51 protein-coding genes and 3 pseudogenes (1 of these 54 cut by a window edge) are annotated in these 56,081 nt (G+C 73.1%); 32 read left to right on the forward strand and 22 right to left on the reverse strand.

Annotation, left to right across the window (positions count from 1 at the left end; genetic code table 11):
* From E6R62_RS19755 to E6R62_RS19775, 5 genes are all read left to right on the forward strand, one after another.
* Window positions 1–1,834, forward strand: the 3' end of a protein-coding gene (locus E6R62_RS19755) for a helix-turn-helix domain-containing protein (RefSeq protein WP_240801775.1). The gene continues 1,949 nt to the left of window position 1, outside the view; the window shows 1,834 of its 3,783 coding nt (coding positions 1,950–3,783); the start codon falls outside the window, past its left edge; the stop codon is at window positions 1,832–1,834.
* Between the two features lie 266 nt (window positions 1,835–2,100).
* A complete protein-coding gene (locus E6R62_RS19760) occupies window positions 2,101–3,000 on the forward strand; it encodes a C40 family peptidase (RefSeq protein ID WP_136214808.1) in 900 nt (299 codons plus the stop codon).
* Between the two features lie 54 nt (window positions 3,001–3,054).
* The gene (locus tag E6R62_RS19765) at window positions 3,055–3,432 is read left to right on the forward strand and encodes a hypothetical protein (protein ID WP_136214809.1); all 378 of its coding nucleotides are present in this window, start codon (window positions 3,055–3,057) and stop codon (window positions 3,430–3,432) included.
* Between the two features lie 232 nt (window positions 3,433–3,664).
* Window positions 3,665–3,871, forward strand: coding sequence for a hypothetical protein (locus E6R62_RS19770; RefSeq protein ID WP_136214810.1), 207 nt, complete (start codon window positions 3,665–3,667; stop codon window positions 3,869–3,871).
* A 180-nt stretch (window positions 3,872–4,051) separates the two neighbouring features.
* Window positions 4,052–4,600: a hypothetical protein gene (locus E6R62_RS19775; RefSeq protein WP_136214811.1), complete on the forward strand. Its 549-nt coding sequence runs from the start codon at window positions 4,052–4,054 to the stop codon at window positions 4,598–4,600.
* A gap of 89 nt (window positions 4,601–4,689) precedes the next feature.
* Here E6R62_RS19775 and E6R62_RS40950 read toward each other — a convergent pair.
* Both E6R62_RS40950 and E6R62_RS19785 read right to left on the reverse strand, forming a co-directional pair.
* Window positions 4,690–4,871, reverse strand: a pseudogene (locus E6R62_RS40950) (hypothetical protein); the annotation flags it as partial.
* 1 nt (window position 4,872) lies between these two features.
* Window positions 4,873–5,733 (reverse strand): annotated as a pseudogene (locus E6R62_RS19785) (molybdopterin-dependent oxidoreductase); the annotation flags it as partial.
* Between the two features lie 295 nt (window positions 5,734–6,028).
* Here E6R62_RS19785 and E6R62_RS19790 point away from each other — a divergent pair.
* From E6R62_RS19790 to E6R62_RS19815, 5 genes are all read left to right on the forward strand, one after another.
* Window positions 6,029–7,132, forward strand: a complete 1,104-nt coding sequence (locus E6R62_RS19790; protein ID WP_136214812.1) for a mechanosensitive ion channel family protein — start codon at window positions 6,029–6,031, stop codon at window positions 7,130–7,132.
* A 108-nt stretch (window positions 7,133–7,240) separates the two neighbouring features.
* Window positions 7,241–8,518: a pyroglutamyl peptidase gene (locus E6R62_RS19795; RefSeq protein WP_136214813.1), complete on the forward strand. Its 1,278-nt coding sequence runs from the start codon at window positions 7,241–7,243 to the stop codon at window positions 8,516–8,518.
* A gap of 270 nt (window positions 8,519–8,788) precedes the next feature.
* The gene (locus E6R62_RS19800; RefSeq protein WP_240801776.1) at window positions 8,789–9,250 is read left to right on the forward strand and encodes a hypothetical protein; all 462 of its coding nucleotides are present in this window, start codon (window positions 8,789–8,791) and stop codon (window positions 9,248–9,250) included.
* Between the two features lie 28 nt (window positions 9,251–9,278).
* Window positions 9,279–9,542 (forward strand): hypothetical protein, encoded by a 264-nt coding sequence (locus tag E6R62_RS19805; RefSeq protein WP_136214814.1) that lies wholly within the window; start codon window positions 9,279–9,281, stop codon window positions 9,540–9,542.
* 433 nt (window positions 9,543–9,975) lie between these two features.
* Window positions 9,976–10,824 (forward strand): transposase, encoded by an 849-nt coding sequence (locus tag E6R62_RS19815; protein WP_168714112.1) that lies wholly within the window; start codon window positions 9,976–9,978, stop codon window positions 10,822–10,824.
* A gap of 69 nt (window positions 10,825–10,893) precedes the next feature.
* On the opposite strand, the gene E6R62_RS19820 is transcribed toward E6R62_RS19815, so the two are convergent.
* Window positions 10,894–11,328 (reverse strand): VOC family protein, encoded by a 435-nt coding sequence (locus E6R62_RS19820; protein ID WP_136214816.1) that lies wholly within the window; start codon window positions 11,326–11,328, stop codon window positions 10,894–10,896.
* A gap of 82 nt (window positions 11,329–11,410) precedes the next feature.
* Here E6R62_RS19820 and E6R62_RS19825 point away from each other — a divergent pair, with 82 nt between their 5' ends.
* From E6R62_RS19825 to E6R62_RS39625, 3 genes are all read left to right on the forward strand, one after another.
* Complete coding sequence (locus tag E6R62_RS19825; RefSeq protein WP_240801777.1) at window positions 11,411–12,916, forward strand: Ig-like domain-containing protein; 1,506 nt, start codon at window positions 11,411–11,413, stop codon at window positions 12,914–12,916.
* Between the two features lie 318 nt (window positions 12,917–13,234).
* A complete protein-coding gene (locus E6R62_RS19830) occupies window positions 13,235–15,280 on the forward strand; it encodes an RICIN domain-containing protein (RefSeq protein WP_240801778.1) in 2,046 nt (681 codons plus the stop codon).
* A 110-nt stretch (window positions 15,281–15,390) separates the two neighbouring features.
* Window positions 15,391–16,005 carry an LPXTG cell wall anchor domain-containing protein gene (locus tag E6R62_RS39625; RefSeq protein WP_168714113.1) on the forward strand — a complete coding sequence of 205 codons (615 nt, stop codon included), beginning with the start codon at window positions 15,391–15,393 and terminating at the stop codon, window positions 16,003–16,005.
* Window positions 16,006–16,021: 16 nt separating this feature from the next.
* On the opposite strand, the gene E6R62_RS19840 is transcribed toward E6R62_RS39625, so the two are convergent.
* A complete protein-coding gene (locus E6R62_RS19840) occupies window positions 16,022–17,644 on the reverse strand; it encodes a phospholipase D-like domain-containing protein (RefSeq protein WP_240801779.1) in 1,623 nt (540 codons plus the stop codon).
* Window positions 17,645–17,897: 253 nt separating this feature from the next.
* Window positions 17,898–18,548 carry a DUF4360 domain-containing protein gene (locus E6R62_RS19845; protein ID WP_136214818.1) on the reverse strand — a complete coding sequence of 217 codons (651 nt, stop codon included), beginning with the start codon at window positions 18,546–18,548 and terminating at the stop codon, window positions 17,898–17,900.
* A gap of 228 nt (window positions 18,549–18,776) precedes the next feature.
* Here E6R62_RS19845 and E6R62_RS19850 point away from each other — a divergent pair, with 228 nt between their 5' ends.
* The gene (locus E6R62_RS19850; protein ID WP_136214819.1) at window positions 18,777–20,009 is read left to right on the forward strand and encodes a cytochrome P450; all 1,233 of its coding nucleotides are present in this window, start codon (window positions 18,777–18,779) and stop codon (window positions 20,007–20,009) included.
* Here E6R62_RS19850 and E6R62_RS19855 read toward each other — a convergent pair.
* The 5 genes from E6R62_RS19855 to E6R62_RS19875 all read right to left on the reverse strand — a co-directional run bounded on the left by E6R62_RS19855 (window position 19,993) and on the right by E6R62_RS19875 (window position 25,325).
* Window positions 19,993–22,101, reverse strand: coding sequence for a SpoIIE family protein phosphatase (locus E6R62_RS19855; RefSeq protein WP_136214820.1), 2,109 nt, complete (start codon window positions 22,099–22,101; stop codon window positions 19,993–19,995). The two genes, E6R62_RS19850 and E6R62_RS19855, sit on opposite strands and share 17 nt — an antisense overlap.
* 114 nt (window positions 22,102–22,215) lie before the next feature.
* A complete protein-coding gene (locus E6R62_RS19860) occupies window positions 22,216–22,905 on the reverse strand; it encodes an aspartate/glutamate racemase family protein (RefSeq protein ID WP_136214821.1) in 690 nt (229 codons plus the stop codon).
* 222 nt (window positions 22,906–23,127) lie between these two features.
* On the reverse strand, window positions 23,128–23,718 hold the full coding sequence (locus E6R62_RS19865) for a hypothetical protein (RefSeq protein WP_136214822.1): 591 nt from the start codon (window positions 23,716–23,718) through the stop codon (window positions 23,128–23,130).
* Window positions 23,719–23,838: 120 nt separating this feature from the next.
* Window positions 23,839–24,072 (reverse strand): acyl-CoA carboxylase subunit epsilon, encoded by a 234-nt coding sequence (locus E6R62_RS19870; RefSeq protein ID WP_168714114.1) that lies wholly within the window; start codon window positions 24,070–24,072, stop codon window positions 23,839–23,841.
* Window positions 24,069–25,325 (reverse strand): cytochrome P450, encoded by a 1,257-nt coding sequence (locus tag E6R62_RS19875; RefSeq protein WP_136214824.1) that lies wholly within the window; start codon window positions 25,323–25,325, stop codon window positions 24,069–24,071. Before E6R62_RS19875 ends, E6R62_RS19870 begins: the two co-directional genes overlap by 4 nt.
* 203 nt (window positions 25,326–25,528) lie before the next feature.
* On the opposite strand from E6R62_RS19875, the gene E6R62_RS19880 reads away from it, so the two are divergent.
* The 4 genes from E6R62_RS19880 to E6R62_RS19895 all read left to right on the forward strand — a co-directional run bounded on the left by E6R62_RS19880 (window position 25,529) and on the right by E6R62_RS19895 (window position 29,297).
* Complete coding sequence (locus tag E6R62_RS19880; protein ID WP_136214825.1) at window positions 25,529–26,590, forward strand: type III polyketide synthase; 1,062 nt, start codon at window positions 25,529–25,531, stop codon at window positions 26,588–26,590.
* A 16-nt stretch (window positions 26,591–26,606) separates the two neighbouring features.
* Complete coding sequence (locus tag E6R62_RS19885) at window positions 26,607–27,842, forward strand: cytochrome P450 (RefSeq protein ID WP_136214826.1); 1,236 nt, start codon at window positions 26,607–26,609, stop codon at window positions 27,840–27,842.
* Entirely contained in the window at window positions 27,839–28,375 is a 537-nt protein-coding gene (locus tag E6R62_RS19890) for a cupin domain-containing protein (protein ID WP_136214827.1), read from the forward strand. The genes E6R62_RS19885 and E6R62_RS19890 overlap by 4 nt, the downstream gene beginning before the upstream one ends.
* Before the next feature lie 124 nt (window positions 28,376–28,499).
* The gene (locus E6R62_RS19895; RefSeq protein ID WP_136214828.1) at window positions 28,500–29,297 is read left to right on the forward strand and encodes a hypothetical protein; all 798 of its coding nucleotides are present in this window, start codon (window positions 28,500–28,502) and stop codon (window positions 29,295–29,297) included.
* On the opposite strand, the gene E6R62_RS19900 is transcribed toward E6R62_RS19895, so the two are convergent.
* Window positions 29,277–30,710, reverse strand: coding sequence for a DHA2 family efflux MFS transporter permease subunit (locus tag E6R62_RS19900; protein WP_276615626.1), 1,434 nt, complete (start codon window positions 30,708–30,710; stop codon window positions 29,277–29,279). The genes E6R62_RS19895 and E6R62_RS19900 overlap by 21 nt on opposite strands.
* 307 nt (window positions 30,711–31,017) lie before the next feature.
* On the opposite strand from E6R62_RS19900, the gene E6R62_RS19905 reads away from it, so the two are divergent.
* A complete protein-coding gene (locus E6R62_RS19905; RefSeq protein WP_136214830.1) occupies window positions 31,018–31,638 on the forward strand; it encodes an L-threonylcarbamoyladenylate synthase in 621 nt (206 codons plus the stop codon).
* A gap of 61 nt (window positions 31,639–31,699) precedes the next feature.
* Here the strand turns inward: E6R62_RS19905 and E6R62_RS19910 are convergent, their stop codons facing one another.
* The 4 genes from E6R62_RS19910 to E6R62_RS19925 form a co-directional block, all read right to left on the reverse strand.
* A complete protein-coding gene (locus tag E6R62_RS19910; RefSeq protein ID WP_240801780.1) occupies window positions 31,700–33,655 on the reverse strand; it encodes a galactose oxidase early set domain-containing protein in 1,956 nt (651 codons plus the stop codon).
* A gap of 215 nt (window positions 33,656–33,870) precedes the next feature.
* A complete protein-coding gene (locus tag E6R62_RS39630) occupies window positions 33,871–34,749 on the reverse strand; it encodes a RimK family alpha-L-glutamate ligase (protein ID WP_168714115.1) in 879 nt (292 codons plus the stop codon).
* Window positions 34,750–34,848: 99 nt separating this feature from the next.
* Window positions 34,849–36,042 carry a cytochrome P450 gene (locus tag E6R62_RS19920; RefSeq protein WP_136214832.1) on the reverse strand — a complete coding sequence of 398 codons (1,194 nt, stop codon included), beginning with the start codon at window positions 36,040–36,042 and terminating at the stop codon, window positions 34,849–34,851.
* A 63-nt stretch (window positions 36,043–36,105) separates the two neighbouring features.
* Window positions 36,106–36,357: a hypothetical protein gene (locus E6R62_RS19925; RefSeq protein WP_306432447.1), complete on the reverse strand. Its 252-nt coding sequence runs from the start codon at window positions 36,355–36,357 to the stop codon at window positions 36,106–36,108.
* Between the two features lie 85 nt (window positions 36,358–36,442).
* Here E6R62_RS19925 and E6R62_RS19930 point away from each other — a divergent pair.
* Window positions 36,443–36,995, forward strand: a pseudogene (locus tag E6R62_RS19930) (AraC family transcriptional regulator); the annotation flags it as partial.
* 27 nt (window positions 36,996–37,022) lie between these two features.
* Here the strand turns inward: E6R62_RS19930 and E6R62_RS19935 are convergent.
* Window positions 37,023–37,787, reverse strand: a complete 765-nt coding sequence (locus tag E6R62_RS19935; protein ID WP_136214833.1) for a carbonic anhydrase — start codon at window positions 37,785–37,787, stop codon at window positions 37,023–37,025.
* Window positions 37,788–38,045: 258 nt separating this feature from the next.
* Here E6R62_RS19935 and E6R62_RS19940 point away from each other — a divergent pair, with 258 nt between their 5' ends.
* The 4 genes from E6R62_RS19940 (at window position 38,046) to E6R62_RS19955 (ending at window position 41,974) form a co-directional block, all read left to right on the forward strand.
* On the forward strand, window positions 38,046–38,486 hold the full coding sequence (locus E6R62_RS19940) for a DUF6204 family protein (RefSeq protein ID WP_306432448.1): 441 nt from the start codon (window positions 38,046–38,048) through the stop codon (window positions 38,484–38,486).
* Window positions 38,476–39,213, forward strand: a complete 738-nt coding sequence (locus tag E6R62_RS19945) for a cyclopropane-fatty-acyl-phospholipid synthase family protein (protein ID WP_136214834.1) — start codon at window positions 38,476–38,478, stop codon at window positions 39,211–39,213. The genes E6R62_RS19940 and E6R62_RS19945 overlap by 11 nt, the downstream gene beginning before the upstream one ends.
* Before the next feature lie 216 nt (window positions 39,214–39,429).
* Window positions 39,430–40,851, forward strand: coding sequence for a glycoside hydrolase family 16 protein (locus E6R62_RS19950; RefSeq protein ID WP_136214835.1), 1,422 nt, complete (start codon window positions 39,430–39,432; stop codon window positions 40,849–40,851).
* A gap of 88 nt (window positions 40,852–40,939) precedes the next feature.
* Window positions 40,940–41,974: a LacI family DNA-binding transcriptional regulator gene (locus tag E6R62_RS19955; RefSeq protein WP_136214836.1), complete on the forward strand. Its 1,035-nt coding sequence runs from the start codon at window positions 40,940–40,942 to the stop codon at window positions 41,972–41,974.
* 52 nt (window positions 41,975–42,026) lie between these two features.
* Here E6R62_RS19955 and E6R62_RS19960 read toward each other — a convergent pair whose 3' ends face one another.
* Both E6R62_RS19960 and E6R62_RS19965 read right to left on the reverse strand, forming a co-directional pair.
* Entirely contained in the window at window positions 42,027–42,413 is a 387-nt protein-coding gene (locus E6R62_RS19960) for a hypothetical protein (protein ID WP_136214837.1), read from the reverse strand.
* A 189-nt stretch (window positions 42,414–42,602) separates the two neighbouring features.
* A complete protein-coding gene (locus tag E6R62_RS19965) occupies window positions 42,603–43,013 on the reverse strand; it encodes an organic hydroperoxide resistance protein (protein WP_136214838.1) in 411 nt (136 codons plus the stop codon).
* Window positions 43,014–43,154: 141 nt separating this feature from the next.
* Between E6R62_RS19965 and E6R62_RS19970 the strand changes: the two genes are divergently transcribed.
* A complete protein-coding gene (locus E6R62_RS19970) occupies window positions 43,155–43,634 on the forward strand; it encodes a MarR family winged helix-turn-helix transcriptional regulator (RefSeq protein WP_136214839.1) in 480 nt (159 codons plus the stop codon).
* Window positions 43,635–43,652: 18 nt separating this feature from the next.
* Here E6R62_RS19970 and E6R62_RS19975 read toward each other — a convergent pair whose 3' ends face one another.
* Complete coding sequence (locus tag E6R62_RS19975) at window positions 43,653–44,147, reverse strand: MarR family winged helix-turn-helix transcriptional regulator (RefSeq protein WP_136214840.1); 495 nt, start codon at window positions 44,145–44,147, stop codon at window positions 43,653–43,655.
* 136 nt (window positions 44,148–44,283) lie between these two features.
* Here E6R62_RS19975 and E6R62_RS19980 point away from each other — a divergent pair, with 136 nt between their 5' ends.
* The 6 genes from E6R62_RS19980 to E6R62_RS20005 all read left to right on the forward strand — a co-directional run bounded on the left by E6R62_RS19980 (window position 44,284) and on the right by E6R62_RS20005 (window position 48,913).
* The gene (locus E6R62_RS19980) at window positions 44,284–45,789 is read left to right on the forward strand and encodes an MFS transporter (RefSeq protein WP_136214841.1); all 1,506 of its coding nucleotides are present in this window, start codon (window positions 44,284–44,286) and stop codon (window positions 45,787–45,789) included.
* A 168-nt stretch (window positions 45,790–45,957) separates the two neighbouring features.
* Complete coding sequence (locus tag E6R62_RS19985; RefSeq protein ID WP_240801781.1) at window positions 45,958–46,677, forward strand: HNH endonuclease family protein; 720 nt, start codon at window positions 45,958–45,960, stop codon at window positions 46,675–46,677.
* Entirely contained in the window at window positions 46,674–46,949 is a 276-nt protein-coding gene (locus E6R62_RS19990; RefSeq protein WP_136214842.1) for a hypothetical protein, read from the forward strand. Before E6R62_RS19985 ends, E6R62_RS19990 begins: the two co-directional genes overlap by 4 nt.
* Before the next feature lie 88 nt (window positions 46,950–47,037).
* Entirely contained in the window at window positions 47,038–47,229 is a 192-nt protein-coding gene (locus E6R62_RS19995; RefSeq protein ID WP_136214843.1) for a DUF5302 domain-containing protein, read from the forward strand.
* A gap of 177 nt (window positions 47,230–47,406) precedes the next feature.
* On the forward strand, window positions 47,407–47,817 hold the full coding sequence (locus tag E6R62_RS20000; protein ID WP_136214844.1) for a rodlin: 411 nt from the start codon (window positions 47,407–47,409) through the stop codon (window positions 47,815–47,817).
* A gap of 211 nt (window positions 47,818–48,028) precedes the next feature.
* A complete protein-coding gene (locus E6R62_RS20005) occupies window positions 48,029–48,913 on the forward strand; it encodes a glycoside hydrolase family 19 protein (protein WP_136214902.1) in 885 nt (294 codons plus the stop codon).
* Window positions 48,914–48,957: 44 nt separating this feature from the next.
* Here E6R62_RS20005 and E6R62_RS20010 read toward each other — a convergent pair whose 3' ends face one another.
* The 3 genes from E6R62_RS20010 to E6R62_RS20020 all read right to left on the reverse strand — a co-directional run bounded on the left by E6R62_RS20010 (window position 48,958) and on the right by E6R62_RS20020 (window position 54,858).
* Window positions 48,958–51,666, reverse strand: a complete 2,709-nt coding sequence (locus E6R62_RS20010; protein WP_240801782.1) for a LuxR family transcriptional regulator — start codon at window positions 51,664–51,666, stop codon at window positions 48,958–48,960.
* Window positions 51,667–51,970: 304 nt separating this feature from the next.
* The gene (locus E6R62_RS20015) at window positions 51,971–53,743 is read right to left on the reverse strand and encodes a S8 family serine peptidase (RefSeq protein ID WP_136214903.1); all 1,773 of its coding nucleotides are present in this window, start codon (window positions 53,741–53,743) and stop codon (window positions 51,971–51,973) included.
* A 371-nt stretch (window positions 53,744–54,114) separates the two neighbouring features.
* A complete protein-coding gene (locus E6R62_RS20020; RefSeq protein ID WP_136214846.1) occupies window positions 54,115–54,858 on the reverse strand; it encodes a DUF1838 family protein in 744 nt (247 codons plus the stop codon).
* A 191-nt stretch (window positions 54,859–55,049) separates the two neighbouring features.
* On the opposite strand from E6R62_RS20020, the gene E6R62_RS20025 reads away from it, so the two are divergent.
* On the forward strand, window positions 55,050–56,030 hold the full coding sequence (locus E6R62_RS20025) for a DUF1996 domain-containing protein (RefSeq protein WP_136214847.1): 981 nt from the start codon (window positions 55,050–55,052) through the stop codon (window positions 56,028–56,030).
* The last annotated feature ends 51 nt before the right edge of the window (window positions 56,031–56,081 follow it).

Raw genomic sequence — 56,081 nt, forward strand, 5'->3', positions numbered from 1 at the left:
GGCGTACAGCCCGGACGGGAAAGTGCTGGCCTCGGCGAGTTCGGATGCCTCGGTCCGCCTCTGGGACGCGGACGGGCACCGGCCGGTCGGCACGTTCACCGGGCACACCGGGGCCGTGGCCTCGGTGGCGTTCGCGCCCGACGGCAGCCGGCTGGCGACGGCGGGGGCGGACGGGACGGTGCGCCTGTGGGACGTGGGCGCGCGGCGGCTCACCGCCACCCTGACGGGCCATCGGGGAGCGGTCCGCGCCGTGGCGTTCGGCCCGGACGGCCGCACCCTGGTCTCCGGCGGTCTCGACCACACGGTGCGGCTGTGGGACCTGCCGGACGGCACGCCGCGCGCGGTGCTCACCGGGCACGACGACGCGGTGATGGCGGTGGCGTTCAGCCCGGACGGCTCCCGCGTGGCCTCCGCCGGCGTCGACCGGAGCGTGCGCCTGTGGGACCCGGCGGACCCCGGACGGCCGCTGGTCCTGTCCGGTCACACCGACCAGGTGCTCGGGGTCGCCTTCGCCCCGGACGGCAGGACGCTGGCCTCGGGCGCGGCCGACCGGACCGTGCGGCTGTGGGACCTGCCGGACGGCACGCCGCGCGCGGTGCTCACCGGCCATGGCGACGACGTGAACGCGGTCGCTTTCAGCCGTACGGGCGACACCCTGTTCAGTGCCGGCGGTGACGGTACGGTCAAGTCGTGGGACCCGGACACCCGCAAGCTGATCGGCACCCTGTCGGGGCATACCGACTACGTCCTCGCCGTCGCGGCCGGGCCCGGGGAGCAGCTCGCCACCGGCGGGTTCGACCAGTCCGTGGTGCTGTGGGACACCGGCCGGACCGCCCTGGCCACCCGGCCGTTCAGCGAGGCGTGGCAGTCGGCGTTCTCCCCGGACGGACGTCTGCTTGCGTCGGCGCAGGCGGATCACACCGTACGGGTGTGGGAACCCGGCCGGCGCCGGCTGGTCACCACCCTGACCGGTTCGGGGGGTTCGGTGTTCGCCGTCGCGTTCTCCCCGGACGGGCGTCTGATCGCCGCCGCGGGGGCCGACCGTACGGTCAGGACCTGGCGGGCGGCGGACGGCAGCCCCACGGCGGTGCTCACCGGTCACGGCGGCTCGGTCTTCGCGGTGGCGTTCTCCCCGGACGGCAGCACACTCGCCTCGGCCGGCGCGGACCGCACCGTGGCGCTGTGGGACGTGGGTACCGGTCGACGGGAGGCCACCCTCGACGCCCACCAGGACTTCGTCAACGCCGTGGCGTTCAGCCCCGACGGCCGGACACTGGCCTCGGGAAGCGACGATCTGACCGTACGACTGTGGGATGTGACGGACGCGCGGGCCGGCGGACGGGCGCCGCGTGCCGTACTTCGCGCCCACACCGGCTCGGTCCGTGGGGTGGCCTTCTCCCCTGACGGGCGGACCCTGGCCAGCGGCGGGAACGACGGAACGGTCCGGTTGTGGGACACCGCCGGACCGACCTTGGCCGGTACCCTCTCCGGACACAGCGGCTCGGTGCGGGCGGTGGCGTTCAGCCCCGACGGCAAGGTGCTGGCCAGCAGCGGCAGCGACCAGAGCGTGAAGTTGTGGGACCCGCGGCGCGGCGAGCAGACCGCCACGCTGGGCGGCCACACCGGAGCCGTGTGGGGAGTCACCTTCGACCCGACACGGCCGGGCACCCTGGCGAGCAGCAGCAACGACGGGACCGTGCGGCTGTGGAGCACGGACGTGTCGGAGCGCACCGCCGCGCTGTGCCGTCTCCTGGGGGACACCGGCCCCGCCCGCTGGGCCGAGTTGCTGCCCGACCTGCCCTACCGGGGCGTGTGTCCGGCGGCCGCCGACTGAGCTGCGGAAACGGCCCGTTTCCCGGGGGGTTTCCCGTTTCCCGACGGCACGGGCGACGCGTGGCGTCTCGACAGCGGTGCCCGGCGGGCACCAGTCTCGAACCACCGCAGCCGGTGGCCGTGTTCCGACGGAACGCACGCCGCCGGACGACCTCGCGGGCTCCGGGCCATCGGCCCGGAAGGCGGCGGCGACGGGACCCGAAGTGGGCGCACCACGTCGCGGGCCACGACTGCGTCGGGACCACCATGGGGAACGGGGAACCAGGCATGCGCACCATCCTTGACAGAACGCGGCGGTCCGTCGCGGCGGTCGGCCTGCTGGCGCTCTGCGCCGTGGGGGCGACGGCGCAACTCGCGGACGCCGCCCCGACATCGCGGGTCGAGCGGGCCGGCCCGGCGGTGGGCGCGGCCGCCGCGGAGGGGAGTTGTGACGTCCTCGCGCCGGGCGGGTCCGCCACCGCCCAATCCGCGGTGCGGGCCGCCTGCTCGCAGATCGGCGTCTGGTACACGTGGGGAGGCGGCCACGGGCCGCAGCCGGGCGCCACCTACGGGCAGGTGGACCCGTCCGATCCGGCCAGTCAGCACGACCCGGAGCGACGCGGCTTCGACTGTTCGGGCCTCGTCCGCTACGCCTACGCCCAGGCCACCGGTCAGGACGTCCTGGCCGGAACCGCGAACGCCCAGTACCACTCGTCCCGGGTCACGGCGCGCTTCGGCGCGTCACAGGGCACCGGGCCGCTGCTGCCGGGCGACCTGTTGGCCTGGGGCGGGGACAACGGCATCCATCACATCGCCGTCTACCTGGGCGCCGGGAAGATGGTCGAGGCCCGCCAGTCCGGCACCCACGTGATGGTCAGCGACGTCCGGCTCGGCGGGGACTACAACGGGGCCGTGCGCATCGGCGCCGACCCCGGTCAGGGCGGCACCTTCTCCACCTGGGGCACGGACGTGTGGACCCACTCCGCACCCTCCACGACCAGCTCGCGGGTGCACAAGTTCGACGGCCCGACGCAGGTGCGGATCGGCTGCCAGAAGCACGCCCAGCCCGTGGACGCCGAGGGCTACCACAACGACGCCTGGTCCTACCTGCCGGACTACCAGGCCTGGATCACCAACATCTACATCCGGGGCCCCGCCTGGTTGGACGGCGTCCCCACCTGTCCCTGACCCGCCATCACGCGCCATCCCAACGACACGTCGAGTAGATCCGAGGAGCACACCGTGAACGCACGCAAGAAGCTCGCCCTGCTGACCGGTGCGGCCGCCCTGACGGCCGCCCTGACCGCCACCACCATTCCCGCGGCGAGCGCCGCCCCCGCCAAGCCGGCCGCCGACTGCGGCGTCCACTCCGACGGCCGGCTCTACTGCGGCAACAAGGTCGGGGCCAAGGGGTACGCGGACCGCTCGTACCGCTCCGCGACCCGCGGCACGCTCACCACCGGGTACAACTGGTTCGTGTGCTGGGGCCACGGCGACCCGCACCAGGGGCAGAACGACATCTGGTACTGGACGCAGCTCGACAACGGCGCCTGGGGCAACGTCCCGGCCGTCGACGTCAACACGCCCCAGGACCCGGCCTACGGACTGCGCCAGTGCTGAGCCGCGCCTGATCGAGTCGGCGCGATGGGGCCCACTCCCGGTCGGGAGTGGGCCCCGGTCCCGGCGGTACTACCGGGCCGTTGTGCCTCCTCAGGAGGACCACGAGGCCGAGGCATCCCCTGAACCACACGCACGGTCACCGAAAAGGTGCGGTCCGTAGCGGACCGTGGCAGCGTCGTGGGAGCGGAGGCCAAAGAGGTCCTCCCGACGAGATCAAGGAGCGTGAACCGTCATGGGCGGTATGCGGGACAAGAACCAGCAGCCGGGCAAGGGCCGCGAGGAGCAGGAGCACCAGCGCCGGCAGCGTCCCGGTCAGGACCCCGGGTCGATGCGGCCGGGCGGCCGCCAGCGCAAGCCGGGTGAGGTGTCGCACGACCGCGCGATCGACGACGACATGCGCGGCGAGGACGACATGGAGATGCCCCGCGAGGGCCGCTGACCCCACGGTCACACGCACAGTACTCCGGCCGGTGGCTGACCACCGGCCGGAGTTCGCCGTTCCGGGCCCGGTCCGGCGGCGGGCCACGGCGGCGGGAAGCCGGCCGGCCGGGCCATGCGGGCGGCTCCGCCCGGGTAGGCGCACCCTCGGGGGACCCGCGCGCCCCCGAAGGAGGACGTCATGGCCCGGCTGTCGGTGGAAGGCACGGAAGTCGTCGTCCGACTGTCGTTGCGCGAGCGGCTGGCCCTGCGTCGACGGCAGGACATCCGCGTCCCGGTCGCGGCGGTGCGCGAGGTGACGGTCGAGTCCAGTTGGTGGCGCGCGCTGCGGGGCACGCCGGGCAGGGGCCTTTGGCGCCCCGGGCGCTGCGTGGGGATCAGGCGCTCCCCCGAGGGCGAGGACTTCGTGTCCGTACGGGCCGACGGCTCCGTACTCTGCTTGGACCTCTCCGGTGACGTGGCGTTCCGCCGCCTCGCGGTCACGGTCCCCCACCCGGAGAGGACGGCTCGGACGCTGCGCTCCCGGCCTCCGGGCGACCCGCCCGCGCACGACGCGGTCCGGGAGGCCCAAGGGCCCGCCGGGCAGGCCCCGCACCGGCCTCCGCTCCAGCACGAGGGCGGCACGGCGGACGATCACGGCCGGGCGCCGGGTGCTCCGTCCAGGACGGGGACGGGTTCGCAGCCGAAGGCCGATGACGAGCGCGTACGCCGGGCGAACGAGGGCGGCTGACCCCGGGGGCCCGGCGCCGCGGCCCCGTGCGGGGCGGCGGGCATGAGGGGCCCGGGGGACAGACTGGCCCGGCGCGGCCGTCGATCCCTTCACAGGTTCGTGAGGATCTGCGGCGACAGGGTCTTGATCATCTATTGGCCCAGCGGACCTGCCGGAGCGTCCCGGGATGGCAGGCCGACGCGAGCTCCAGGAGACGGGAGTCCCGGGTCGCCCGGGCCGTCTGCGCCGGCATCTCCCAGTGCAGCGAGTTCTCGGCCGCGGCCAGGTACAGGACCGACGGTGTGCGCCTCCAGGTACGTCCCGGTCGACGCGGTCGGTGCGGATGATTTCGTGCAGCAGGGCGTTGAGCAGGGCGACGTTCGTCCCGGGGCGTGGCGCCAGGTGCACGTCGGCCCTGCGGGCGACGGGGGTGGGGCGGGGGTCCACGCAGATCAGGCGGAGCGGATCGGCTCCGTCGAGGCGGTCCGGTACGCGCATCCACAGGACGGGCCGGGTCTCGGCCATGTTGTGGCCGAAGAGCGCGAGGGTGTCCGCGTGGTCCACGTCCGTGTAGGAGCCGGGCCGGCCGTCACAGCCGAAGGACTCCTTCAGCGCCTCGGCCGCCGTGGCGGTGCACAGGCGGGTGTGCCGTCGAGGTGGTTGGTGCCGATGCCGGCGCGGGCCAGGACCGCGAGGGTAAGTACCCCTCCAGGTACGACTGGCCGCTGGGGTAGAAGCCGATGGAGCCGGGCCCGCGCCGGCCCAGGAGTTCCTCCGAGCGGGCCACGATCCGCCCCATCGCGGTGTCCCGGTCACACGGCAGCAGCCGGCCGCCCTCGCGTACGAGGGGGGTGGTCAGCCGGTCCGCGGAGGCGTTGGCCTGCCGGCCGAACAGGTCATTCGGGCCGAGCCGACCCCGGTTGACCCGATCCGCGGCGCGCCCGCGGACGCCCACGATCCGCCCGTCGCGAACCGCGATGTCCCTGGCGTCCCCGTCGGAGTGCGGGAGCGACGCCGCCCGGACCCAGCGGTCGACGTCGTCCACGTCGGTCCCGGCGGCGAGGTGCGTGTCGGTCCGTACGGGCCAGGCCGCTCCCCGCGCGTGGGGCGTACGGCCGCCCCAGGGGGCCGGCGATCCGGTCCGAGGCTTCCATGGCCCACCTCCGCCGATCTCCGGTGCGTCCACCGGCGCCTACCCGAAGACGGCCCCCAAACCAGGGACCCGACGACGCGCCCCGGACGGGCGGTACCCCTCCCGGCCCGCCCCGGCCGCCGGGCCGGCACGCTCGATGGGGCAGGATGGAACTCCCGTTCCCGAGGCGCCCATCCGCCCGAACGGGAGCCTCCGCACGACGAACTGACAGGTGACAAGGTGACGACACACCCCATACGACGGCCCGCGACGGCCGTCGCCGCTCCCCCGGTCCGGCGCGGAGCGGAGGGACCGCGTTGAACCGGGGTCTCGTCCTGCACGACTGGCTGGTGGCCGGGATCGCGCTGGCCGCCGGAGGCGTGGCCGCTCTGCTGCTGCGCGGGCTGCTGCGCTGGCTGGCCAAGCACGCCCTGCGGACCCGGTGGAGCGGGGACGACATCATCGTCGACGCCCTGCGCACGCTCGCCCCGGGGGCGGCCGTCATCGCCGGCGCCGCGGTGGCCGCCGGGACACTGCCCCTCACGGCCCGGATCGCCGGAATCGTGAACCAGTCCCTGACCGCCCTGCTGATCCTCTTCGCCACGTTCAGCGCGGCCCGCGTCATCGCGGGCCTGGTCCAGTCCGTGGCCCAGTCACGGACCGGAGTGGCCGGCTCGGCGACCATCTTCGTGAACATCACGCGCATCGTGGTGCTCACCATGGGCGCGCTCGTCGCGCTCGAAACCATGGGCGTCTCCATCGCGCCGCTGCTCACCGCGCTCGGGGTGGGCGGTCTGGCGGTGGCCCTCGCCCTGCAGGACACGCTCGCCAACCTCTTCGCGGGCGTCCACATCCTGGCGTCGAAGACGGTGCAGCCCGGTGACTACATCCGCCTCAGCAGTGGCGAGGAGGGGTACGTCGTCGACATCAACTGGCGCAACACCGTGGTGCGCAACCTCTCGAACAACCTGGTCATCATCCCCAACGGGCGGCTCGCCCGGACGAACATGACCAATTACACCCAGCCCGAGCAGCAGTTGTCGCTGCTGGTGCAGGTGGGCGTGGGGTACGAGAGCGACCTGGAGCACGTGGAGCGCGTGACCCTGGAAGTGGTCGACAGGGTGATGGCCGACATCAACGGCGCCGTCCCGGACCACGAGGGCGCGGTCCGTTTCCACACGTTCGCGGATTCCCGGATCAACTTCACGGCGATCCTCGGCGTCGGCGAGTTCAGCGACCAGTACCGGATCAAGCACGAGTTCATCAAGCGCCTGCACCAGCGGTTCCGGGAGGAGGGCATCTCGATCCCCGCCCCAACGCGTACGGTCGCGCTCCGGCGGGAGGACGCGCCTGACTCCCCCGCCCCGGCGGGGTCCCTGTTCCCGCACCAGCGCGAGGGCGGCCGGACGACGGTGCGCTGACGGACGGACGGCCCGGCGGCGAGGTCGCGGCGGCGTGCACCGGCCGGTCGTGAGGCTGTCCGGAGACACTCTGGTCGGTGCCGCCGGCGCTGTGTAATGTCACATCGCATGATCCCTTTACGGCGCGCGGCTTCCGCCGCGTCCCTTCTCTGCGCCCTCCTCCCGATCGCCGTCGCCGCTCCCGCGCAAGCGGTCGGCGCGGCCCCCTGCGGTACCTCCCTCTCCCCCGCCCCCGACCCCGAGCAGGCCCGGCTCGCGGACACCCGCACCACGGTGCTCATCGAGGGCGGCGGCCTCGGGGACTTCGTCCGGCGCTTCCCCGCCGCGCTGTGCGGCGTACGCGGGGCCGCCGAGGCCGACCGGCTGGTCGACGGCTGGGGTGAGGCACTCTGGCAGTCGGCCGTGCGCGGCGCGCAGGGGCAGCGGCCCACCGGGGGGTTGCCGGCCGGGGACGACCGGCCGCTGTACTGGGCCCGGTTGGCGATGACCGAGCAGTTGGCCCGGTGGAACCCGACGTTCACCGTCGACCGCGCCGCGCTGCGCAGCCGGTTCGAGGACGCCTCGCGCGGCCTGACGGACAACGCGTTCCGGGCCGGCCACGGGGTACGGCGCGTGTTCATCAGCGGCTTCGACCCCTTCGGGCTCGACGCAGAGCCGCGCCGGGCGAATCCGTCCGGCTCGGCCGCCCTCCGGCTGAACGGCCGGCGCATCACCCTCTCCGACGGGAGCCCCGCCGAGGTCCGCGCCGTCGTCCTGCCCGTGCGCTACGGCGACTTCGACGCCGGCGTGGTGGAGCGGGCCTTCGCCCCGATGCTGACCCCCGGACCCGCCGCGGCGGACGTCATCACCACCGTCAGCCAGGGCTACCCCGGCATCTTCACCCTGGAGGCGTGGGCCGGCCGGGCCCGGTCGGCGGACCCGTACCCCGACAACACCGGCGCGCTCTCGGGCGGCACCCGGGAACACCCGGTGACCGCCCCCGGTCTCGGCCCGGGCGCCGAGTTCATCGCCACCACGCTGCCCGCCGACGCGGTGACCGCGGCCGTCCAAGCCCCCTACCCCGTCCTCCTCAACACGGAGGTCACCGAGATCCCGGCGGGCGCCGCCGCTCCGGTGGACCGGGCCGACGGCCCCACCCCCGGCTCCCGCGCGGTGGCGGGCGGCGGGGGCGGCTACCTCTCCAACGAGGTGGCCTACCGTTCGAACAGGCTGCGCGGGGAGCTCGCCCCGGCGCGGCCCGGCGGCCATCTGCACACCCCGGTCCTGACCGGACTGCCGGACGATCCGCAGCAGGTGACCGGGCCGGAGTTCGAACGCAACGAGCGGGCGATCACCTCCGAGGTCCGCGCGGTCCTGGAGCGCGCGGCGGTGGCGAAGGCGCCCTGAGGGGCGGCCCGCATGTCGGGGACGGGAGACACGATCCGGCGTGTACACCCGCGCGTCCGCGCCAGAGGAGATCCAGGGACATCATGACGCTCCACCGACCTGGACGGCCCGGTGACCTGCCCCCGCCGGAACTGCTGTGGGCGCGTCGGGCGTTGGTCGCCGTCCTGGAGGCGAACACCGAGGCCGAGGGTCGGGGGGTACACCGCACGGGCCACTGGCTGAGCGGCACCGCTCTGCAGCTCGACGACGCGGGCTGCACGTGGTGGACCCTTGTCCCGCCGGGCCGAGGGCCGCTACGTGCTCTACGGCGAGGACGAGTCGAGCGCGGTCAAGTGGCACGAGCCGGCCGTGGACATGCTCGCGGGAGCCCCGGACCGGCTCCCGTACGAGAAGCTGCGCGACCTGCTCCAGGGCTGGGAACTCGGTTGTGTCTACTGGTACGAGAACGGCACCTGGGCCCGCGCGCCGTACCCGGAGGGTCTCTCCGACGACGGTCTGGACTGCGGCATGAGCCGCTTCGTGGACCGTGCGGAGGTCCTCGGCCTACTGGCCGACGCCGACCTGCCGGTGGAAGGCGTCACGGCATCGGACCTCCTCGACGCCGCGGAGGCCTACCGCCTGCCTCCCGGGGCCCTGGACGCCCTCGGCGCCGCCGATCCCGCCCGCGACCTCCCGGCGATGCGCCGCGCCCTCCACCCGTCCGGCCTCGCGGCGGCGGTGCTCCCCCGCTGAGCCGTCCGGCATGGATAACGTCGTCCCCATGGACACGTCGCCACAGCCCTTCGAGATCCAGCTGATCCCCACCCACGCCGAGAACCCCGGGGAGGCGTCCCCGGCCGGTGAGCCGGTGCGCGCCGCCGTCGTCGTACCGACGGGCGAGACGGGCGCCTCGGGGTACCCGCGGTACGCGGGCGACGGCATGGAGGCGGACATCGATCCGGCCAGCGGCACCGTGGAGGCCCTGCTCGTCGACGGTGCCGAACTGGACTACGGGCTCACGGCCGTGGCCAGGCCCCGGGGCTGACCGCCCCCGTTCAGGTCCTCGCACGGGGTCCCTTCCCTGGAGACGGATTCCGCGCACGCGTTCCCGCTCGGAGCGGAACGTCACACGGCCCGGGGCGCGTCGGCGAAGCCGGGCAGGTCCAGTCGGCCGCGCCGACCCTCGCCGGGACGGGCGTGGCCGGGACGGGCGTGGCCGGGACGGGCGTGGCCGGGACGGGCGTGGCCGGGACGGGCGTGGCCGGAGCGCCGCGGCACATCGGTGTCGTGGCCGGCCCCACCGCGCCGCTCCGCCGACACGGCGCGTCAACGCCCGGCCCGGCGCCTTCCCGGCGGTGGGAGTCGGCCGGGACGGCCCGGCCGGCTCGGCGTGCCACGCCCGGTGGCACGGTCCGCCGGTGCTAGACAGACAGACCATGCCACCGGGCGTGGCGGGTCGGGCCGGAGGAACGGGGCGGATGAACGAATCGACGGCGGGCTCCCGGAACGCGCCGGGAGCGGCCTCCGAGGCGCTCGCGGTGAAGACCCTGGTCGACCGGGCGACAGGCGTGCTCATGGCCCTCGTCCCCTGCGACGCCCGGACGGCCGGCCGGCTCCTGGCCGACACCGGCCGGACCACGGGCAGCGACCCCCGACAGACGGCCGAGGCCGTCGTCGCGCTGATCAGCGGCCGGGATCTGCCCGCCGGGCTCCGACAGGCCCTGCGCGGCGCCATTCGCGGCGCCCGCACCACGACCGTCCCGCCGGCGCGGGGCCGCCCGATCGCGCCCCGGCCCGATCCGCGTATCGTCCGGGAACACCTCGCCCGGCTGCGCACCGTGCGCCGCCGCACCCTGGAGGCACCCGCGGACCCGGTGCTGCGCGGCCTGCTGGAGGAAACGGCCGACGCCTTGTGCCTGCTCATGGACCACCGGACCCCGCACGAGGCCCTACGGGCGGGTGAGGTGCTCATCGCCGCCGGGCGCATGCGCACCGGCGGCGCGACGGTGGTGGACCAGCGCGGGCGCCTGACGGAGGAGGCGTGGGCGGCGGTCGAAGCGCTGCTCCCGCCGGCCGTCCGCTTCGGGCACGCGCCGCGTCGCCTCGTCGAGGCGATGCTGTGGAAGGTGGCGACGCAGGCGTCCTGGACGGACCTGCCGGCGCACTACGGCCCCTGGCACACGGTGGCGGAACGCTTTCGCGTCTGGTGCGCCGACGGCACCTGGGAGCGCCTGACCGAGGCCGCGGGCCTCACCGGCGCCCGGGACGACGACGGACTGGACGACTGGACCACGCCCTGGCACCCGGCCGCCGCCGAGGACCGCTGAGAACCGCCGATGTGAACCGCCGACGTGAGAACCGCCGACCACCGCTGAAGCAGGCCCCGAACGGCGCCGCTACGCCGCGCCGAAGTCGGGAAGGGTGAGGGTGCCGTCGGCGGCGAGGCTGAATCCCGGGTTGTGGGCGATCTCCCAGGGGTGGCCGTCGGGGTCGGTGAAGGTGCCCGCGTAGCCGCCGTAGAACGTCGTCGCCGGCGGGCGGGTGACGGTTGCCCCGGCGTTCCGCGCCGCCGCGACCAGCGCGTCGACCTCCTCGCGGTCGCGCACGTTGTGCGCGAGGACGATTCCGCCGAAACCCGTCGGTCCGGTGTCATCGATCCCGGAGTCGAGCGCCAGCTCGGCGCGGCTCCACAGGACCAGGGCGAGGCCGCCCGCCTGGAAGAAGACGGTCTCCTCGGTCTCCTGTCCGCGCCAGCCGAGGCTTTCGTAGAAGGTCCGGGAGCGGGTCAGGTCCGCGACGCCCAGGGTGACCAGGCTGATGCGCTGTTCCATGGCCGGAAGCTACCACCGCTCCGCGGCGTCTTGGTCCGTGCGGGTTGTCTTGTGTGCTCGTTCGGCGGTACCACCCGAGCGGATGATCATCATCAAGGCGTTCGATCGTTTTGCTGGTGTCATCGGGCCGTTGGCGATCCGGGAAGGCGGCGTGGCGATGACGTCGGCACACGGGGCAGGACGAAGCAGGTTGTGGGGAGCGCTCGCCGCGGTTGCCGGAGCCGCCCTCGTGGTGGCCGCGGCGCCGGGCCGGCCGGTGGGCTCCGATGCCTCGCGGCTCGCCGCCGAGGGCGCGGAGGCGGCCGTCACGCTGCTGGTCAACAGGGCCCTGGACGAGGGTCGGGACGGCCCCGCCGTACGGTGCGCGGTGGAGGAGGCCTTCCAGGCCGGGCTCTGCGACGGCTGGCGGCAGCAGCGGGTGCTGGCGACGGCCTGGGGCGCCGGGTCCGTCCTGGGCGGGTCGGCGCCCACGGTCGCATTGCCCACGGACGCCGACGGGCCCCTGGAGATCGCGCTCGCCGATCCGGGGCGGCTCACCGATGTCACCGTCCACGACCGCCACGGACGCTACGTGGGCGGCGGGTCCGACCCCCTCGGCCGCCGCTGGACCAACACCGAACCGCTGCGGGCCGGTGAGGAGTACACCGTGCGCGTCGGCGCCCAGGACGCGGCGGGGACACCGGTGGGCGTGACGATGGCGTTCCGCACGGCGCCCCCCAAGGAGGACGGCCGGCTCACGGTGGAGTTCGGGCCGAAGGACGGCACGTACGGCGCGGGCCAGATCGTGACGGCCACGCTCAGCCGGCCCGTCCCGGCCGACGACCGCCTGTCCCGGGCCCGGGTGGAGCAGGCGCTCCAGGTGACCTCGGAGCCGGCGGTGGAGGGTGCGTGGCACTGGGTCGACGACTCGACGTTGCACTACCGGCCTCGCGTCTTCTGGCCGGCCCACGCCGTGGTGCACGTCCGCAGCGGCCTGGACGGGGTGGAGATCGGCGATCACGCGTACGGCGGCCCCTCGGACGGCCTGGACCTCACCATCGGGGACCGCATCGAGGCGGTCACCGACTCCGCCGCGCACGAGATGACCGTACGCCGCAACGGGCGGGTCATCCGGACGATCCCCGTCACCACCGGCAAGGCCGGGTTCCGCACCCGCACCGGCGTCAAGGTGGTGCTGGGCAAGGAGTTGGAGGTCCGCATGCGGGGCGACTCCGTCGGCATCAAGCGCGGTACGAGCGAGTTCTACGACATGCCGGTGCGCTACGCGACGCGGGTGACGTGGAGCGGCGAGTACGTGCACGCGGCGCCGTGGTCGGTCGAGGCGCAGGGCGAGGAGAACGTCAGCCACGGCTGTACCGGCATGAGCACCGCGGACGCCGCCTGGTTCTTCGCGACGGTACGGGAGGGGGACGTCGTGGAGGTGGTGAACAGCGGCGGCGAGCGGATGACGCCGTTCGGGAACGGCTTCGGGGACTGGAACCTGGACTGGCGCGCCTGGCGGGCCGGCAGCGCGCTGGCCGCCCGTCAGGCGCCCTCGGCACCCGCGGCGGTGGTCCACGCCGCCTCGCGCCTGCGGCCCCTGGCCTGACGGGCCCGGCGGACTCACCGTTCGTGACGGCGGGAATTCGGCTGGTAGTAAATAGGTGAATAGCTGACTGAATTACCGTCAACAAGGTTCCGCCTTATATCTCGATTGAATAACGAGATAGGCATAAAAGGCCTGGACCAATGCGGGTTGACGCGCGTAAATCCCTTGTGAACAAAGACATGTGAGGGTTCATCAAATACGGCCGGGTAGGTAACGGTCAGATATCCCGGACCACTTTCCCGTTTGTCCGAATTTTCCGAGCTGCCTGTCTGGCAGGCTTCCGCGCACCCACTCTTCCGACCACGAGTTGAGGTGCGCATGACCAGACATAGAAGACGTGAACACCGGCGCAAACCCCGGCGGTTCATACTCATCGCCGCCGCCGCTGCCGCGGCGGCGGCGATCTCGGGGGGACTCGCGTACTCCGGGCTCGGCGACGGCGCCCAGGCGGCCCAGCCCGTACAGGCCGAGGCACTCGGCTCCCAGACGCCCGCACCGGCCGCCGCACCGGCCAGGGACCAGGAGCCGGCGCCCCTCTCGGGCGCGCCCGCCAACGAGGACACGCGTGGCATGATCTACGACGGCCTCAAGGCCGCTCCCAAGGGCGACCGTTGCGTCGGCGTCTACCGCACGGACGCGGGCCAGTGCACCCACGGCCCCGACGCGCCGCCCAAGGGCGTCGACATCAAGGCCGAGATACCCCCGGCCGTCAAGACGAAGGCGGCCGCGGCCGATCCGGCCCACCCCGAGGCAGGCGCCCCCGCGAGCACCGAAGGCGACGGGCGTCCTCAGGACGCGCCCGCCGCCGACGCGCGCACAGCGAAGGCCACCGCCGCCCCGGCGCCCGCACCCGCGTCCGGGGGCAAGGCCGTCGCCGCCGGTCCCGCGGGCCAGACCGTCCAGTGCGACGGTGACGGCAGCACCGGCAACCGCGTCCAGGTGGTCTACGTACACGGCCCCGACCGCGACCGGTACTCCGAGTACGTGGCCTCGTTCCGCAAGTGGGCGGCCGACGCCGACCTGATCTACTCGACGAGCGCCCAGGAGACCGGCGGCATCCGGCACATCCGCTACGTGACGGCCGCCGACTGCACCCCGACGGTGCTGAACATCGAACTCCCGGCGTCCGCCCTCTCGGAGTTCAGCGCGACCAACAACGCGCTGGCCGGCAAGGGCCTCGACCGCCGCGACCGCAAGTACATGATCTTCGCGGACACCCAGGTCTACTGCGGCATCGGCACCTTCAACGGTGACGAGCGCGCCGGGCAGGACAACCTGAGCAACTTCGGTCCGTCCTACGGCCGTACGGACTCCGGGTGCTGGGGCGGTCACACCGCCGCGCACGAACTGGGCCACAACCTGGGCGCGGTCAACAACAGCGCCCCGAACACCAGCCGGGGCGCGCACTGCACGGACGAGTACGACGTGATGTGCTACTCGGACACCCCGTACTACCCGCAGATGCGCTACGTGTGCTCCAACCAGGCGGCCGAGAACATCCTGGACTGCAACCACGACGACTACTTCCACACCAACCCGAAGCCGGGCAGCTACCTGGCCACGCACTGGAACATCGCGAACAACCAGTTCCTGATGCGCTCGGGCGGCGGCACCGACCCGAATCCGAACCCGAACCCGACGCCGACGCCCAGCCCCAAGCCGACCAAGAACCCGACCGGCGGCCCCACCGTCACGGCCGGTCAGCTCAAGGCCGACTCGGTCGTCGTCAGTTGGCCGAAGGTGGACGGCGCCCTCTGGTACCAGGTGCTGCTGAACGGCAAACACCTGACCTGGACGCAGTCGCAGGTCCTGCGCATCTACAACCTCCAGCCCGGCACGGACTACAAGGTCGCGGTGTCCGTCCGCGACGGCTCCGGCCGTGACAGCGGCCCCGGCCGCACCACGTCCTTCCGTACGGTGGGCGCCGGTGGAGGCATCACCACCCCCGGCAGTCGCTTCACGCTCGGCAACGGCAGCACCGGCATGGCCGCCGAACTGTGGGGCGGCCGTACCGCCGACGGCACGGTTCTCGTCGGGGCCCGGGCCAACGGCTACGCGCCGCAGTGGTACTTCGACGACGCGGGCGGCGGGCTCGTACGCATCCGCTCGGCCGCCTCGGGCAAGTGCCTCCAGGCCGGCAGCGCCCCGGCCGCCGGCGTGTGGGTCGCACAGCAGCCGTGCGGCACCAACTCCGCGCAGAACTGGCGGGTTTCCACACGGGCGGGCGCGGTGACCGTCGCCGACCCGTCCGGGGGTTACGCCCTGACCGTGAGCAACCGGCCCTACTACGGGGACTGGCTGCTCGACCTCCAGCGTGCGGACGGACGCGCCACGCAGGTGTGGACGGTCCAGAAGGCCGGCTGACCTGCCGCACGCGCCGACGGGGGAGCGGGGACGACCGTCCCCGCTCCCCCTCCCCCACCCCTCTTCTCCACCCCTCTTCTCCACCCCACCGCAATGGGAGCACCACGACGATGCGACGCAGACCACACTCCTCCCGGGCCCTGACCACCGCCGGTTTCCTTGTCCTGGCCCTGGCCTCCGCGCTGGCGGTGCCCACCGCCGCCGAGGCCCACGGTGACACCGTCAAGGTCGTGATCACTGGCCAGCGGGACGGTCATCTCACCACCGATGTCACCTGGGAGAACGACGGGGACGCCGTGGACGAGGCGGTCGCCGCCACGGTGAACGCGACGAGCGTCGACGGCTCCCGAACCGCGGGCCCCTGGCGGCTGGTCCGCGATTCCGGTGGTGGCGCGGGTTGGAGCACCGCCGAGATCCTGCCGCCGGGGACGTGGAAGGTCTCCGTCGACGTGGGCTTCCCCGCCCTGGGGCACGGCGAGCGGGAGGTGGCCGTACCCGTGGTCGACCCGAAGCCGTCGCCGACCGACCCCGCGCCGTCCGGGGAGCCGTCCCGTACCCCGTCACCCGCCGGCCCCGCTTCCGCCCCCACCGCCGCCCCGACCGCGGCTGTCGCCGCCGCCTCGGGCGACGCCGGCGGCTGGTGGTGGACGACGGCCGGCGTGGCGGTGACCGCCCTCGCCGGGACCGCCGTCGGTCTCTGGCTGCGGCGCCGCCGGAGGCGTTAGCCGGCCCGGTGGGGGATCAGCCCTGGCACACGCCGCGTTCGTAGTCGAAGGTGGCGGTCGTCTTGGAGTACTGCCACTGCGGGGCCAGCAGCTGCGCGTCGAGCTGCCGGGCCGCGGTGGGGCTCTCCACGAGGTAGCCGAAGTCCTGCAGCCAGGCCGGGTAGAGGTTCTTCGACCCGATGTAGAAGGCGGAACCGTCCACCGAGACCAGCTTGTGGTGCTGTGCGTAGGGGTGACCGTCCGCCCAGGTCGGGCTCTGCGCGGCGCGGAAGGTGGCCAGTTGCAGCGTCGAGCACATCGCGCTCGTCGCGGTGCGCCGGTCCCCGGTGAGCAGCGCGAGCCGGTCGCGCAACGTGTCGCTGATCTCGGAGAGGGACTTGATCTGCGAGTACCCTCCGGAACCCACGGCCCCCCGGTTGGCCGGATCGCTCACCACGATGCGGACCTTGACCCCGGCGGCCATCTTGGCGGCCAGGGCGTCGTAGACGCGGATGTCGTAGCGGGGCAGCGGCGGGCAGGTCGCGTTGAGGTCCTGCTGCGATATCTCGATGTGCCGGTCGGCACCGGAGATCAGGGTCCGCAGGGCGCTCTCCTCCGGGTTGACGGTGTCGTAGTCCCGGTCGGCGTTGGTGTTGTCGTGGAGGCCGACGGCGCACTTGGTGTCGCCGGCCGTGGGCAACGTCGGCCGGAAGGCGGAGGCGGGGTCGTCGCGCTTGATCCCCACGCCCAGTCCCCCGACGGCGATGACCGGTACGGTGCCCGTGCCGACCGGCGGGGGCGTCGGCGAGTCCGCCGTGAATGAGGACGTACAGGCGGCGCCGTTGGATGAGGCGAACCAGACGCTGCCGAGGCTGCCCTGGTTCCGGCAGGTCCAGGACCACAACTCGTCCAGGTACCGGCTCGCGGACGCCGCCGCGGGCCCCTGGAGGGCGGCGTCCACGTCGGCCACCGGGTGCGCGGTCTCCAGGTAGTCGCCCTTCCAGCTGTTGACGCCGCCGCTGATCACCGACCGGCCGTCGACCACGAGGATTTTGGAGTGGTTCCAGGAGAACGCGGTCTTCGAGGTCGTCATCGACGCGATGTCGAGGTCGACGGCGGGGGCGTCCGCGCCGAGCTTGGCCACGAGTTCGTCACGGTACTTCGAGGGCAGCACGTTCAGGTGGTAGAGCGGCGCGGCCCCCACCAGGATGCGCACCCTGAGCCTGTTTCCGCGCGCCGCCGATGCCTTGAGACCGGCCACGAGGGCATCCTGGAACGCTCCGTCGGGGAACGGCGCGAGGGTGGAGACGTCCACCGTGCCCGTGGCCCGGGAGACGTTCTCGGTGATCTTGGCCAGGAGGCGCCGGGTGCCGGGCCGGTCGGCGCAGGTGTCGTCGCCCCAGCATCCGGGCGTCTGCAGGAGCCAGTCGCCGCCACCCGCGGATGAGGCGTCGAGGGTGTTGCCGGACGTGCGCTCCCAGACCCGGTGTTCCAGTCCCGGGGACACCTGACGGAGCGTCCCTTCGACCGCGTCGAGGTGCGGCGTCGGGGGTCCGGCGTCGGCCGCCGCCGCACCGGCGGGTACCAGGGCGAACAGCAGGGCCGCGGCGGCGGCCCCGGTGAGCAGGGCGGAAGGACGGTGAAGTGCGGTGCGGGGCAAAGGGGTTCCTTGGGCGAGGGCCGGGAGGGAGGGACCGCCGTCAGCCGCCGCGGCGGCTGACGGCACGGTCGACCCGCGGAAGTTACCACCGGGTAGAGATGCCTCGGAAATCGCCTGCGTCGGATTCGGCCACGCGCTGGGGGACGAAGCCGGGAGCGGGGTGCGGGGCCGAGCAGGACAAGAACGGGTGGGCGGTCGGGTACGCCCGGGCCGTCACCCGGTCGTACCCGACCGCCGCTCGCGGCTGACGGGGTCAGCGCGCCGGGCAGGTCTTCCAGGCGAAGTGGTAGACGGTCCGGATGTCACCGTCCGCCGAGTCCATCGCCACGAAGCTGTTGGTCTTCGTCGGGTCCGAGGTCCCCGCGCTGACGCGCAGCTCGGTGTTGATGTTGAAGTTGCGCTGCACACCGCACGGCGCCCACACCAGTTGGTCCCAGTCGGTGGAGTCCGTGACCTGCCAGTCGTTGTCCAACGCGCCGTTGAACGTATGGGTCCTGCTCGCGGTGTCGGGCGACCCCTGGAAGTAGTAGGACGCCTTCTGCGTCGCCCGCGCGCCGCGCTCCAGGTGCGCGTAGCCGCGGTAGTCGGCGCTCGCGACCGCGTAGGAGTATCCCTGCGGGACGTGGACGATCAGGTTGATCTGGCAGTTCTTGCGGAAGTCGGTGGGCTGGGAGCCGAGGCCCACCTGTGCCAGGTACTGGCTGTAGGTGACGGTGAAGGCGGTGTGGTCGGGGGCGAGGGCGACCGCGGCGGTGCCGAGCGGACATCCGGAGCCGTTGACGGACGCGACATCGATGACGATCTTGTCGGGCGGCGGGGTGAAGGGGGTGGGTGCGGCCGGGACCAGCGCTGAGCCGGCGAGGAGCGCGGCGGTCGCACCGCTCACGAGTAAGACACCGGGCATGATGCTCCGATCGGTTGTCGGTGGCCTTGCCTGATGTGGGGGGACGTCCGGTCGCGCGGCGGAGCGGGTTCCGGATCGCATCGGAATAGTAGGGAGCCGGTCCCCGTCGGAGTAGGGCGGATACCGGCCGAAGAACCGGCCCCGGTGCGGAGTCCGCGGTACGGGATGCCAAGATCGACGGTACGAGGCCCCCGATCCCGCCACGGCGGCGGCACCTTTGGAGAAGGCATGACGCGGTACACGCACGACGGCCCGCCGACGGACGGTGCGCCCCTGCCCCGGCCCTTCGACGAGGCGTTCGCGCGAGACCCCCACGCCGTCTACCGGCGGCTGCGCGAGAAGGGATCGGTCCACCGGGTCTCGCTGCCCGACGGCTCCCCGGTGTGGCTGGTCACGCACGAGGCGGACGTACGCGAAGCCCTCGCCGATCCGCGGCTGTCCGTCAACAAGCGTCATTCCACCACGGGTTACACCGGGTTCTCACTGCCTTCGGCGCTCGACCGCAACCTGCTGAACATCGATCCGGACGATCACCGGCGCCTGCGCCGCCTCGTGTCCCACGGCTTCACCCCGCGTCGCGTCGAACAACTGCGGGACGGCGTCCAGGACATCGTGGACGACCTCCTGACCGGCTTGGCGGACGGGATGGACGCCGAGGGAGGAATGGATGTCGTCGCCGGCTTCGCCAAGCCGCTCCCGCTGCGCGTGATCGGCTCGCTGCTGGGTGTGCCGGACGCCGACCAGGACCGGTTCTCCGGCTGGGTCACCGCCATGCTCGCGCCGCGCGGACGCGAGGAGCTCGTGGAGGCGATCGGCCGGATCCACCGGTTCCTCATCGATCTCGTGGCCGACCGCCGCACCGCTCCCGGGGACGACATGCTCTCCGACCTGATCGCGGCGCGCGACGAGGAGGACCGGCTCAGCGAGGACGAACTCGTCTCGCTGGCCTTCCTGATCCTCCTGGCCGGCAGCGAGAACGTCCAGCACGTCATCGCCAACGGTCTGCTCACCCTGCTCGCGCACCCGAGGCAGCTGGCCGAACTGCGCGAGCTACCAGAGCTGTTCCCCGCGGCCGTGGAGGAACTGCTGCGCCACGCCCAGCCCATCCAGACGACGATCCGGCGCTTCCCCACCGAGCCGGTCGAGTTCGGCGGCGTCCCGATCCCGGCCGGGGACACGGTGCTGCTCTGCCTGGCCTCGGCCCACCGCGATCCCGCCCGCTACCCGGACCCCGACCGCTTCGACATCCACCGCGCGGACACGGGCCACCTCGCCCTCGGGCAGGGCATGCACTACTGCCTCGGAGCACCGCTCGCCCGGCTCCAGATCACCCTCGCCCTGCGCACCCTGTTCGACCGGTTCCCGGGTGTCCGCACGGCCCGCCCGGCCGACGAACTCCCCTGGACCACCACGTTCCGCTTCCACGCCCTCAGGGAGCTGCCACTCACGACGGCTCCGTAGCCGCTCGGCCCGGGTCCGGCTCCACCGGGAGCATCCGGGCCATCAGCAGGGCCACGTCGTCGTGGTCCCCGGGGCGACGCAGGGCCCGCAGCAGCAGGTCGCAGGTGTCCTCCAGGGGGCGGTGGGGGCCCGCGAGGAGGCCGAGCAGGAGGTCGAGGCGCTCGTCGAGGGACTGGTCGCGGGTCTCCACGAGGCCGTCGGTGTACAGGGCGAGCTGGTCGCCGGGGGCGAGGGCGATCCGAGTGGTGTGGAAGGGGACGCCTCCGACCCCGAGCGGGGCGCCGGTGGGCAGGTCGAGCAGTTCCGGCAGGCGTCCGGGGCGCATCAGGACCGGTGGCAGGTGTCCGGCCAGGGAGATGTGGCACTCCGCGCGCCAAGGGTCGTAGACGGCGTAGGCGCAGGTCGTGATCGTGTGTTCCATGCCGGCGGCGGCCTGGTCGAGGTACTGCAGGACCTGCGAGGGGTCGAGATCGAGCTGGGTCAGGGTCCTGGTGGCGGTGCGCAGCTGTCCCATCGTCGCGGCGGCCGCGATGCCGCTGCCCATGACGTCGCCGATGACGAGGGCGGTCTTGTCGTCGGCCAGCGGGATGACGTCGTACCAGTCGCCGCCGATCTCGCTGGTGGCCCCGGAGGGCTGGTAGCGGTGGGCGATCTCCAGGCCGAGCCGGTGGGCCGGCTGGTGCGGCAGCAGGTTGCGCTGGAGGGTGAGGGCGGCGTGCCGCTGGTTCTGGAACAGCCGGGCGTTGTCCACGCAGACGGCGGCGCGCGCGGCCAGCTCCACCGCGAGGGTGACGTCGTCCTCGTCGAACGGGGCCGGCGTGCGGGCGCGCATCAGGCCGACGGCGCCGATGACCTCGCCGCGGGCCACCAAGGGGACCGCCAGGTAGGAGTGCACCCCGGCCGCGGCCAACAGGGCGGCGGCGGTGTCGTCCCGGGCGATCCGGCGCAGGTCCTGGCCGGTCACCTTGGCCACCAGGACGGGGCGTCCGGTGTTCACGCAGTGGGTGACGACGCGGTCGGTGTCGTACTGGGCGAGTTCGCCGGCCTGGTCGGTGGCCTCGGCGGCTCCCGTGGGGTAGGCGGCGACGACGGCCAGGGCCCGGAACCGGGCCGGTCCGACGGGTTCGCCGGTGGTGCGGCGGTCGTGCAGGACGCTGTCGAGGATGTCCACCGTGGTGACGTCGGCCAACTGCGGCACGCACACCTCGGCCAGTTCCCGGGCGGTCTGCTCCAGGTCGAGGGTGGTGCCGATGCGTACGGAGGCGTCCGCCACCACAGCGAGGCGCCGGCGGGCGCGGGCGGCGTCGGCGGCGGCCCGGTGCTGGTCGGTCACGTCGACCACGGAGACGGCCACGCCGAGGACGTGCCCGGCCGGATCGTCGAGCCGGTAGTAGGACACCGACCACGCCCGGTCCTCGGGGTCCGCCGGGGTGCGGCCGACCACGTACTGGTCCAGCAGCGGCACGCCCGTGGCGAGCACCTCCCGCATGGAGGACTCGATGGTCTCCACGTCCAGGAACGGCAGCGCCTCGCCGATGGTCCGGCCGAGGTGTTCGGAGGCCGGCAGGCCGTTGATCTGCTCCAGCGCCGGGTTGACCAGCACGTACCGCAGCTCGGCGTCGGTGACGCCGAGGCCGATCGGGGACTGGGAGACCAGCCGCAGGGACAGCGCGAGGTCGCGTTCGACGCGCCGCAGGGTGGGGTGGTCGGTGGCGATGCCGAGGGCGTAGAAGTCCCCGAGGTCATCCTGGAGGCGCATGTTGCGGAACTCGACCAGGCGGGTGCTGCCGTCCTTGTGCCGGATGGGGAAGCTGCCGGCCCAGCGCCGGCCGCTCTTCATCACCCGGGTGAAGAGTTCGACCACCAGGCCCCGGTTGTCCGGCGACACCAGCAGCGCCGCCGCGGGGCTCCCGAGCGCCTCCTGCGCGGAGTAGCCGAAGAGGTCCTCGGCCTGGGGGCTCCAGAACACGATGCGTCCGCGGTCGTCCAAGACCACCGCGGCCAGGCTCAGCACGTCGAGCAGACCGCCGGTTGCCGCCGGATCCGCCTCCGTGCTGTGGATCTCGGCCCGGAACGCGTCGGACGTGCTCATGGCCCGAACCTTTCCGCTCACTTCCTGGCGCACGCTGGCCGGCCCAGACCACCGGCCTCGTTCCTCCAAACCCTCCCACCGTCTCTCCCTGCCGGCGACCCGGCTCCCCGACGGTCAGGCCAGCGCCGCGCGCACCGCCGCCTCGGCGTGGACGCGCGCGGTCGGGAAGACGGGGACGGGGCTGTCCCGCTCGCCGATGAGCAGCTCGATCTCGGTACAGCCGAGCACGATCCCCTCGGCGCCGGCGGCCACCAGTTCCGCGATTACGTCCCGGTACGCCGTGCGTGACTCCTCGCGCACCACGCCCCGGCACAGTTCCTCGTAGATGACCCGGTGGACCAGGGCACGCGCCGGCGCGTCGGGGACGAGGACGTGGAGTCCGCCCGCTTCGAGCCGGTCGCGGTAGAAGTCCTGCTCCATGGTGAAGGCGGTGCCCAGCAGGCCGACGCGGCGCGGCCCCTTCGCCCGAACGGCGTCCGCGGTGGCGTCCGCCAGGTGGAGCAGGGGCACCGTGAGCGCCTGCTGTATCCGGTCGGCGACCTTGTGCATGGTGTTCGTGCACAGGAGCACCAGGTCCGCGCCGGCCACCTCCAGGGACCGGGCGGCGCCCGCGAGGAGTTCGCCCGCCTCGGCCCAGCGGGCCTGTGCCTGGAGTTCCTCGACCTCCGCGAAGTCCACGGAGTACACGACGCAGCGCGCCGAGTGGAGGCCCCCGAGTCGGTCGCGGGTGAGCTCGTTCAGGAGCCTGTAGTACTCCGCGGTGGACTCCCAGCTCATGCCGCCCAGCAACCCGATCGTCTTCATCCGCGCACTCCCGCCTCACCCTGAGATTCATAAGGCAGAAAGCGTAACAACGCCTAATCCATAAGTATCGCTTTGAATGGGGTGCTGCTTTCTGCTGAACCGGCCCGCCGCGCTCGGTGCCCGCCCGAAACCCCGGCGCGGGCCCCGCGCTCCCTGGTCGTGCACCCGCCGCCCGTCTAACGCCGCCCGCCCGAGCGCGCCCGCCCGGACGCCGTACGGGCGTCAGCCGGCCGACGCGGCGCGGGGGGACCCGCCCAGCGGGGCCAGGGCCAGCAGGAAGAGCAGGCCGCCCAAGGGCAGCAGGTCCAGGCTGACGGCCGTGACCGCGACGCCCGCCACGATCGCCACCGGGCGCCAGGCGCCGGTTCGCCGCGACGCCGCCCGCCAGGTCACCAGCAGGACGAGGGCGACGTAGAAGAGCAGCGGACCCACGGTGTACACGACGGGCGTGACCCCCGGGTGGCTCCGCACGCTGTCGAAGAGGTCATTCATGGCGCCCCGGTCCTCGCAGAGGAATCCGACGACGAGGTCGATCACCGCCTGCGCCGTCACCGCCGCGACGCCGAGCAGCCCGAGCGCCGCACCGGCGGCCGCGAACCGGCGGCCGGCGGCGCCGCGTCCGCGGGCGACCATCCGGCGCAGTTCCAGGAAGACCGGGACGAAGGCGAGGACGCCCGCGAGGAGGACGAGGTGGCTCAGGGACCAGGCGAGGCCGGGTCCGTGCACGTCGTCGGTGAGTCGGATGAGGCCGTAGCCGGTCATGCAGAGCGGTCCTACGGTGAACGCGGCCCCCGGCCACTTGATGTCGGTCATGTACTGATCATCTTGGGGCGGCGCCCGGCACCGCCTCGGGGACGGCCCCGGCCCGACCCCGAGACGACCCCGAGCCCGCCCCCGGCCCCGCCCCCCGAGACACGCGCGAGACGCGTGTCGTCACGTCGTCTCCCGCCCGGCCGGGTGCAGCGGGGGCCGGGCGCGCCAGGAGTGCGCGGGGTGGACGAGGGGCCAGTGGCGGTCCCAGTGGGCGCGGCGGCGGTGGTGGCCATGACCGTGGTGGTGTTCGGGGACCGCGGGGGCGCTGCGCGCCAGGACGACCAGGGCGGCCGTGAGGGCCGCCAGTTCTATGTGGTCCGGGCGTCCGCGGACCACCTTGATCCGGCGTATCACCAGGTCACCGGCAGGGTCTTGGGCCCGCGGATGAGGGCGCCCGACTGCCATTCGATCTGCTCCGGCGGCACCGCCAGCGCGAGCTTGGGGTAGCGGTCGAGCAGGGTGGCGACGATGATCTCGGACTCCATCCGGGCCAGCATCGAGCCCACGCAGTGATGCGGTCCGTTGCCGAAGGCCATGTGCGCGATGGGGCCGCGGTCGAAGTCCAGGGTGTCGGGGTCCGGGAACACGGCCGGGTCCCGGTTGGCCGCCAGGTACGAGGAGTAGACGACCTCGCCCTGGCGGATCAGGACCCCGCCGATCTCGACGTCCCTGGTGGCGACCCGGGGGATGCCGACGCCGCTGCGGTGCGGGATGAACCGCAGCAGTTCGTCGACGGCCTGCGGGACCATCTCCGGTTCGGCGCGCAGCCGGGCGAGGTGCTCCGGATGGGTGAGCAGGGCGTAGATCATGTTGGCGCTGTTGTTGCGCACGGCGTGGGCGCCGCTCACCAGGATGGCGGTGGCCAGCGAGACGGCCTCCGCCTCGGTGATCTCCCCGGCGTCGGCGGCCGCGGCCAGGACGGCCGCGAGGTCCTCGCCCGGCTCGTCGGTCGGCTCAGCGCGGCGGAGTTCCAGGAGCGCGACGACGCTCTCGCGGACGGTCTTCATCGCGTCGGCGCTGCGCTCCGGCGCCGGGCCGGGCGTCATGATCACGTTGGCCCAGGAGGTCATCCCCTCACGCATGTCCCGCGGCATCCCGAGGAGATCCGCGACGGCCGCGAGCGGGAAGGGGCCGTGCAGGTGCTCGACGAGGTCGGCGGGCGAGCCCTGGCGTTCCATCTCGTCCAGGAGGCGGTCGGCGGTGGCCTGGGCGGAGGGCCGCAGCCGCTGCATGCTCTTGCCGGTGAAGGCGCGCGCCACCACCCGGCGCATGTCGTTCAGGCGGGGTGGGTCGGCGTAGTTCAAGGACGCCTTCTGCGAGGCGATCGCGTGCGGGGAGGAGCTGGTGATCGTACGCCCGACCAGTTCCTGCCTGCTGAAGCGCGGATCGGTCGTGGCCGCCTTGACGTCGGCGTAGCGCGCCATCAGCCAGGCGCTGCCCTCGCCGAACGGCAATTGCACCCGGGTGGCCCTGCCCTCCCGGAGCCGCGCGTGGAGGAACGGGTCGAATTCCAGGGCTTCGAGGTCGTCCAGGTTCCAGCAGTGCACCGGCTCGTCCGGAGCCGGGTCCGTACGCGACCCGAGGGCCGTGTCGGGGTCCGTCGTCATGGTTGTCTCCCAGCCTTGAAGTCACTCCCGGTAGGCGAATACGCCGGGAATCCGGCTGACGATCCCTTCCCGGCGCCGGCCGGCTCCGCTGCCTGCGCCTGCGACTCTCACCGGATTGGCCCACGTCACCAGCGGCTCAGTCCGACGCGCGGAACCGACCCGGGTCCGTGAGGCTTTGTCGGGAAATGAAAGGAGAGCCGACTGTGGCGACTCTGTGTAGGCCAACGGTGAACGTGCCCGAGCACGTGATCACCATGGAGCAGACCCTGGATCTGGCCCGGTCCGTTCACGCCGATCACCCGCAACTCGACCTGGCCCTGCGATTGATCCGGAACACCGGCGTCGCGAAGCGGCACATCGTGCGTCCCATCGAGGAGACCCTGAAGCACCCCGGTCTCGAACAGCGCAACGCCGTGTACGAGGCCGAGGCCAAGGCGCGGGTACCGGCGGTGGTGCGGGCGGCCCTCGACGACGCGCAGCTGCGTCCCCAGGACATCGATCTGATCATCTTCGTGTCGTGCACCGGCTTCCTGATGCCGTCGCTGACCGCCTGGATGATCAATTCGATGGGTTTCCGCACCGACACGAGACAGCTCCCCATCGCCCAGCTGGGCTGTGCGGCGGGCGGGGCCGCGGTGAACCGGGCGCACGACTTCTGCACCGCGTACCCGGAGGCGAACGCGCTGATCGTTTCCTGCGAGTTCTGCTCGCTGTGTTACCAGCCGAGCGACCTGGAGGTCGGCAACCTGCTCTCCAACGGCCTCTTCGGTGACGGCGTCGGCGCCGCCGTCGTCCGCGGCCGGGGCGGAACGGGCATGGACCTCCACCGCAACGGGTCGTACATCATCCCCGACACGGAGGATTGGATCATGTACGACGTCAAGGCCACCGGATTCCACTTCAAGCTCGACCGACGTGTCCCGGGCACGATGGAGCCGCTCGCCCCGTCACTCAAACGCCTCGCCCAGGCGCACGGATGGGACGCCGCCGCACTGGATTTCTACATCATCCACGCAGGTGGCCCCCGCATCCTGGACGACCTCAGCAAGTACCTCGGTGTGCCTGCCGAGGCATTCCGCTTCAGTCGGGCCACACTGACGGAATACGGCAACATCGCAAGCGCCGTGGTCCTGGACGCCCTGCGCCGTCTCTTCGACGAGAACGGCACCGTCGATGCCGCGAAGGGCATGCTCGCGGGGTTCGGACCCGGCATCACCGCCGAGATCTCACTCGGGAGCTGGGTTTCGGAGCCGGCGTCCCCGTGAGGGAGGAATCCGAACGATGCTGAAGGACGGCCCCGCCACCTCAAGGCCACCCGTCACGCACTGGCCCGCCTTGGACCTGGACGGGGTCGACTTCGACCCCGTCCTCGCCGAGCTGATGCGCGCGGGGCCGATCACCCGCATCAAACTGCCCAACGGAAGTGGGTGGGCCTGGCTCGTGTGCCGCTACGACGACGTGCGGATGGTCGCCAACGACCCCCGGTTCAGCCGCAAGCTCGTCATGGAGCACGACGTCACCCGCCTGGCCCCCCACTTCATCCCGGCTCCCGGCGCGGTCAGCTTCGAGGACCCGCCCGACCACACGCGGCTGCGCCGTACCATCGCCGCCGCGTTCACGACCGCGGGAGTGGAGCGCCTGCGGACCAGGGCGCAGCGGATGCTGGACGAACTCGTCGACGCGATCCTGCGCGACGGCCCGCCGGCGGACCTCACGGAACGGCTGCTGGCGCCGTTCCCGCTCGCGGTCGTCTGCGAACTGATGGGGATTCCGGCCGAGGACCGCCCCGAGGTCCACGAATGGACCACCATGATCCTGTCCTCCGCGCAGGGCGCCGAGCGCAGTGAGCAGGCGAAGACGCGGATGTGCGCGTACCTGGGCGAGCGGCTGCGGGCCGGCGGCGGCGCCACGGGCGACGACGACGGCGAGGTGGGCGATGTCATCGGCCTGCTCGCCCGGGCCGTCGAGACCGGGGAGGTCACCGAGGAGGAGGCCGTCGGTGTGGCCCTGCTCGTGCAGATCGGCGGCGAGGCGGTCACCAACAACGTCGGCAACATGGTGTACATCCTGTTGACCCGGCCCGAGCTGATGGACAAGCTGCGTGCCACGCCGGACCTGCGGCCCTCGGCGCTCAACGAGCTCCTGCGCTACATCCCGCACCGCAACTCGGTCGGGCTCTCCCGGATCGCCCTGGAGGACGTCGAGGTCGCCGGCCAGGTCATCCGCGCCGGCGAGGCGGTGTACGTCTCCTACCTCGCCGCGAACCGGGACCCGGAGGTCTTCCCCGAGCCGGACGAGATCCTGCCGGACCGCACGCCCAACGCGCACGTCTCCTTCGGCTACGGGCCGCACTTCTGCCCCGGCAACATGCTGGCCCGCCTGGAGTCCGAGCTGCTCGTGAACGCGCTGCTGGACCGTTTCCCCGACCCGCGGTTCGCGGTGCCGGTGGAGGAGCTGGGCTGGCGGCCGGGGGCGCTCATCCGCGGACCCGAGGCGCTGCCGGTGACCTGGTCATGACCGCGCACCTGGCCCGGGACGGACTGCTGGTGCCGCCCGGACACGGGCGCACCCTGCACACCCCCGCCCAGCAGGTCACCTTCAAGGTCACCGGCGAGGACTCGCGGGTCGCCTCCAGTTTCGAGGTCGTGGTACCGCCCGGATTCGACGTCGGGGCGCACCTGCACACCCGCAGCGAAGAACTGTTCTACGTCCTGGAGGGTGAACTCGACGTGATGGCGTTCGAGCCTCGCGTCCGTTCCGGCGACGACTGGCGACGCTGGGAGTCGCTCGACGGCCGCCAGGTCGTCCGGGCGACCCCGGGGACGGTCATCGTCGTACCGCCCGGCTGTCCGCACGCCTTCGCCAACCCCACGGGGGAACCGGCCCGGATGTTCTTCCAGGCCTCACCCCCGCCCGACCACGAACGGTACTTCGAGGAGCTACTCGAACTGCTCGACGGCAACGCCTCACCGGACGCCTCGGCGATCCGGGACCTGCGGGCGCGCTACGACATCGAGCAGCTGACACCGCTGCGCCACAGCCTGTCCTGACCGCCCGACCGACCGGCCGAACCGACGACGGACCCGCGGGTCCGGGGAGCGATCGGCCGACCGGCCACGGCCCGGACACCGTTCCACCCATCGCAACCCCCCATCACCACGCTCGGGAGACTCCATGCTGCGCACTCGCCGCACGCTTCGCACCGCGACGTATGCACTGGCCGCCACCGTGGCCACCACCGCCTCGCTCGCCGCGGGTCCGGCCACGGCCGCCGAACCCCTGCCGTCCCACTGGTGTTACGTCAACGGCAAGGAGGCCCGGCCCGGACCGATCGTGGAGGGGACGAACGGCCCCGACACCATCGTGTGCGAGAACGACGTCGAGAACGCCATCATCGACGGCAAGGGCGGCAACGACAACATCCGGGTGAAGGGCATGCTCATCGACGCCCAGGTGCTCGGCGGCGAGGGCGACGACACGCTCCAGGTCAACAACCTCTTCCCGCGCAACGGCAATTCGACGGTGCGCGGCGGCCTGGGCAACGACACGATCATCACCGCCCTTGTCGCCGGCACGGCGGCGCACGGAGCCGCCGTCTACGGCGACCACGGTGACGACAAGATCACCACCGGCAGCGTGATGGGCCAGCCCGGCGAGTACGAGCGCGGCGGCGGTCAGGTCTTCGGCAACGACGGCAACGACGTGATCCGCACGGGCAACGTCGACCTGGGCGGCCGGGTCCTCGGCGGTGCCAACGACGACGTCATCGAGCCCAAGTCGGTGGGCTCGGAATCCGCCGGCGTCATCCTGGGCGGTCCCGGCGACGACCAGGTCCGCGGCCAGAACGACGCCGTCCTGACCATCGGACCCGGCTACGGACAGGTCGACGGCGGCATCGGCACCAACCACTGCAAGGTGAAGCACTTCTCGACCGGCGACCGGATCCGCAGCTCAGTCGCGAACTGCCTCTGATCCCCGGTGTTCCCCGGGGCTCGGGTGGCGCCGCGCCACCGAGAGTCCCTCGGGCAGCATGGACCACGTCAGGGCGGCTCCGGCGGCGAAGACCGCGGCCGACGCCGTGAACGCGGCGTGACAGCCCTCCACAGCAGCCCGGGCCGCGGTGAGCGGCCCGGGCTGCCGGTGCGTGGCCAGGTAGCCGGCGGTCGCGGCGGCCGCGACCGTGCTCATCAGGGCCGTGCCGATGGAACCGCCGACCTGGCGCATCGAGTTGACGGTGGCGGAGCCGACTCCGGCCTCCCCGGGCGCGATGCCCGCCGTGGCGAGGTTCATGGCCGTCGCGGTCACCACTCCCACACCGAGGCCGGCCGCGATCTGGGCCGGCAGCACCTCGGCCGCGTAGGACCCGTCGACGGAGAGCCGGGTCAGCCAGGCCATCCCGGCCGCCGCCAGCAGCATCCCGGCGGCCACGCGGGTGCGGCCGCCGACCTTGCGGAGCAGGGCTGTGCCGCTGCCCATCGCGCTGAACATGATGGCGCCGGACATCGGCAGGAAGGCCAGACCGGTCCTGGCCGGACCGTAGCCGCGGGTGTGCTGGAGGTAGAACGTCAGGAACAGGAACACCCCGAAGGTGGCGACGCCGGCGATGAACACGGCCAGCAGGGCCGCGCCCCGGACCCGGTCGAGCACGATCCGCAGCGGCAGCAGCGGATGCGGGGAGCGGGCCTGCCACGCGGCGAACGCGGCGAGCAGCAGGACGCCGACGCAGAGCAGACCCCCGGTGCGCACGGAGGCCCAGCCGTCGGAGCCCGCCCCGGCGAGCCCGTAGACGAAGCAGAACAGGCCGGTCGAGGCCAGGGCGGTACCGGGCAGGTCCAGCCGGGTCCGGGCAGCGGCGGGCTGCGGCGGGAGCAGCAGGAGCGCCCCGATGACGGCGGCGACGGCGAAGAGCACGTTCACGTACAGGGTGGAGCGCCAGCTGAGGTGCTCGGTGAGCACGCCGCCCAGCAGCAGTCCCACGGCCCCGCCGGAGGAGGCCAGGGCCCCGAACACGCCGAAGGCCCGGCCCCGGTCCGCGGGGGTGGTGAACGTGGTCGTGAGCAGGGAGAGGGCCGCGGGCGCCAGCAGGGCCGCGAAGACGCCCTGGCAGGCGCGGGCGCCGACCAGCAGACCGAAGGTGGCCGCGGAACCGCCGACCGCGGAGGACACCGCGAAACCGACCTGGCCGATGACGAAGGCCCGGCGGCGGCCGAACAGGTCGGCGAGTCTGCCGCCGAGCAGCAGCAGACTGCCGAAGGCCATGGCGTACGCGGTCACCACCCACTGGCGCTGGCCGTCGGAGAAGCCGATGTCGGTCTGGGCCGAGGGCAGGGCGATGTTCACGATGGTGGCGTCCAGGACGACCATGACCTGGGCGAGGCCGATCACCGCCAGGATCCACCAGCGGCGCGGATCGGGCCGCGGTGCGGCGCCCGGCGCGTCGGCGGCGGTGCTGGTTCCGGGACCGGTGGGTTCTGTGGACACGGTGGCCCTCCAAGGATTCCACTCGTACTGGCGGACGGGGTGTCTGCTTCGACAGTGGGCGAGCGGAGCCCCCGGGCCGGGCCCCTGGCCCGTACGCCACGCCACGATGCCGTCCGGACGGACCAGCGCGCCGGGCCGGCGGGGGCCGTGACCGGGGGTGACGCGTGGGCGCGTGGAACGGCGGGGCGGGTCGATCCCGTAGGCTCGGCGGATGGCGAAGTACTTCGATGTGCACCCCGAGAACCCCCAGCAGCGCACGATCGGCAACGTGGCCGACAGCATCCGCTCCGGCGCGCTCGTCGCGTATCCGACCGATTCCCTGTACGCGCTGGGCTGCCAGCTCGGCAACCGGGAAGGTCTCGACCGGATCCGCTCCATCCGCGACCTCGACGACCGGCACCACTTCACCCTCGTCTGCCAGAACTTCGCCCAGCTGGGGCAGTTCGTGCAGATCGACAACGACGTGTTCCGCGCGATCAAGGCGGCCACGCCGGGCAGCTACACCTTCATCCTGCCCGCCACCAAGGAAGTGCCGCGCCAGCTGCTGCACCCGAAGAAGAAGACGGTCGGGGTCCGCATCCCGGACCACACGCTCGTCCAGGCCCTGCTCGCGGAGATCGGCGAACCGCTGCTGTCCAGCAGCCTGCTGCTGCCCGACGAGCCCGAGCCGCTGACGCAGGGCTGGGAGATCAAGGAGCGGCTCGACCACGTCGTGGACATCGTCGTCGACTCGGGCGACTGCGGGACGCAGCCGACCACGGTCATCGACTTCTCGGGCGGCGGGGCCGAGATCGTCCGCTACGGCGCCGGGGACCCGACCCGCTTCGAGTAGCCCGCCGCGCGAGGGCGGCTCGGGGCCGCCCGCGCGCGGAGACCCGCCCCGAGGGGTGCCTTCAGTGACGTCCCGGCTTGGGGCCCAGCTTGATCCACTGCGCCGTGCTCGGGACGCCTTCGGCGTTGAGCAGGAACAGCATGTAGTACCCGGGCGGGGCGTCGGCCGCGGTGGGCGGGGTGCGCAGGGTGAGGGTGTCGCCGCGGGTCCCGGTCAGGCGCAGCTCCAGGTGGCGCTGACTGGTGTTCACGGCATGGGTGACGGTCGTGGGGGCCAGCAGGACGGCGCGCGTCACGTCCCCGGGGGTGGAGGTGCGGACGGTGAACTCCGCGTCGTAGGCCAGCTCGCCGCGCGGCGCCCGGTCGAGGGCGGGGCGGGGGCCCCGGTGCAGGTAGGGCGGCTCGTAGAGTTCGACGCTGCCGTCCATCCCGTCCGCGATGTCGGGGTCGTTGGCGATCTGCTGGAGTTCGTCGCCGGTGATCATCACCCGTCCGTCGGGCATGACGAGGGCGTTGGAGTGGTAGCCCCGGGGAAGCCGCTGGGCCGGTCCCAGACTCCAACGGCCGCGCGCGTCACGCAGCTCGATCTGCCGGTACTTGAGGTCGGCCTTCGGGTTGAACGGCCCGAAGCCGTAGTTCCTCGTGTCGAGCGCCCCGTTGACGGTCATGAGGGTGCCGTCCGGCAGGATCAGGGTGTCGTCCTGGGTGCGGCCGAACGCCCGGGGGGTGTCGGTGCTCCACGCTCCGCCGCTGAGTCGGTAGGTGGAAGGGTCGTGCGGGTCGCCGCCCAGTACCAGGACGGAGTCGGGACCGCGCAGACCGGCGGGAAGGGGCACGGCCGAGCCGTAGCCCCGGAAGTCGGCCGGCCGCCTCGGCAGGTCGGTACGGGTCTCCTTCACCGGGTCGAACACCCACTGCTGGTCGGCGTCGCGGCCGAGACCGTAGATCATGCCGTCGCGCAGCGAGAACAGGTGCGGGTAGTCGTTGCGGAACGGGGCGTCCGCCGCGAACCGCTCCGCGGGGACGCCCGCCGGGATGTCGTACGGGCGCCAGGGCACCCGGTGTCCGCGCGCCGGGAAACGCTCCACCACCGGGGTCGGGTGCCCTGTGCCGCGCTCGTCCTGCCCGGACATGATCAGCTGCCGGCCGTCGGCGCCGGTGACGACCGAGGGGTACCAGCGGCCCACGGCCATGTCGCGGTTGCGGAACCAGGTCTCGGTCCACGGGTCGAAGACGAACGAGAGCCTGGCCCCCGTACCGCCCTTACCGCCGCCGTTGCCGCCGAAGACGCCGACCATGCCGTTGGGCAGGTAGGAGTGACCGGCGCAGAAGAAGGGGGCGGGGCGCGGGACGAACGTGCCGTCGGGCATCAGCACGGTGGGCGGCGGCACCTTCTTGAACGCCGATCCGCCGGTGCCCTTGGCGGGGTCCCAGAGGTAGGCCCGGCCGGCGTTGGTGCGGCCGATCCGGTCGGTGGGGCCGGTCTCCTTGGTGGGGTTGACCTCCACCCGCTCGAAGGAGAAGAGCAGCACCTTGCCGGTGGGCAGTTGGGCGACGTGCACACCGAAGTCGGGCGAGGGGAAGTAGTCGGTGAAGCGGCCGAAGAGCCGCGCGGCGAAGCGGGTGTTGAGCCGCTGCTGCGAGGAGCGCAGCGATTCGAGGCCGGCGGTGCGCCTCGACTGGGGGTACTCGCGCATGGCGTCGGCGGCCAGTCTGCGGCCGGCGTGGGCGCGGGCGTGGTCCTCGCCGAGGACCGCGGCCTCCCCGGGCGGGGCCGGGGCACCGAGCAGGGTGGGCCCGCCGAGGGGCGAGGCCCCGACCGGTACGGCGGCCCCGCCCGGCCGGGACCCGCCGCCGGCCTCGTGACGGGTGTCGTCGTGGGCCGGGGTCGAGGCGAGGGCGGGCGCGGCGGTGGCGAGGACGCCGGCGGCCAGCAGGGCCGTCGCGAGCAGACGCAGGTGCGGAACGGGCCGCCCGCGCGGGGTGGACCGATCGGCGGATACGGGGGCTTGGGACATGGGACTCCTCGCAGCGGCCACCGACAAAGCGCCCATCGTAGGAGAATCCAGGCATATGTCCCGGTGTGACCCGGCCGGGGACCGGCCCGGTTCCCCGAACGGCCTCCGACCACCGGGCCCTGACGGCCCGCCGGGCGCCGAGTCCGCCGCCGTTCGGGCCGCCTGTCCCCGTCGGCCCGCCCGCACCGGTCGGCGCGGTGACCCGGTCGGCGCGGTCAGCCCGCGGTGGCGCGGTCGCGGACGACGTCGGCGAAGCGCTCCAGCCCGGATCGGCTGTGCGCCGTGAAGAGGTTGGGCTCCACCAGTTCCAGCTCCATGACCACCGGCGCCCCGTCGTCGGCCCGCGCCAGGTCCACCCGCGCGTAGAGGAGGGGGTCCCGCCCGGGGACGGCGGCGAGCGCGGCCCGCGCGAGGGCGAGCTCGGCGGCCGACGGCTGATGGGGCACCAGGTCGGGATGCGCCTCGCGCGCGTTGTCGATGACCCCGGCCTCGCCCAGGACCGGCCCCTTGCGCAGCGCGTGGCTGAAGACTCCGCCGAGGAAGACCAGCGCCCTCTCCCCTTCCTCGATCCGGGTCAGGTACGGCTGCACCATCGCGGTCGAACCGGCGCGGTGCAGCGCGGCTATGTGCCTCGCGGCCAGGTCGTGCTGGGCGGGGGTGTAGCGGGCGCTGTCCCGGGCCCCGGCCGACACGGCCGGCTTGACGACGAAGTGGCCGTCCTCGGGCAGCGGGGTTTCCTCACCGGGGGCGACGAACCGCGTCGGGACCACCGGGACCCCCTGCGCGGCGAGGTCGCCCAGGTAGCGCTTGTCGGTGTTCCAGCGCACCACGCCGGCCGGGTTGTCGATCCGGGTGACGGCGGAGACCGCGTCGACCCACTCCAGGAACCGCGGCCACCGCTCGACGTAGTCCCAGGTCGACCTGATCACCACGGCCGCGCACCGGGCCCAGTCGAATCCGGTGTCGTCCCAGGCCACCGCCACGGCGTCGACGCCCCGTTCGTCGAGCGCGCGGAGCATCAGGGGCAGGTCCGGGTCGTAGGCCATCCCACGACCGGAGGTGGCCAGGGCGACTCGGGGCTGGGTCGTGGTCATGGCAAAACCCTATGCCAGGGGGCGGCACACCGGCCGGCCCGGAGGCGGGGCCCGACCGGCCGGGCCGCGGGACACGGGCGGCGGCCCGGTCGCACGGCGCTACCAGCGGACGGGCAGCCGGGCGACGCCCCTCATCAGGCTGCCCGCCAGCCAGGCCGGGGGCCCGCCGGCCGGGTCCTCGACCAACTCCGGGAAACGCTCCAGCAGGCTCCGGATCGCGATGCGGCCCTCCATCCGGGCCAGCGGGGCACCCAGGCAGAAGTGCAGCCCGTGGCCGAAGGCCAGGTGTCCCTGGGGCGCGCGGTGGATGTCGAAGGTGTCGGGTTCCTCGAACCGGGCGGGGTCGCGGTCGGCGCCGGCCAGCGACACGAGGACGGTGGCCCCCGCCGGGATGACGACGCCGCCGATCTCGACGTCCTCGCCCGCGTAGCGGTAGGTGGCGTTCTGCACGGGGCCGTCGTAGCGGAGCATCTCCTCGACCGCGCCGGGCAGGAGCCCGTCGAAGTCGGCCCGCAGTTCGGACAGCTGCTTGGGGTGGGCGAGCAGGGCCCGGACTCCGTTGGAGATGAGGTTGACCGTGGTCTCGTGACCGGCGACGAGGAGGAGGAAGGCCATTCCGATCAGCTCCTCCGCGGAGAGGGAGTCACCGTCCTCGTCACGGGTGCGGATCAGCGCGCTGAGCAGGTCCTCTCCGGGGGACTTGGCCTTGGCCTCGACGAGATCGGCCAGATAGGCGCTGAGCTGCTCGTGCGCGGCGCCGGCCGGACTGCCCTCGGTCGGGGCCACCACCTCGTTGGACCAGTGCCGGAAGCGCTCGCGGTCCAGATCGGGCACGCCCAGCAGTTCGCAGATCACGGTCATGGGCAGCGGGAACGCGAGTGTCTTGATCAGATCGGCGCTGCGCTCCGGCCGGGCCGCCATGGCGTCCAGCAGATCGTCGGTGATCGCCTGGACCCGGGGCCGCATCGCTTCCATCCGGCGTGCGGTGAACTCCCGCGCGACCAGGCGGCGCAGCCGGGTGTGGTGCGGCGGGTCGGATTCCAGCATGTTCGCGTTGGCCGCCGTCACGGCGATGTCGGGGAACAGGTCGGTGTCGCGCCAGTCCTTGAGCAGACCGGGGTGGTTGAGGGCCTGACGGGCCTCGACATGACCGACGACCAGCCAGCTCGGCTTCACCAGCCGGTCGTTCACCACGACCTGGTGGACCGGGCCGCTTTCCCGCAGTGTGGCGTAAAAGGCGTAGGGATCGGCGTTGAAGTTCTCCGCGACGGAAGTGATGTCTACCGCAGGCATTTCTCCACAGTACGGTGGCGGCACCTCCGGACCCGCTGTTTCCGGCCAGTCGCCGCGGTCGACTCACCGCCGCGCGTGCGCGTCCGCCTCGAAGACCGCCCACGGTCCGAGGGGGAAACCGTCGCCCCGGCGGCGGACTTCGACGGCGCCGGCTCCACCGAAGCGCGCCGGTACGACCAACTCCCGTCGGTGGGCGGCGCGTTCGAGAACGCTGCGGCGGGTCGCCGCGGCCCGTACCGGGCCCGGGCAGAAGCAGCTGTTGTGCTCGGGCCCCAGGATCGGCACCGGGCTGTGCAGCAGATCGCCGACGAACACCGCCCGCTCCCCGCCGCAGCACACCGGAGCCGGGGTGTGAGACCGGGCGCGGCCTCCAGCACGAGGTGCTCGTCGATGCGGTGGCCGGATGCACCCGCTCATGGGAGAACTGCCGACCGTCGTCCACCTGCCGAACCGGGTGGGCGCGCATCCGGAACTCCGCTCCGCCGTCGCGCCGTTGGGGCGCGAACTGGGCGAGCAGCGGCTCGGGGCGTGCATCGCCGCCCCCGGCCTGCTCGACCTCCTGCTGGTCTACATCGTCCGGTCCTGGATGGCGGACGCCGCGACCGGGGCCCGGCCCGCCGTCCTGGGCGACCCCGTGGCCGCCGCCGCTCTGCGGGCCCTGCACTCCGACCCCCCGCCCCTGGACCAACGACCGCCTGGCCGCCGAAGCGGGTGTCCGGCGGCCGACCTTGGCCCGCCGGTTCACCGCCCTGGTGGGCCGGCCGCCGATGGCGTACCTGACCTGGTGGCGACTGACCTTCGCCGCGACGCTGCCGCGCGACACCGCGGACCCGCCGGCGACGATCGCCCGCCGGGTCGGGTACGGCACCCCGTACGCCTTCTCCCACGCCTTCGACAGGGAGTTCGGCACCACCCCGGGCCGCTACCGGGACCGGGCACAAGGAGCGGCGTGAACGGTGGTCCGGCGTTCGGGGCCCCGTCTAGCGCAGGGTGTCGACGCGCTGGTCGACGAGTTGGTAACGGGCGGCGACGACCGCGAGTGCGCCGGTCGCCACCCGCCTGGCGATGTCGGGGTCGGCGGACAGCAGGTCGCGGGTGTGGCGGGCGTGGGCGTCGATGGTGGCGTCGACCCGGGCGTCACCGTGCCGCGTGTGGTCGATCGAGGGACGTATCTGGTCGGCCAGGTACTGGATGTGCGCCGGCAGCGACTCGCCGGTCTCCTCGGCGTGGACGGCGGCCCCGACGGCCCCGCAGGACTGGTGGCCCAGGACGAGCACCAGGGGGATGGCGAGTTCCAGGACGCCGTAGGCGATGCTGCCGCGCACGGCCTCGTCCAGCACCTCGCCGGCCGACCGCACGATGAGCAGGTCTCCGAGCCCCTGGTCGAAGACGAGCTCCGGGGGGACACGGGAGTCGACGCAACCCAGCACGATCGCGAACGGGTGCTGCGCCCGCGAGAGCCGCGCGCGCAGGGACGGCGATTCGTGCGGGTGTTCCTGCCGGTACGTCCGCCAGCGCCGGTTGCCCGCCGCGAGCTCGCGCAGCGCCTGGTCGGGGGTGCTCGGGCGCTGTCCCGCCGGGGGTCCGGCGGGCTCGGCGTAGGCCGGGAAGGCCGAACCGAGACCGAGCACCGAGCCGGTGGCAGCCGTTCCCGCGACGGCTGTGCGCAGAACGGTCCGGCGGCTGGGCGCACGCGTCGCGGGTACGGACGTACGCTCGGGCTGCACGAATGTGTTCGAATTCATCGCCGGAAGGTATCCCGGCGGGACGGCGTACCACCCGCCCGCGCGGCGCGATTGGCGCGATCGCGTCCGGGACTCGACTCGATCCCGTGCGATGTCTCAGCCCTCGGACGAGGGACGACGCGGACGCCGGCAGCCGGACCCCGGTGTGCGGCGGACGCACGCGGTGTGCGGCGGACGCACGCGGTGTGCGGCGCGGTGCGCCCTGCCCCGCCGGAAAACCCGGTGCGCCGGCCGTCGGCACCGATCCAGCCTGGCGGCATGAGTCCGCGTACGTTCCGCGTGACCATCCGAGGGGCCTTCGACCGGCTCACCGACGCCCGGCGCGCCGAGTTGGAGACCGCGGCGCCCGAGCACGACCTGATGCGCGCGAGCTCCACCGAAGGCGACCTGAGCTACGACCTGACGCCTGACCGCTTCACCTTCCGGTTTCTCGACTCCGGCGAGGCGCAGGCGGACATCCTGGACGCCACCGCGCGGGCCGAACTGACGGCGGGACTTGGCTCACGGAGCGCGATACGGCTACGAGCGCCTCAAGGCGCAGGCCCAGGACATGTCGCCGGCACCGCCGAGCAAGCGCCAACGCCGAGCCGCGGCGCTCGAACACACCACCTGACACGGGACGCGCCCGCACACCGGCGCGCCGGAAAACGAGGTGCGCTCGGGCCGCGCCCTCCGGCAGGCTGCGCCGGTGGACCGTGAACTGATCTCCCGCATCGCCCATACCGACCACCCCATCAAGGCCCCGCTCGACGACGGGTCCGTGCGCCGGCTTCTCGCACGCGGCATACCGCGTGACGACGCCCGGGTACTCGACCTGGGCTGTGGCACCGCCGAATGGCTGCTGCGCGCCCTGCAGACACACCCCCGCCTGCACGCCGAGGGTGTCGACATCTCCGAGCAGGCCCTGGCGCAGGCCGACCGGGCCGCGAGCCGCCTCGGCGTCCGCGACCGCCTCGTCCTCCACCAACGGCCGGCCGCGGACTTCACCCCGACGGAGCCGTTCGACCTCGTGCTCAGTGTCGGTGCCGCGCATGCCTTCGGCGGCCTGCTCCCCACCCTCGCCGCGGCACGCGAGCACCTGGCTCCCGGCGGCCGCGTCCTGATCGGGGACGGGATCTGGGAGCGCGAGCCCTCCCCCGAGGCCGTCGAGATGCTCGGGGACTTCGCCGACCTGGCGACCACCGTGGACCGCGTCGTGGCGGACGGCTGGACGCCCGTCGACGGCCACGTCAGCACCCGCCGCGAGCTCGACGACTACGAGTGGTCCTGCTGGGGGACGTTGGCCTCATGGGCCCTCGACCGTCCTGCCGATCCCGACGCGCCCCAAGCCCTCGAAACGGCGAACGCCCGGCGCTCCGAGTGGCTGCGCGTCTACCGGGACACCTGGGGCTTCGTCACCCTGATCCTGCGCCGGACGGCCGACTGACCCGGGCCGGGGCCGCCGGCCGACCCCCGCGCCGCTCCCTTCAACCAATGAACTCCCTTACCGGCGCAGGGGTTTGACGGTTGCATCTCTTGACGGCCCCGGTACCGGGGAGCACAGTGGCGGGCGGCCCCGCTCTGAGAGCGCTCTCAGAGCGGGGGCGCAGCCCGCAACTCCCCCCACCGCGCCCCGAGGCGCACGCAGAGAGGGCCCCCACCCATGCGCGAGACATCCGGCAGAAGGCGCCGTCCGCCCGTGCGGCGTTCCGTCGTGGCCGCCTTGAGCACGATGGCGTTGGCGCTGGCCGCCGCCACCGCCGTGGCCGTCAGCCCGCCCGCCGACGCCGCCGCTCCCCCGGCCCCGACCGGCTGGTCCCAAGTCTTCCTGGACGACTTCAACGGCTCCGCCGGCTCCGGCGTGAACACCGCCGACTGGCAGTACACGACCGGGCGCGGCTACCCCGGCGGCCCCTCCGGCTTCGGGACCGGCGAGATCGAGACGATGACGGCCGACCCGGCCAACGTCTCGCTCGACGGCGCCGGCAACCTGCGGATCACCCCCCGCCGGGACGCGGCCGGCAACTGGACCTCGGCCCGGGTGGAGAGCCGACGCTCCGACTTCCGGCCCCCGGCCGGCGGAACCCTGCGCACCGAGGCCCGCATCCAGATGCCGAACGTGACCGGCGCCGCGGCGAAGGGATACTGGCCGGCGTTCTGGATGCTCGGGGCGCCGTACCGGGGCAACTGGTGGAACTGGCCGGGCATCGGCGAGTTGGACATCATGGAGAACGTCCAGGGCCTCAACAACGAGTGGGCCACCATGCACTGTGGCACCAGCCCGGGCGGCCCGTGCAACGAGACCTCCGGGATCGGCGGCCAACGCGCCTGCGTCGGCGCCACCTGCCAGGGCGGCTTCCACACCTACGCGGTGGAATGGGACCGGTCCACGGCCGTGGAGGAGATGCGCTTCTACCTGGACGGAGTCGCCTTCCACACGGTGAAGGCGAACCAGGTCGACGCCACGACCTGGGCGAACGCCACCGACCACGGCTACTTCATCATCCTGAACGTGGCCATGGGCGGCGGCTTCCCCGACGCCTTCGGCGGCGGCCCGGACGCCGGAACCGAACCCGGCCACCCCATGGTGGTCGACTACGTGTCCGTCCTCCAGAAGACCGGCGGCGCCACCACGACGCCGACTACGCCGCCCACCACCCCGCCACCGGGGGGACGGAACGCCTACTCCGCCATCCAGGCGGAGTCGTACGACGACCAGGCGGGCACGGTGACCGAGGCCACGTCGGACACCGGCGGCGGCCAGGACCTCACCTCGCTGGCCAACGGCGACTGGGCCGTGTACAGGGGCGTCGACTTCGGCGCGAGCGCGGCCCGGCAGTTGTACGGGCGGGTCGCGAGCGGTGCGACGGGCGGGGTCAGCGGCCTCGTGGAGGTCCGCCTCGACAGCCGGACGGCCCCGCCCGTCGGCAGCTTCTCCGTCGCCGGGACGGGTGGCGGTCAGAGTTGGCGTACCGTCCCGGCCAACATCAGCGCCGTCACCGGAACCCACGACGTCTATCTGACCTTCACCAGCGGCCAGCCGGCCGACTTCGTGAACCTGAACTGGTTCGACTTCGGCCATTGACCGGCCCGTACCGCCGGGCGCGCCCGGCGGTACGGGTTAACCTGCTGCGCGGCAGGCAACCGCCGACGGCCACGCATGAGGAGCGCCCGTGCCCGAACAGCTTCGTGTCCCCGGGGACCGCCCCACCCTGGAGGCCGTGGCGGCACTGGCCGGGGTGTCCCGGGCCACGGTCTCCCGCGTCGTCAACGGCGGTGACGGGGTCCGCGCGCACCTGGTGGACAAGGTCCGCGAGGCGGTGCGCGAGCTCGGCTACGTACCGAACCACGCGGCCCGCACCCTGGTCACCCGGCGCACCGGGGCGGTGGCCGTGATCATCCCCGAACCGGAGATACGGATCTTCTCCGACCCGTTCTTCTCCCGCCAGATACGCGGCATCAGCCGGGAACTCACCGCGCAGGACACCCAGTTGGTGCTGCTCATGGTTGAGGACCGGGGCGACTACGAACGGATCGAACGCTACCTGGCGGGCGGCCATGTCGACGGGGCGCTCGCCTTCTCCCTGCACACCGACGACCCGCTCCCCGAGATCACCCGCCGGATCGGCATGCCCACCGTCTACGGCGGCCGGCCGGGCTGGACGACCGGCCCGGACGATCCGGGCGCCGCCTACGTCGACGCCGACAACCGGGGCGGCGCGCGGGAGGCCGTACGACATCTGCTCGCGCGGGGGCGGCGGAGCGTGGCGCACATCGCGGGCCCGCTCGACCAGACGTCGGCTACGGACCGGCTCGACGGTTACCGGGACGTCGTGGTCGAGGGCGATCCCTCGCTGGTCGCGGTGGGTGACTTCACGCCGACCGGCGGGGCCCGCGCGATGCGGGAGCTGCTGGAGCGACGGCCCGACCTCGACGCGGTGTTCGCCGCGAACGACCTGATGGCCACGGGCGCGCTCGCCGTGCTCCGCGAGCGCGGCTTCGAGGTGCCCGGGGACGTGGCGGTGGTCGGCTTCGACGACACCGAGCGGGTGGCCGAGGCGGCGGAGCCGCCGTTGACGACGGTCCGCCAGGACGTCGAGGGGATGGGGCGCATGATGGCCCGGCTGCTGCTCGGCACGCTGGGCTCTCCCCGGGCGCCCCGGGCGGTGATCACACCGACCGTGCTGGTGCGACGGGCCTCGGCCTGACGCCGGGGCGCCCCTCGCCCCGGCTCGGATGCGGGCTTCGGTGGCCCGACGGTCAGACGAGGCCCAGGCCGCGCGGGGGGACGAAGAGGTGCGCGGCCCGGTGTTCGGCGGCCACCATGGCGGCCGCGAGGCCGAACTCCGGGTCGTCGGCCCGCGCGAGTCTGCGTTCGTGGTCGCCGCAGCGCCGGCATTCGGGCAGCCAGTCGGGCAGGAGGCTCTCGTGGCTGGTGGCCAGGTGGCGGGCGAGCCGGATGCGCGATCCGGGCCCGTTGTCCACGGGGTCCCAGTCGACCCCCCGCCGTCCCGTCAGCCACATCTCCTCCGTGACCCGCTCGATGCGCTTCATGGACCGGTAGAGGCGGAAACAGTCGCTGCAGTCGAACATCCAGGCCGGCGGTAGCGGCCACACGTCCCGGGGGTCGAGTTCATCGGCGCTCATGCCGTCACGGTAGTGGTGGCGCACTGCCGTGTGCAGCCGATCCGTCGGACTTCAGCGCCCCCAACGGGTGTGCGTACAAGCCGAGTTGACCGGTGTCGCACACACCTCCGGCGCCCCCGCGTACGGGGGCGCCGGAGGTGTCTTCGCCGTGCGTGCGGCACCGCGGGCCGCCGGGGCCCGGGGGGTCGACTACTCGATGACGAGCTCGACCGGGATGTTGCCGCGGGTCGCCTTGGAGTACGGGCAGACCTCGTGCGCCTGCTTGACCAGCAGGGCGCCGGTCTCGCCCGCCAGGGACTCGGGGAGCTCGATGCGCAGTGTGACGGCCAGCCCGAAGCCGGAGCCGTCCTGGCCGATGGAGGTCTCGGCGGTGACGGAGATGTCACCGGTGTCGACCTTGGCCTGTCGGCCGACCAGGCCGAGCGCGCTGGCGAAACAGGCGGCGTAGCCGGCCGCGAAGAGCTGCTCGGGGTTGGTGCCCTGTCCGTTGCCGCCGAGCGCCGGCGGCATGGCCAGCGCGAGGTCGATCCGGCCGTCGGAGCTGACTGCTCGGCCCTCACGGCCGTTGGCGGTGGCGACAGCGGTGTACAGCGCGTCCATCGGAGTTCCTCTCGGGAGGTGCAAGGCGGTCCGGGGTGAACCTCGGCGGCCGGTGGACCGACCGCCTCCACCAATAGAGCACACAATTCAGTTGTGCACAACTCAATGGCCCGCAAGTCACCACCCGGTACACTGGCCCACATGACCCAGCAGCCCGCCGCCCCCCTGCGCGACCAGGACTTCCTCCGCCTGGACGGGCAGATCTGCTTCGCGCTCAACGCCGCGAGCCGCGCATTCGGCGGCCTCTATCGGGTCGTCCTGAAGGATCTCGGCCTCACCTACCCCCAGTACCTGGTGATGCTGGTGCTGTGGGAGCACGGGTCGACGCCCGTCAAGGAGCTCGGGCAGCACCTGCGGCTCGACTCGGGCACGCTGTCGCCGCTGCTCAAGCGACTGGAGGGGGCCGGCCTGGTGCGGCGCGAGCGCAGCACGGAGGACGAGCGCTCGGTCCACGCCGTACCGACCGAGGAGGGCGCGGCGCTGCGGGCCCGCGCCGTGGAGGTCCCCCGCCGCATCGCGTCGGCGACGGGCTTCGAACTGGAGGAGATCCGCGACCTCCAGGCGCGCCTGAACCGCCTCACGGCAGCGCTCGACGCCGCCGCGCTGGACGAGGACCTCTAGGGGGCGGGAAGGGCCCGGTCAGGCCGTCGGTCTGGGCGCGCCGGGCAGCCGGTCGCCCGCTCCGGCGTCCTTTTCCATGGCGGGCCGCAGCCGCTCCAGCAGGGCGTGGAGAGTCGCGCCCTCTTCCTCGTCGAGGGTGTCGAGCGCGCCGTGCGTCGTCTGCATCTCCTCGCGCACCCGCCGGATGACGTCGCGCCCCTCGTCCGTGGCGATGACGTGTTTGACGCGCCGGTCGACCGGCGACGGCTGGCGTCGCACCAGCTCGCGCGCCTCCAGCCGGTCCACGATGCCCGTGACGTTGGACGCGTCGCAGACCAGCAGCGCGGCGAGGCCCCTCATCGGCACCGGTCCCTCCAGCTGGGCGAGGACCCGGGCCTGGGTGGACGTGAGGCCGTACCGGGCGGCGGCGGCCGCGAAGTCGCGCCACTGGGCCGTACCGATGGCGGCGAGCAGCTCCAGGAGTTCGAGCTTGGTGGGGCGGTGGGGGACGGCCGGTCCGATGGTGGCGCTCATGCCGTCGAGCGTACGCAAGAAGGTTGGCATTATCAATTGTTTACTTGACCTCCTTAACTATTGCCGTCTACCTTCATCCAAGTACTTCATGAGATAAAACATCTGCGATCTGAAGCGTTAAGAAGGTCCTGCCGCCATGAGCACCGCCGCATCCGCCCCTCCCGCCGCCAGGCCCGGGAACGAGACGGTCATCGTCTTCGCCCTGAGCCTCGCCGCCATGGTCGTGTCGATGATGCAGACCCTGCCCGTCCCGATCCTGGGTCTGATCCGCAACGACCTCGGCACCACCACCGCCGGCGTCAGCTGGGTGACCACCGCCACCCTGCTGTCGGCCGCCGTCTTCACCCCTTTGCTGGGCCGCTTCGGCGACCAGCACGGCAAGAAGCCGACCCTGGTGGCCGTACTCGCCGTCATGGTGGCGGGCTCCGTCGTCGCCGCGCTCGCGAGTTCGCTGCCGTTGCTGATCCTGGGCCGGGTGCTCCAGGGCGCGGCCACCGCGATCTTCCCGCTGGCCCTCTCCGTCCTGCGCGAGGAGGTCCGACCGCAGAAGCTGCCGGGCGCCATGGCGCTGGTCAGCGGCACGCTCGCGTTCGGCAGCGGCCTGGCGCTGGTCGCCACCGGCCTGCTGACCTCCGGTGACGGCGCCGACTACCGCAACGCCTTCTGGATGGCGACCGGTTTCGCCGCCCTCGCCCTCCTGGCGGTGGTGTTCCTGGTTCCGGCCACCCGCCACAAGACCGGCGGCCGAACCGACTTCCTGGGCGCGCTGACCCTGGGCATCGCCCTGCTGCTGCTCCTGCTGCCCATCTCGCAGGGCCACGAATGGGGCTGGGCCTCCGCCCGCACGCTCGGCAGCTTCGCCGGAGCCGCCGTGATGACGGCCGTGTGGGTGATGGTCGAGCGCAAGGTGCGCGAGCCCCTGGTCGACATGCGGATGTTCGTCCACCGCCCGGTGCTGATGGCCAACCTCGCCGGTATCCTCGTGGGCTTCGGCATGTTCGCGAACTTCCTGGGCGTCTCCTACCTCGTCCAGATGCCGAAGGCCCTGACCGGCTACGGCTTCGACGCCTCGATCCTGCGCGCCTCCGTCCAGTTCCTGCTGCCCGGTGCGATCGTCTCGCTGCTCGCGTCGCCCATCGGCGGCCAGTTGGTCCGCCACCGCGGCCCGCGCGTCGCGCTCGCCCTGGCCGCCGGGCTCGGCGCCGTCGGCTTCGGCTGGCTGGCGCTCGACCACGGCCACACCTTCTCGGTGATCGGCGCCGGCGTCGTCGTCGGCGCGGCCGTCAGCTTCGGCTACGCGGCCATGCCCGCCGTCATCATGGCGAGCGTCCCGCACCACCAGAGCGGAATCGCGAACGGCATCAACTCGATCTCCCGCTCGACCGGAAGCGCGATCGGCAGCGCCATCGTCACCACGATCCTGGCCTCCAAGACGATCGAGCACCTCCCGCCGGGCGTCCCCGCGCTGCCCGCCGAGTCCGGGTTCACCCTGACGTTCGGCATCGGCGCGGCGGCCTTCGCCCTGGTCGCCCTGATCAGCTGGATCGGACTGCGCAAGGGCCACGGCCCCCGCGTGACGGAGCCCGTCGCCTCCGGCGACGCCCCGGCCCTGAAGGTGGCGGAGACGGCCGCCGCCGTCTGATCCCCGCACGCACGCGAAGCGCCCCCGGTCCCCTCGGCCCGGGGGCGCTTCGCGTCCCGGTTCCCGATGGGGCCGGACTCCCCCGACCCGACGGCGGCCGCGGTGGGACGGGTCCCGCTGGGTAGGCTTCCCCGGGACAGCGCGCGGAGTTCGGGGCGGGGTGGGTTCATGGGTCGTCAGGCGGGGCTGCGGGGCGTGGCGGTGGCCGTGGCGCTGCTGCTCGGACCGGTCGGGTGCGGCGGGGCCGGCGGGAGCGGGCTCTCGGACGGCAAGCAGGACGGGTCGGTGGGCAAACCCCCGGCCGGCGGCGCCGCGAAACCCGCGGGCGGCGACGTGCTGCCCGGCATGGTCGGCGCGGCCGAGGCCCGGACCCGGCTGGCGGCCCTGGCGGTCGGCAAACCGGGGACGATGGCCGGGTACAGCCGGGACAAGTTCACGCACTGGGCCGAGCAGGGCGACAAGTGCGACACCCGTGAGGTCGTCCTCAAGCGCGACGGCAGGAACGTCACCCAGGACTCGCAGTGCCGGGCCGTGTCCGGCACCTGGAGGAGCCTGTACGACGGCGCCGACGTCAGCGACCCGGCGAAGCTGGACATCGACCACATGGTCCCGCTCGCCGAGGGGTGGCGCTCCGGTGCGGCCGGCTGGGACGCCGCCAAGCGCAAGGCCTTCGCCAACGACCTGACGCGCCCCCAGCTGCTGGCCGTCTCCGCAGCCTCCAACCGGTCCAAGGGCGATCAGAGCCCCGACCTGTGGCAGCCGCCGGACAAGTCGAGCTGGTGCCAGTACGGGCGCGCCTGGATCACCGTCAAGTCCTACTACAAGCTGACCGTCACGCCCCCGGAGAAGACCATGCTCACCACGATGATCGACACCTGCGCCTCATGACCGCGCCCCGGCAGTGGGAGGACCACGTGCTCGCCGGACCCGGCGGGGCCATGACCGACGAGGTCGGCGTGATCACCGGCGACCTCACGTTGCGTACCGTCGCGGGACCGGACGGCAAGGTGCGATTCGAGATCCAGTACCTCGACGCCGACGAGTGGTACACCCTCACCGGCAGTCCCGTCGCCCACGGCGACCCGCACGCACTCCACTTGGCGGCACTGCGGGCCGTCCGCGCGGGCGGCGGCGCCGGGGCGCCGCACCCCGCCACCTGACCGGTCCGCCGCCCCTCGGGGGAACGCGCTGGTCAGGGTGGCTGCCGGCTGACAGACTGGGGTTGCTCCATCACTCCCAGGAGGACCCATGGCCGACGAGACCGGTACCCCGCAGGACGAATCCCCCGCCGAGGAGGCCAAGCGCAAGTTCCGCGAGGCCCTGGAGCGCAACGCCGCGAACGCGCATTCGCAGCAGGCCCACCAGAGCCGGGCGAAGGTGCAGGGCGCCAGCAGCGGCCCCGGCGGCAAGAACAAGAAGGTGCGTCGCAAGACCGGCTGACGTGTTCCGCCGGGCGGTCCGGACCCCCACCCGGGGGTGCGCCGCCCAGCGGGCGCCGTCGCGCGGCCCCCGAATCCTTGGGCCGCACGGGTGACGGGCGATAACCCCGGGACAGGTCGGTAGTTGATCTGAACGTACCCGCCGGGGACAGCTCATGCGACAGAAGGATTCCTCACCATGCTCAAGAAGTTCATGGCCACCGCCGCGGTCACCGCTTCCGTAGTCGGCGCAGGTGCCATCGCCGCCTCCCCGGCCATGGCGATCGGCAACGACAACGGCGTGAACACCGTCAACGGCAACGGCGCCGCGCAGATCTACGGCAACCAGAAGACCGAGGGCGCCATGAGCCCGCAGCTGAGCCTGGTCCAGGGTTCGCTGAACAAGCTCTGCGTCGGCCTGCCCGCCAAGGTCAACGCGCAGTCGATCCTCGCCGCGCTGAACATCGGCGTCCAGGACATCAACGTCCTGTCCAACCCGCAGAACCAGCAGTGCACCGAGAACTCCACCCAGGCCAAGGGCGACGAGTCCCTCTCGCACATCGTGGACAACATCCCGATCCTGTCCGGGAACGTCTCCGCCGGCAGTTGATCGGTTCCCGCCCCGGACCGGCGTGACGACCTTCGTCGTCACGCCGGTCCGGCGTTTGCGCAAGCCGAACGCGCGAAAAGCAACAGCTTTGGTCTAGACCTTGACAGGTTCAGACCACTTTCGCTTCAGTGGCCGTAGTCGCCCCCACGACAACTCCCCCCACTGAAGGAGCACTTCCGTGATCCGTGCGCTACGCCGCCGCGCCCTTTCCATGGCCGCGGCCGCCGCCGTGACCCTCGGTCTCGCCGTCGTCCTGCCCGCCTCCCCCGCCGCGGCGGCCCCCGCCTGCGCGGGCTCCTGGGCCGCCTCCGCCGTCTACACGAACGGCATGAGCGCCTCCTACGCCGGGCACAACTGGCAGGCCAAGTGGTGGACCCAGGGCGAGACCCCGGGCACTACCGGACAGTGGGGGGTCTGGTCGGACCAGGGCGCCTGCGGCGGCGGCCAGGACCCGGACCCCGGCACCGGCGACCCCTCCGGTTTCGTCGTCAGCGAGGCCCAGTTCAACCGGATGTTCCCGAACCGGAACCCCTTCTACACCTACAACGGGCTGGTCGCGGCGCTCTCCGCGTACCCCGCCTTCGCGCACACCGGCGACGACACCGTCAAACGGCGCGAGGCCGCCGCCTTCCTCGCCAACGTCTCCCACGAGACCGGCGGGCTGGTCTACATCGTCGAGCAGAACACCGCCAACTACCCGCACTACTGCGACGCGTCCCAGCCGTACGGCTGCCCGGCGGGCCAGGCCGCCTACTACGGCCGCGGCCCCATCCAGCTGAGTTGGAACTTCAACTACAAGGCGGCCGGGGACGCGTTGGGCATCAACCTCCTCGCCAACCCCTACCTCGTCGAGCAGGACCCGGCCGTCGCGATGAAGACGGCGCTCTGGTACTGGAACACCCAGAACGGCCCGGGCACCATGACCGCCCACGCGGCGATGGTCAACGGCGCCGGCTTCGGCGAGACCATCCGCTCCATCAACGGCTCCCTGGAGTGCAACGGCGGCAATCCGGCGCAGGTCCAGAGCCGGGTGAACGCCTACCAGAACTTCACCCAGGTGCTGGGCGTCACCCCGGGCGACCACCTCACCTGCTGAGCGGGGTGGAGGCATCCGGCGCGCGGCCCGCGCGCGACCGGTGCTCACCGCGTGCGCAGCGCCGTCGCCAACTGCGCCCGGGAACGGACGTCCAGCTTCTGGTAGATGCGGGTCAGCCGGGACTCCACCGTCTTCACGCTGAGGAAGAGCTTCGCGGCGGCCTCCTGGTTGCTGGCTCCCTGGCTGACGAGCAGCGCGAGGCGGGTCTCGGCCTCGGTCAGGGCCGCCACCCCCGGGTGCAGGGCGGCGGCCTCGGGGGCGCTGTCGCGGGCCAGGTCCAGCCAGGGTTTCGCGCCAGCCCGGTCGAACACCTCCGCCGCCTCCCGCAGCGCGGTACGGGCGGGGGCCCGGCGCCGGCGGCGACGCTCGACTCGGGCCAGGGCCAGGAGCGTACGGCCGCGTTCGAGGGGCAGTCCGAGCGCCTGGAAGCTTCGGGCCGTGGCCTCCAGGAGGGCCACGGCCGCCTCGGCGTCGCCCTGCGCGGACAGGCACAGGCCCCGGGCCCGGTCGAGGGCGGCCAGCACACTGGAGCGTCCCAGCGAGCGGGCCACCGTACGGACGGAGTCGAGCAGTTCTGCGGCTTCACCGGGAGCGTCGGCCGCGACCAGGGCCTCGGCGAGTTCACCGTGCCAGCGCAGGATCGAGGGGTCGACCACCTTCTGGGCCTCTTCCAGGCGGGCGACCCGGCGCAGCGTGGCCACCGCCTTCGCCGCCTCTCCGGTGGCCAGTTCGACCAGGCCCAAGGCGTACAGGGCGCGGGAGAGGAAGACCTGGTCGTGCTCCTCCTCGGAAGCCTGGATGCCGCGACGGGCGTAGCCGGCGGCGCGGGCGAAGCTTCCGCCGGTGGACTCGGCCAACGCGGCGACGTACCAGGCGGGACCGGGCGAGAGGCCCGCCTCGATGGTCAGTGCCAGGGCGCGACGGGCGTGCGCGGCCCCGGCCGCGCACCTGCCGCGCCGCAGTTCGACCTCGGTGAGGCTGCGCAACACCTCGAAGACGTCCTCGGAGGAGCCGGTGCGCCGTACGGCGGGCAGCAGGACGAGCAGTTGCCGGTGGGCTTCCTCCAAACGATCGTCGAAGAGCGCGTGGCGGACGGCGAGGTACTGGGGTGCGTTGCGCATGCCGAGCGGCACTTCGGGGACGGGCAGGGCCAGTGCCTCCGCGAGGATGTCCTCGGCTCCCGGGTCGCCGAGGATGCGGCCCATGCGGGCCCGTACGGTCAGGGCCATGGCCTCGGCGACCTGGTCGCCGCCGAGCGCGGCCAGGGCGCCGGCCTCGGCGGCGGCGTCCCGGGAACGTACCGGGTCGCCGTCGCTGAGGTTGTGTTTCCAGGCCACCCGCAGCCGGACGGCGGCGAGCAGGGCCGGGTCCCCGGCGGCGTCGTCGATCGCGTGGGCGAAGGTCTCGTCGAGGTCGGCCAGCGCCTGCCCGGCGGCGTCGATGACCGCGAGGCGGGCGCGCACCCGGTCGGCGGGCGAGGCGTCGCGGGCGAGGACGGCTCGGGTGGCGCGGCGGGCGAGGTCGGCCCGCCCGGCCCAGCCGGCGTCCTCGGCGGCCGTGACGAGCCGGGCCAGTTCCTCCTCGGGCCGGTCGCCGGGGGTGCGTTCGGCGGCGAGCAGTCCGAGTTCGGCGGCGAGGGCGCGCTGGCCGCGGCGACGGCAGGCGGCGGCGGCGTCGGTGATCTCGGCGGCGAGGCGGGCGTCGGGGGTGTCCACGGTCAGCGCCCGGTGCCGTACCGCCTGGACGGGGTCGTCGACGGCGGCGGCGAGCGCCGCGTGCCCGGCCGCCCGCTCGGGCCAGCCCGCGTCGGCGGCCAGGGCGGTGGGCAGCGCGCCGGCGGTGAAGCGGACGGCGCCGTCCTCCCCCACGGTGACCAGCGCGGCCCGTTCCGCCTCGGCCAGTTCGGCTTCCGCGTCGGGGCGGCCGGCCCGGCGCAGCAGGGCGGTCGTCGGACGGGAGGCGAGGGCGGCGAGCAGCAGGGTGCGCCGGGCCCGCTCGGGGGCCTCGGCGAGCAGCCGTCGGGCGACTTCGCGGGCCTGCCCGGAGACGGGCAGGGTGTCGGCGTGGTGGGCGCCGGGGCCCCCGTCGCGGGACCCGGCGGCTTCGGTGAGGGAGTGGCCGAGGGCGAGCGCCAGGCGCGGGTTTCCGCCGCTGGCCTGGTGGATGCGGCCGGCGAGGCGGGCGGGCAGCCCGTGGCGCACGAGCAGTTCGGCGACTTCCTCCGCGCCGAGCGGGGGCACCCGCACGGTGGGGGTCGCGGGTCCGCAGAGCGGTCCGGCGACGGGCGTGCCGCCCTGGACGCACTCCGCGACGAGGACCCGGACGCGGGGCGGGGTCAGGCGCAGGGCGAAGCGCAGGAGGCCGGTGCTTTCGGCGTCGAGCCACTGGGCGTTGTCGATGACGAGCAGGACGGGATCGCGGGCGGCGAGGGTGCGCAGTACCTCGACGACGGCGAGGCGCAGCGCGACGTGGTCGCGGCCGGCGCCCGGGGTGTCGGTCTCGCGGCGCAGCAGGGCGATGGCGGTGCGCTGGGGTCCGGCGAGCCGTTCCAGGGCGCAGTGGGGGACGGAGGAGAGCAGGGCGGCGGCCGAGGCCTCGGGTATCCACTGGTCGGCGGCTTCCGGTGCGAGGTGGAGAACGGTCTCGCGGCGGGCTTCGGCGGCGGCCGCGACGGCGCGCACCACCTCGGTCTTTCCGGCACCGGCCGGTCCGGTGAGGATCGCCCGGCCCTGTCCGGTCAGCGCGCGGTCCACCGCCGCGATGATTTCCCCGTGTCCGACGCCCGCGTCAGCGTTCCCCGTCGCCGCCACGCACAGCCACCAGCCTTTCCGCCCTGTCCCTGTGCCTTTCCTGTGAGACGCGACAATACGAGGTCGGCCGGGGGGCGGACCCTCATTGTGACGCAGAAATCAGTCGGCCGGCCGGAATGCCCGAAGGACCTGCCGGTACGGGAGGTACGGGCAGGTCCGGGGGCTGGTGTTGGTCCGTACCAGCGGGTCCGTCAGGGCCGGGGTTGGGGGGCTCCGGCGGCCTGACGGACCGGGGTGGGAGCCGGGGTCAGAAGCCCAGGCTCCAGGAGTCGATGTAGCCGGTGTCGGCGGCGGCGACGTCCTGGACCCGCAGCTGCCAGGTGCCGTTCGCGGGCAGGGCGGAGGCGTCCACGGTGTAGGTGGTGACGATGTTGTCCGCGCTGTCGCCCGAGGAGTTCTGGAGCCGCTTGACGGTGCCGCCCGGCGCGACGAGGTCGATGACGAGGTCACCGCGGTAGGTGTGCTTGATGTCGACGTCGACCTTGAGGGCGGCCGGGGCGTTGCCGGTGATGCCGGAGACGGTGACCGAGGAGGAGACGGCGCCGCCGTTGTCCGGGATGGCGACGTCGGTGCCGTTGGTGAACACCGGGGTGACCGGGGCGGAGACCACGGCGTTGACGGTGGCCGCCGCGTCGGCGAGGCCGGCGCCGCAGCCACCGGTGCAGGTACCGGCGAGCGGGCGGGCGTTGGCCTTGATGGCCGCCTTGACCTGCGCCGGGGTCAGGGACGGCTTGGCGGCCACCAGGAGCGCGGCGAGGCCCGCGACGTGCGGGGAAGCCATGCTGGTGCCCTGGTACGGCTTGTAGATCTCCGCGCCGGGGGTGGTGGCACCCGCGTTCAGGGAGGAGAGGATGCCGTTCTCGGGGGTGGTGACGGTGCCGGGGGTGTCGGTGGCGCGACGGGTCTCGCCGCCGGGGGCGGTGATGTCGATGCGGGGACCGAAGTTGGAGTAGAACGAGCGGTCGCCGGTGCGGTTGGAGGCGGCCACGGTGATCACGTTGCTGCAGCTGGCGGGGGTGAAGCCCGAAGCGTCGGCGTTGCTGTTGCCGGCGGCGACCACGACGGTGGTGCCGCGGGCGGTGGCCGCGTTGATCGCGTTCTGGTAACTGGTGCCGCAGGCGCCCGAGCCGCCGAGGCTCATGTTGATGACCTTGGCGGGGGTGGGGTTCGCCGGGACGCCGGGGACGGAGCCGCCGGACGCCCAGGTGATGGCGTCGACGATGTCCGAGGTCGCGCCGCCGCACTTGCCGAGGACGCGGACCGGCTGGATCTTCGCGTTGTACGCGATGCCGGCGACGCCCTTGGCGTTGTTGGCGGCCGCGGCGATGGTGCCGGCGACGTGGGTGCCGTGCCAGGAGGAGCCGCTCGCCGAGGAACCGGTGCCGCACTCGCCGGCCGCGCTCCAGTCGCCCTGGTCGGCGGGGTTGTTGTCACGGCCGTTGCCGTCGCGGGCGGCGGTGGAGTCGCTGATGAAGTCGTATCCGGCGACGATGTTGGGGGCGACGTCGGAGTGGGCCACGTAGCCGGTGTCGATCACGGCGACGGTGACGCCGGAGCCGGTCGTCTTGTCCCAGGCGGCGGGCACGTTCATACCCGCGGTGGGCTCGAAGAGGTCCCACTGCTTGGCGTACTCGGTGTCGTTCGGGGTGGCCATGGCGTAGGCGCGGCCGTCCGGCTCGACGTAGGCGACGTCGGGGTCGGCGCGGAACTGGGCCATCACGTCGGCCGCGTCGGCGGGGGCGGTCGCACCGCCCAGGTCGACGAGTGCGGCGCCGGTGCCCAGACGACGGTCGAACTTCGCCTTCTTGCCCGCCTTCTTGCCCTTGGCGGCGGCGTCGGCGGCGGCCGCGGTGTTGGAGCCGGCCTCGGCGGCGGTGGACTTGTAGCCGACGATCAGGTTCTGCACGGGCGCGGCGCCGGGGGCGGCGGGGGCCGCGGCGGCCGGGAGGGTGGTGGCGGGGTCCGACGCGGCCACGGCCACGGCGGCGGTGGCGGAGCCTGCCAGCAGGGTGACGGACATGGCCACCACGGATATGAGCCGGCGTCTTGATGCGTGCACGTGTTCCCTTTCGCGGGCCGGTTCCGGGCAGGCCGGAGCGGCCGGTTCGAGCTGTGTGGGAGGTGAACCGGCGGCGGCCGGCGGGCCGGGAGCGGGCTGGTCAGACCCGCTCCGGACACCACCGCGCGCCGCGTCGCCCGACCGCGACGGCGGGGCAGGGCAACGGCGGTACCGGCGATCCCGCCCGGCCTCGCAAGGCTTCACACCATGTGGGGTTGGTGCGGGGGCAGTTCGTGGCGGGGGAAGACCGCCGGTGGGCAGACAGTAGGCAACACCTGGATGAACTCGATACGGGGAAAACCCTTGTCCGGCCCCTCACCTGGGAGGAGAGGCTACCGGGGCGGGTGGAGCGCGCGGAAATACGTCCAGCTGGACTCGTTGGGCTCGGTCCACTTCTCCGGGGCGTGCGCGAACTCCGGGTGGTGCGCGGCGATGTACGCGCGGGTGCGCTCCGGGGCGTCCTCGTAGGAGCCGAGTTTGCGACCGCGACAGTGGAACGTCAGGCCGCCGGGGCGCGCTCCCCGCTCCATCCAGGGCAGCCACGGGGACATGCGGGTCCAGGACATGGTGGCGGGGACGCCGGCCGCCTCGGTGGTGAAGACCGTGGCGGGCGCGAAGAACTGGAACAGCTCCAGGGCCCGGTAGGTGTCGTCCGCCGAGTTCAACGGGTATTGGGCGACGGGCAGCGGCGACGGGTAGGCGAGGGGGATCTCCAGGCTGAAACACACCTGGTCGCCGAGTTCCGTCACGGGCACGGGGAAAGGCCTCCACCGCTGGTTCGCCGGGTCGTTCCAGACGTGGACGACCGGCTTGTCCTCCCAGGTCTCCAGGATCTCGCGGGTCCCCGGGTCCAGGTAGAAGGCGGCTTCCCTGGTGAGCAGCCGGTACGTCCCCTCCTCCTGACCCTCGCCGGTGACCAGGCGGGCCACGTTGAGGCCTTCGAAGCCGAAGAGGTGTCGGTAGGGCTCGCCCGGCGCCCAGGAGTGGACGTCGCCGGTCCACCAGAAGGTGACTTCGGCGCCGTCGAGCGAGGCGCGGGTGCGGGCGAAGGCCTGGAAACGTTCCGCGGGAGTCATACCGGGTACTCTGCGCGGTCGCCGCCGGTACGGGCAAGGAGCGCCACGGCCAACCGGCCGCCCACCGCGGCGCGTTCGCGACGACACGGCGGACATCGGGGCCGCCCGGCGTCGGCCCGCCGGCGGGCACGGCCGTCCGCTCCGCGGATGCCCGGTTGACTGGGGTGCGGCCACCGGCAAACGTGACCGCCATGGGGAACGAACACCGACTGCTCGCGCTGCTGGTCTGCCTGGTCCTGGGCGGCGGGCTGACGGCCGCCGTGATCGGGGCGTCACGGGCCGCCGGGCCGGGCGCGGGCCCCGTCGCGGCCGACTTCGCCGCCCCGCGCGAGATGCGCCCCGAGGCCGGGCTGCTCCCCGCCGGGCCCGACGCCTCGACCGGTACGGTGACCGTGGATTGCGGTCGCAACGGCGAAGGCCACTACAACCAGGACAACCTGGTGGTCTCGCCCGGGCTGCGGGCGGGCGCCCACCACACCCATTCCTACGTCGGGAACCTCTCCACCGACGCCCTGTCCACGGACACCTCCCTCGCGGGTGCCCCCACCAGTTGCCCGGGCGGCGACCGGTCGACGTACTACTGGCCGGTGCTGCGCCGCACGGACCACCCGGGCCGGGACCCGCACGAGGACGCGGCGGGGCACGGCAACGCGGGCGAGATCCTGCCCGAGGCCTCGGTGACGGTGGAGTTCCGGGGCAGCCCGGTCGGCAAGGTGGTGCCGATGCCCCGGTTCCTGCGCGCGATGACCGGCGACGCGGTCGCGTACACGGCGGGCACCGACGCGGACGTCCGCGCCCGCTGGGGCTGTTCCGGCTCCCCGGGGCTCGCCTCCCCGCACTATCCCCGCTGTCCCGCCGGGCAGCGCCTCACCCGGACGCTGGTCTTCCCGAGCTGCTGGAACGGGCTCGACACGGACAGCCCCACCCACCGCTCGCACCTGCTGTTCCCCACCGCGAGCGGCGTCTGCCCCCGGGACACCTTCCCGGTCCCGCAACTGCGCGTCTCCCTCGCCTACGACGTGCCGTCGGGCACGCCCTTCGCCCTCGACTCCTTCCCCGAGCAGATGCACAGCCCGAAGACGGACCACGCGATGTTCGTGAACGTCATGACCGACGAGCGGATGCGGGCCGTCGTCGACTGCCTCAACGAGGGCCGGGCCTGCCGGATCTGACCCCCGACGTCCGGCGCGTGACGCGGGTCACATGAACCCGGAGCGGCCGGG

Origin of the sequence: Streptomyces sp. A1136, from assembly GCF_004795055.1 — a bacterium.
Taxonomy (GTDB): domain Bacteria; phylum Actinomycetota; class Actinomycetes; order Streptomycetales; family Streptomycetaceae; genus Streptomyces.

Coding starts and splice junctions, on each gene's coding strand:
- E6R62_RS19760 (WP_136214808.1), top strand. CDS start 2,101: ATGCGCACCATCCTTGACAGAACGCGGCGGTCCGTCGCGGCGGTCGGC.
- E6R62_RS19770 (WP_136214810.1), top strand. CDS start 3,665: ATGGGCGGTATGCGGGACAAGAACCAGCAGCCGGGCAAGGGCCGCGAG.
- E6R62_RS19775 (WP_136214811.1), top strand. CDS start 4,052: ATGGCCCGGCTGTCGGTGGAAGGCACGGAAGTCGTCGTCCGACTGTCG.
- E6R62_RS19795 (WP_136214813.1), top strand. CDS start 7,241: ATGATCCCTTTACGGCGCGCGGCTTCCGCCGCGTCCCTTCTCTGCGCC.
- E6R62_RS19805 (WP_136214814.1), top strand. CDS start 9,279: ATGGACACGTCGCCACAGCCCTTCGAGATCCAGCTGATCCCCACCCAC.
- E6R62_RS19815 (WP_168714112.1), top strand. CDS start 9,976: ATGAACGAATCGACGGCGGGCTCCCGGAACGCGCCGGGAGCGGCCTCC.
- E6R62_RS19820 (WP_136214816.1), bottom strand. CDS start 11,328: ATGGAACAGCGCATCAGCCTGGTCACCCTGGGCGTCGCGGACCTGACC.
- E6R62_RS19825 (WP_240801777.1), top strand. CDS start 11,411: ATGATCATCATCAAGGCGTTCGATCGTTTTGCTGGTGTCATCGGGCCG.
- E6R62_RS19830 (WP_240801778.1), top strand. CDS start 13,235: ATGACCAGACATAGAAGACGTGAACACCGGCGCAAACCCCGGCGGTTC.
- E6R62_RS39625 (WP_168714113.1), top strand. CDS start 15,391: ATGCGACGCAGACCACACTCCTCCCGGGCCCTGACCACCGCCGGTTTC.
- E6R62_RS19845 (WP_136214818.1), bottom strand. CDS start 18,548: ATGCCCGGTGTCTTACTCGTGAGCGGTGCGACCGCCGCGCTCCTCGCC.
- E6R62_RS19850 (WP_136214819.1), top strand. CDS start 18,777: ATGACGCGGTACACGCACGACGGCCCGCCGACGGACGGTGCGCCCCTG.
- E6R62_RS19855 (WP_136214820.1), bottom strand. CDS start 22,101: ATGAGCACGTCCGACGCGTTCCGGGCCGAGATCCACAGCACGGAGGCG.
- E6R62_RS19860 (WP_136214821.1), bottom strand. CDS start 22,905: ATGAAGACGATCGGGTTGCTGGGCGGCATGAGCTGGGAGTCCACCGCG.
- E6R62_RS19865 (WP_136214822.1), bottom strand. CDS start 23,718: ATGACCGACATCAAGTGGCCGGGGGCCGCGTTCACCGTAGGACCGCTC.
- E6R62_RS19875 (WP_136214824.1), bottom strand. CDS start 25,325: ATGACGACGGACCCCGACACGGCCCTCGGGTCGCGTACGGACCCGGCT.
- E6R62_RS19885 (WP_136214826.1), top strand. CDS start 26,607: ATGCTGAAGGACGGCCCCGCCACCTCAAGGCCACCCGTCACGCACTGG.
- E6R62_RS19890 (WP_136214827.1), top strand. CDS start 27,839: ATGACCGCGCACCTGGCCCGGGACGGACTGCTGGTGCCGCCCGGACAC.
- E6R62_RS19895 (WP_136214828.1), top strand. CDS start 28,500: ATGCTGCGCACTCGCCGCACGCTTCGCACCGCGACGTATGCACTGGCC.
- E6R62_RS19905 (WP_136214830.1), top strand. CDS start 31,018: ATGGCGAAGTACTTCGATGTGCACCCCGAGAACCCCCAGCAGCGCACG.
- E6R62_RS19910 (WP_240801780.1), bottom strand. CDS start 33,655: ATGTCCCAAGCCCCCGTATCCGCCGATCGGTCCACCCCGCGCGGGCGG.
- E6R62_RS39630 (WP_168714115.1), bottom strand. CDS start 34,749: ATGACCACGACCCAGCCCCGAGTCGCCCTGGCCACCTCCGGTCGTGGG.
- E6R62_RS19920 (WP_136214832.1), bottom strand. CDS start 36,042: ATGCCTGCGGTAGACATCACTTCCGTCGCGGAGAACTTCAACGCCGAT.
- E6R62_RS19935 (WP_136214833.1), bottom strand. CDS start 37,787: ATGAATTCGAACACATTCGTGCAGCCCGAGCGTACGTCCGTACCCGCG.
- E6R62_RS19940 (WP_306432448.1), top strand. CDS start 38,046: ATGAGTCCGCGTACGTTCCGCGTGACCATCCGAGGGGCCTTCGACCGG.
- E6R62_RS19950 (WP_136214835.1), top strand. CDS start 39,430: ATGCGCGAGACATCCGGCAGAAGGCGCCGTCCGCCCGTGCGGCGTTCC.
- E6R62_RS19960 (WP_136214837.1), bottom strand. CDS start 42,413: ATGAGCGCCGATGAACTCGACCCCCGGGACGTGTGGCCGCTACCGCCG.
- E6R62_RS19965 (WP_136214838.1), bottom strand. CDS start 43,013: ATGGACGCGCTGTACACCGCTGTCGCCACCGCCAACGGCCGTGAGGGC.
- E6R62_RS19970 (WP_136214839.1), top strand. CDS start 43,155: ATGACCCAGCAGCCCGCCGCCCCCCTGCGCGACCAGGACTTCCTCCGC.
- E6R62_RS19975 (WP_136214840.1), bottom strand. CDS start 44,147: ATGAGCGCCACCATCGGACCGGCCGTCCCCCACCGCCCCACCAAGCTC.
- E6R62_RS19980 (WP_136214841.1), top strand. CDS start 44,284: ATGAGCACCGCCGCATCCGCCCCTCCCGCCGCCAGGCCCGGGAACGAG.
- E6R62_RS19985 (WP_240801781.1), top strand. CDS start 45,958: ATGGGTCGTCAGGCGGGGCTGCGGGGCGTGGCGGTGGCCGTGGCGCTG.
- E6R62_RS19990 (WP_136214842.1), top strand. CDS start 46,674: ATGACCGCGCCCCGGCAGTGGGAGGACCACGTGCTCGCCGGACCCGGC.
- E6R62_RS19995 (WP_136214843.1), top strand. CDS start 47,038: ATGGCCGACGAGACCGGTACCCCGCAGGACGAATCCCCCGCCGAGGAG.
- E6R62_RS20000 (WP_136214844.1), top strand. CDS start 47,407: ATGCTCAAGAAGTTCATGGCCACCGCCGCGGTCACCGCTTCCGTAGTC.
- E6R62_RS20005 (WP_136214902.1), top strand. CDS start 48,029: ATGGCCGCGGCCGCCGCCGTGACCCTCGGTCTCGCCGTCGTCCTGCCC.
- E6R62_RS20015 (WP_136214903.1), bottom strand. CDS start 53,743: ATGTCCGTCACCCTGCTGGCAGGCTCCGCCACCGCCGCCGTGGCCGTG.
- E6R62_RS20020 (WP_136214846.1), bottom strand. CDS start 54,858: ATGACTCCCGCGGAACGTTTCCAGGCCTTCGCCCGCACCCGCGCCTCG.
- E6R62_RS20025 (WP_136214847.1), top strand. CDS start 55,050: ATGGGGAACGAACACCGACTGCTCGCGCTGCTGGTCTGCCTGGTCCTG.